Source organism: Baekduia sp. (assembly GCF_035685985.1).
GTDB lineage: Bacteria > Actinomycetota > Thermoleophilia > Solirubrobacterales > Solirubrobacteraceae > Baekduia.
Window position 1 is genome coordinate 1 of record NZ_DASRZV010000035.1, and the last position, 56,530, is coordinate 56,530.

A 56,530-nucleotide genomic window follows, 5' to 3' on the forward strand; every position below is an offset into this window, starting at 1 on the left:
CGTCGCCAAGCGCGACGAGATCGACGCTGAGCTGGACCGCCTCGCGCCCGGCCGGACGCCTGATCTGGAGAGCGCCCGCGCGGTGCTGGACGACTTCAGCCCGTTCTGGGAGAAGGAGACCGACCCGGAGCGGCGCCGCGAGCTGGTGGGACAGCTCGTCGAGCGCGTGTGGATCGACGGCGGCCGCGTCGTGGCGATCCGGCCGACCCCCGCGTTCAAGCCTTTTTTCGCGAGCGCACAGGCGAAAAAAGAAGACCTCCGCATCCTTGACGGATGCGGAGGTCGGAAAAGCGGGAGCGACGGGACTCGAACCCGCGACCTCCGGCGTGACAGGCCGGCGCTCTAACCAACTGAGCTACGCCCCCGAGCAGGTCGGGCCTCCATTATGGCAGGCGCGGCGTCGGGGCGGTCGGTCGGCGGACGAAGGGTTTGGTGAGGAGGAGATTGGCTGGTTGGCCAATCAACCGGTACGTTTCCGGGCATGGCACGCGTGGTAGGGCCGCCGTCGCTCGGGACGAGCAATCCGCTGAGGAGGATCGCCGCGGACATGCAGGCGGAGAGGGCGGCGAGCGTTCCCTTTCCCCCGGGCGACACGAAGTTCTCGATGGCGCGGACGTTCGGCTTCACGCGCGAACCGCTGACCCTGCTGCTCGCCGCCTACGAGAAGTACGGCCCGGTGTTCACGCAGCGCGTGTTCCACCAGAACATCATCTTCGTGCTGGGCCCGGAGGCCAACCACCACCTGTTGGTCTCCAATGCCAAGAACTACTCGTGGCGACACGGGCACTACGGCGACCTCACGCCGCTGCTCGGCGACGGGATGCTCGCGATCGACGGCGCGTTCCACCGCCTGCAGCGCAAGGCCATGCTCCCGATGTTCCACCGCGAGCGCATCGCCCGGTCCCAGCTCCTCATGGAGCAGGAGGTCGACGACGCGCTCGCCACGTGGCAGGACGGCACGCGCGTCGACCTGTACCACTGGACCCGCGAGCTGGCCCTGCGGATCGCGATGCGCGCGCTGTTCGGCATCGACCCCGAGACGGCCCGCGGCCGCGGCGACGCCGCGCAGGAGTTCGAGAACGCGCTCTCGTTCTGGTCCAAGGACTACGTCTTCCAGATCATGCGCGGGCCGGGGACGCCGTGGGCGAGGATGCGCGCGGCCGCCAAGCGGCTCGACGCCATCATCTACGGCGAGATCGCCGACCGCCGCGCGCGCGGCGAGCACGGCGACGACCTGCTCGGCCTGCTCCTCGACGCCCAGGACGGCGACGGCCTGGAGCTGAAGGACCGCCACATCCGCGACGAGGTGATGACGCTCCTCTTCGCCGGCCACGACACGACGACCTCGACGGTCGCGTTCCTCTTCTACGAGCTGTCGCGCCACCCGGCCTACGCCAACGGAGACGACTTCAACCTCACCGCCGCGCTGGACGAGACGCTGCGCATGTACCCGCCCGCGTGGATCGGGCCGCGCCGCTCGATCGAGCCCGCCACGATCGCCGGCGTCGAGATCCCCGGCGGCGTCCCGGTCGAGTACTCCTCGTGGGTCTCGCACCACCTCCCGGACGTCTGGGAGGACCCCTTCACGTTCAACCCCGACCGGTTCGTCGGCGCGGCACGCGACGCGATCCCCAAGGGCGCCTACGTCCCCTTCGGCGGCGGCTCCCGCACCTGCATCGGCATGCGCTTCGGCCAGGCCGAGATCGGCGTCATCGCCACCAAGATCCTCAGCCGCTTCCGCCTCGAGGTCGACCCCGGCTACGTCCTGAGCGTCCGCCAGATGCCGACGATCGGCCCCCGCGACGGCCTCCCCGTCACCGTCCGCGCCGCGCCGCCCGCGGCCAACCTGGGCGACGGCGACGTCTCCCGCGAGCCGCTGGCCGCCTGAACGAGCAGAGCCGGGGCGATCACCGGGCGCTTCCGCGCCCGGCGCACCCCGGCAAGCACGCTCACCGTCCCCTTTCCACGCCTACTTCCGCTTCCCCTTCCCCACGGTCACCGTCAGGACGGCCGAGCCGTCCCCGCGCGACCGGAAGTTGCCCTGCCACTGGGCGACGAACTGGTTGGCGCCGCGCACCACGTTCCACGACGAGGTGAACGACCCGTTCGCGCTCACCGTCACCGTCTGCGACGACCACCGCGTCGCGCCCGGCCGCCGGTAGCCGACCGTCACGCGCTCGTTGCCCGACGCCGGCGCCAGCTTGCCGGTCACGACGATGTGCGCGGGCTTGGGCAGCTTGGTCCTCGCCGCCCTGATCGTCAGCTCGCTCGCCGGCCCCGCGTCCCCGCCGGTCGTGGACGCCAAGAGCGCCTGCTGCCCGCCGAGCAGGTAGTCGGTCCCCGCGCCGGCCGCGACGCCGCCGTCCGGGATCACCTCCGACTCCACGAACTGCGGATGCCAGGTCGCGCCGCCGTCGTCGGTGCGCAGCAGGAAGCCGGTGGGCGTCGTCACGTCGCCGAACCGCGAGATCACCAGGTAGCCGTCGCGCGCGTTGGAGAACGACATCCCGCGGGCGCCGTCGGTGCCGACGCCCGGCCGCTCCGTCCACGCCCGGCCGCCGTCGGTCGTGCGCCAGACGCGGCCGGAGCCGTCCAGCAGGAACCCGGTCCTGGCGTTGACGAAGTCCACCTTGCGCACGCCGATCCGGTTGACCTTCCGGCGCTTGCCCTTGACCGTCACCGTCTTGTACCGGCCGGGCTTGAGCACCGTCCGCCACGTCTTGCCGCCGTCCGACGACAGGATCACGTCCTGCGGGCCCCAGGCGACGATCGCGTCGCCCGCGCGGTCGACGTCGGACAACGGCGTCCGGGCCACCGCGTCGCCGCGGACCGCGTCGAACGACCCGCCGCCGTCGACCGACCGTCGCACGCCCGTCGGCCCGATCACCAACACCACGGACTTCGACGGCGCGTACACCGCGTTGGGCCGCGCGGTCGAGCCGGTGTCGAGCGTCTTCCACGACTGCCCGCCGTCGTCGGTGGTGAACACGCCGCCCGCGACGTCCAGCGCGTAGCCGTCGTCGGCGGTCGGGAACGAGACGTCGAGGACGTCCTGCGACGTCGCGACGTTGCCGCGCGTCCACGTCTGGCCGCCGTCGACCGTGCGGCCGAGCACGCCGTCGGGGCCGGGCGCGAACGCCGTGCCCGCCACGCGCCCCGCGCGCACGCGCGAGAACCGGCCGATCAGCCGCCCGCCGATCGGCGTGAAGTTCGCGCCCGCGTCGTCGGACGCGGTCGTCGACCCCTGCCGGCCGGCCGCGACCAGCCGCGTCGCCGACGCGAACGCCGCCGCGAAGAGCGGGTCGGTCGACGGCGCGGGGAAGGTGAAGGTCTTGCCGCCGTCGGTCGTCACGATGATCTGCGTGCCGGCCCTCGTCGTCATGACGCACGCGTCCTCGGTCGCGCAGTGGATGCCGGTGAGGTCCTGCGGCGCCGGGCCGCCGACGCCCTGCGGCGTCCACGTCGCGCCGCCGTCGGCCGTCTTCATGAACAACGACTGGTCGCCGACCGCGTAGCCGACCTGCGCGCTGACGAACGCGATGCCGCGCACCGCCCGACCGGTCTCGCTGACCGGCTTCCACGAGTTCGCGCCGTCGGTCGTCTCGTACATCTTGCCGTCGTCGGTGGCGACGAAGCCCGTGGTGGTCGACGTGAACGCGGCGTCGGTCGGCACCGCCCCGCCGCCCGCCGCCCTCGTGCCCGGGACCGCGATCTTCGCCGCGAAGCGCGTGCCGCCGTCCGGGGTCTGGAAGACCTGGCCGCCGCTCTCGAAGACGTAGCCGAAGTTCTGGTCGAGGAACGCCAGCGCCGCCAGCGTCGAGTCCTGCGGGCACGCCGACTCGACGTTGGTGAACGCGATCCGCGAGAACGTCCGGCCGCCGTCGATCGACCGCCGCGCCACGCAGCCGCCGCCCGCGAACAGGGTCGACGCGTCCAGCACCTGCAGCTCGGTCAGGTTCGAGAACGTGCCGGCCGGCAGGCCGGTCCAGGTCGCGCCGGCGTCGGTCGTCTCCAGCAGCGTCCCGAAGTCGCCGACCGCGTAGCCGGTCGCACCGCTGAAGGCCATCGCGCGGAGCGTGTTGCCCTGTGGCAGCGGGTTGCCCCACGACCAGCCGGAGGATCCGACCTGCACGTTGGCCGACGCCGCCGCGGGCAGCGCGACGGCCGCCAGACCGGCCGCCACGGCCCTGATCGTTCTCGTCTTGACGTTCATGTGCGCCCAGAACGAGACCCGCTTCGGAAAGTTACGCGCTCATCAGACCTCAAGTCGGATGCCGGCCGGGCCGACCCAGGGACAAGGCCCCTCGATGCCTCTGCACCACGCCCCCACGACCGACGACGCGTGGTCGAGCCTGCTCGGCCCGGCCGCCGACGCCACCACCGAAGGCCTGGCCGTCATCGACGCGTCGGCCACGATCCGCGCGTCCAACCGCGCCGCGCGGCTGATCGCGGGCGTCCACACACCGGAGCGCGACCGCCTCGCCGGCCGCGGGCCGCACGACGCCTCGTTCCTGCCGCGCCACGCCGACGGCCGTCCGATGACCGCCGAGGAGCAGCCCGGCGGGCGCGCGATCGCCACCGGCCGACCGGTCCGCGACGAGCAGCTCCTGGTCCGCCGCCACGACGGCACCGACCAGTGGTTGCGCGTCAACGCCGTCCCGCTGCTGGCCGACGGCGAGGACGTGCCCTACGGCGCGGTCGTCTCGTTCACCGACATCACGAGCTTCGTCGAGGCGCGCGCCCAGCTGGAGGCGCGCGAGCGCGAGCTGGCGCTGCTGGCCACCCACGCCGGCGACCTGATCGCCCGCCACGACCCGACCGGCAAGATCGTCTACGCCGCCGGCGGCGCCGAGGCCCTGCTCGGCTTCCCGGCCGCCCACCTCATCGGCTTCTGGGCCGCCGACGTCTGCCACCCCGACGACGCGCCCGCCGTCCAGCGGGCCCACGAGCACGCGCGCCGCGGGATCTCGAGCACCGTCCAGTACCGCATCACCAACGTCCGCGACGGCCGCGAGATGTGGCTGGAGTCGACGGTCTCCCCGATCCTCGACGTCGACGGCGGCTTCGTCGAGGCCGTCACCACCACCCGCGACATCACCGCGCGCAAGGCCGACGAGCACCGCCTGCGCGAGGCCGAGGAGCGCGCCCGCGCCGCCGCCGAGGACGCCCGCCGCCAGCAGGCGCTGCTCGAAGAGGCGCAGAACATGGCCCAGCTGGGCAGCTGGTCGGGTGACCTGATCACCGGCGAGCAGTGGTGGAGCCCCGCGATGTACCGCCTGCTCGGCGTGCCCGAGGACCAGCCGATCCGTGTCAAGGACCACGGGCGGCTGATCCACCAGGAGGACCGCCAGGCCGTGCGCGACGCGCTCGCCCGAGCCGCGGTCGACGGCGAGCCGTTCGACGTCACCTACCGCCTGATCCGCACCGACGGCGAGGAGCGGATCATGCACGGCCGCGGCGCGCCCGCCGAGCGCCTCGAGGACGGCAGCGTCCGCCGCGTGTGGGGCACGACCCAGGACATCACCGACCGCCATCGCCTGGAGTCCGGACGCCGCGAGGCCGAGGCCCGCCTGCGCGCCGCGTTCGAGCACGCGCCGATCGGCGTCTGCGTCGTCTCGCTGCACGGCGCGGACACCGGCCGGTGGCTGACCGTCAACCCGGCGCTGGCCGCGATGCTCGGCTTCTCGCAGGAGGCGCTGCTGGCCCAGCGCATCGCCGCGGTCGTCCACCCCGACGAGCTGGAGGCCGGGCGCGCCCGGATCGCCGCGCTGCGCCGCGGCACCGAGGAGCGCCTGAGCACCGAGTGCCGGATGGTCGACGCCGACGGCAAGGTCGTGTGGACGCTGCTGACCGTCGCCGCCGTGCCCGACGCCGACGGCCGGCCCGCCTACGCGATCGCGCAGATCGTCGACATCACCGAGCGCAAGCGCTTCGAGGGCCAGCTCCAGCACCTGGCCGACCACGACGCGCTGACCGGCCTCTTCAACCGGCGCCGCTTCGAGGAGGAGCTGGATCGCGCGCTGGCCGCCGCCGAGCGCTACGGCCGCCGCGGCGCGGTGCTCGTCCTCGACCTCGACGGGTTCAAGTACGTCAACGACACGCTCGGCCATCCGGTCGGCGACGAGCTGATCGCCCGCCTGGCCGCGACGCTGCGCGCCGAGCTGCGCGAGACCGACGTGATCGCGCGCCTGGGCGGCGACGAGTTCGGCGTGATCCTGCCGGAGGCCACCGACGACGAGGCCGGCGCGGTGGCGGCCAAGCTGCTGCGCGCGGTCGCCCGGGACGGCGTCGTCGCGGACTCCACGCGCCAGGCGCGGGTGACCGCGTCGATCGGCATGGCGCCCTTCGACGGCGCCGACGGCCTGTCGCCCGAGGAGCTGCTGGTCGAGGCCGACATCGCGATGTACGACGCCAAGGAGGCCGGCCGCAACCAGGCGGCGCGCGCGACGCGCGAGCAGGCCGGGCCCGGCCGCCACGTGTCGCGGCTGTCGTGGCTGGAGCGGATCCGCTCCGCGCTGGCCGAGGACCGCTTCGAGCTGCACGCCCAGCCGATCGTCGCGCTGGGCGAGGGCGACGACGACCCGGCCTTCGAGCTGTTGCTGCGGATGCGGTCGGACTCCGGCGAGCTGGTGCCGCCCGCGACGTTCCTGCCGATCGCCGAGCGCTTCGACCTGATCGGAGCGATCGACCGCTGGGTCGTCGCCCGCGCGGTCGCGCTCGTGCGCGCGCATCCGGTGACGCTGTCGGTGAACCTCAGCGGCCGGACCATGGGCGACGCGGACTTCGCGCGCTGGCTGGAGGAGCTGCTGACCGCCACGCCGGTGCCGCCCGGCCGGCTGATCGTCGAGATCACCGAGACGGCGGCGATCGTCAACCTGGAGCGCGCCCGCGCGCTGGCCGACGCGCTGCGCCGCCTCGGCTGCCGCCTGGCGCTGGACGACTTCGGCGCGGGCTTCGCGTCGTTCGCCTACCTCAAGCACCTGCGCTTCGACGTGCTGAAGATCGACGGCGAGTTCGTCCGCGGACTGCGCGACAACCCCACCGATCGCCTCGTCGTCGAGGCCGTCGTGCAGATCGCGCGCGGGCTCGGGACGCCGTCGCTGGCCGAGTTCGTGGGCGACGACGACACGCTCGACGCGGTCCGCGCGCTGGGCGTCGACTACGCGCAGGGGTTCCACCTCGGACGTCCGGTGCCGGTGGACGAGGCGCTGGCCGCGGTCGTGGCGCGATAGCCCGATCGGGGGCTTGCCGGCGCTCGTAGTCTCTGGCTCATGGCCAGGATCGGAGTGCTGACGGGCGGGGGCGACTGCCCCGGGTTGAACGCGGTCATCCGCGCCGTGGTGCGCAAGGGGCTGCAGGACGGGCATACGCTGGTGGGCTACCGCTACGGCTGGGCCGGCGTGCTGGAGGGCGACGGCGACGAGCTGACCGTGCAGCGCACGGCGGGCATCCTGCCGCGCGGCGGGACCATCTTGGGGTCCTCGCGAACCAACCCCTTCAAGAAGGACGGCCTCGGCGTCGACGGCGTCCGCGCGGGGATGGAGCGGTTCGGCGTGGACGTGCTCGTGCCGATCGGCGGCGAGGACACGCTGGGCGTCGCGGCCCGGCTGGCCGAGGCGGGCGTCCCGGTCGTCGGCGTGCCCAAGACCATCGACAACGACCTCAAGGGCACCGACTACACGTTCGGCTTCCAGACGGCGGTGCAGATCGCGACCGAGGCGGTCGACCGGCTGCACACGACGGCCGAGTCGCACAACCGCGTGATGGTGCTGGAGGTCATGGGCCGCCACGCCGGCTTCATCGCCGCGCACGCGGGCATGGCCGGCGGCGGCGACGTCATCCTCGTGCCCGAGCGGCCGTTCGACATCGAGGAGGTCTGCGACCACATCCGCCGGCGCCACGACACCGGCCGGACGTTCTCGATCGTCGTCGTGAGCGAGGGCGCGACGCCGCGCGAGGGCACGCTGTCGACGACCGGCGCCGAAGGCAAGTTGGATGCCTTCGGCCACGCGCGCCTGGGCGGGATCGCGGTGACGCTGGAGCGCGAGATCGAGGAGCGGACCGGCTACGAGACGCGGATGACGATCCTCGGCCACGTCCAGCGCGGCGGGACCCCGACGGCGTTCGACCGCGTGCTGGCGACGCGCTTCGGCGTGGCGGCGGCCGAGGCGGTCACCGCCGGCGACCACGGCAAGATGGTGGCCTTGCGCGGGACCGACATCGTGACGGTCCCGATCAGCGAGGCCCTGGGCGAGCCGAAGACCTTGGACGACAAGTTCTTCCAGGACGCCGCGGTGTTCTTCGGCTAGCGCCGGGGGCGCCCCGCGCTAGGCGAGCTGCAGGTCGCCGGGCGCGATGTCCCAGCGGGCGCCGATCGCCTCCAGGTCGGCGTCCAGCGTCCAGCGGTCGGGCAGCGACTCGCCCTCGTGGTCGGGGACGCCGCCCTTGAGCGCCATGCAGCGCGTGTTGTCGCCGATGGCGCGGATCTCGGCGACCTCGTCGTCGCTCAGGAGGATCTCCGACGGCAGCGACGCCAGCTCCTCGCGCTGGGCCTCGACGGTCTTGGCGCCGTCCCACGCCTCCTGGATGAGCGTGGGGACGACCGACGCGACCGCGTCGTGGGCGAGGTTCCACTGCGCGGCGAGCTGCAGCGTCGTCAGCCCGTGGCGCTCGGCGATCGGGCGCAGCGCGTCGAGGCGCTCGACGCCACGGTCGATCCAGCCCGCGGGCCGGAACCCACGGTGGTCGCGCTCGCCCATCGGGAGGCCGGGACGCAGGTCGTCGTGGAAGATCCCGCCGTAGTCGACGACGCGCGTCAGGACCTTCACGTCGTGCGCGGCGGCGGCTGGCAGCGCCAGCTCGCCCGGCCACGGCTCGAACGGGTTGAGGATCAACATCGCCCAGTCGATCTGGTCTCCGAAGCGCTCGAAGCAGTCGATGACGTCGAGCGTGAAGCCGTTGGCGGGCCCGGGGGCAACGCCGAGCAGGCGCGTGAGGCCGGCGTCGCGCAGCGCGGCCATGCCCTCCCAGACCGCCTCGTGCGTGTAGCCCGTGCGGTCCGGGTTGTGCAACATCAACAGGTCGAAGCGGTCGGCGCCGATGCGCCGCAGCGACCGCTCGGCCGCCTCGCGCAGGTAGCTGCCGTACTCCGACGGGCCGCGCAGGGCCGGGTCGGTGAAGCGCGGGAAGCCCTTCGCGCCCTGCCGCTCGCCGTTGTAGAAGTCGTGGCCGACCGCGCCGACCAGGCTGTAGGCGTCGCGGTCCAGGCCCGTCAGCGCGCGGCCGAGGAGCGTGTCGGCCTCGCCGGTCCCGTAGACGTCGGCGGTGACCACGGTGCGGACGCGATCGTCCGGGCGGATGAGCGCGAGGTAGCGCTCGTCGTCGAGCGCCTCGCCGAAGTGCATGAAGCGGCCGCCCGACCAGGTGCCGAGCGCGGTGTGCGTGGGATCCAGGGCCATCGCCTCGAAGGGTACGCCGCGCGCCCGAACCTGGGAGGATCGCGCCATGCGCCGCGCGGTCCCGATGCTGTTCGCCTTGGTCGCGCTGGTGGCCGCCGGCGCCGCGGGGTGCGGCGGCAGCGGCAGCGGCAAGCCGTCGGGCACGACGTCGAGCAAGGCCGACTACGTCACGCGCGTCCAGGAGGCCAGCGGACGCGTGCAGCAGGCGCTGGCCGAGATCTCCGACCAGGGCGCCGGCACGGTGACCGCGGCGTCCTACGGCAAGGCGCTGGACCGGAGCGTCGCGGCGCTGGACCGAGCGGTCAAGGAGCTCGACGCGATCCCGCCGCCGCGGGGCGCGAAGTCCGCGCACGACCTGCTGGTCGCGGGCTGCCGCGAGCTGGCCGACGCGTTCCGGGCGACGGCGCGGGCCGCGCACGAGAACGACCCGTCCGCGCTGGCCAAGGCGCTGCGACGGGTCTCGACCGGCGACGGGGCCAAGAAGATCGGCGTGGCGTCGGCGCAGCTGAAGGCCCTGGGCCTGGCGATCGCCCAGCGGTAGCCCGACGCGCGCTCAGCAGACGTCGGCGCGGCCGTCCAGCCCGCGCAGGAGGCGGCGCGCGACGCCCTCCAGCGTGGCCTTGCCGTAGGCGTGCGTGCCCTGCGCGGTCGTGAGGATCGCGAGGCCGACGCGCTGGTCGCCGTTGGTCAGCAGCGCCACCTGATGGTCGACGGCGCCGCGGCCCGAGCCCCAGCCGCCCTTGAAGTGCAGCGTCCAGCCGCGCGGGACGACCCGCGCGACGCCCCAGCGCTGCGACGGCACGATCGTGCGCAGCAGCTCCAGGCCGTAGCGGCGGTGGCGCGGCGGCAGACGGCGGTCGAGGTGCAGCCAGAAGCGGGCCTGGTCGCGGGCGGTGACGCGGCTGTCGCCCCAGGGGTCGACGCGCACGCGAAACGCCCGCATCCCCCAGCCCCGCGCGTCGCGCTGGAGGCGGCCCGCGCCGACGACCCTGAAGACCCTGGACGCCGCCAGGTCGTCCGAGCGGCGGATCATCGGGCTCAGCAGCGCCTTCTGCGCGGGCCCCAGCGGGCGGTCGCGGACGCTCCCGCGCCGCAGGTAGGCGACCAACATCATCGCCTTGAGCACCGACGCCGACGGCACCGCCGCGTCCTGCCGCCTTCCCCACGCCCCGCACTCGGTCCGGACCGCGAACGACACCTGACCGCGGCGCGTGCGCGCGTAGGCCCGCGCGTCGGCGACCGCGGGGGTCCAGGCGAGCGCGGCGGAGGTGGCGAGCGTGGCGAGCATCGGTTGCGGGCGATGATGCCCGCTGGGCCCCGTTGCCATCCTGTTCGTTATCACGTACATTTGTATGTCATGAGCAACGCGCCCGCCACCTTCGACGCGCACGCCGCGGACTACGACGCCCCGCGCCGTCGCCTGATCCCGCCGTTCGACGCCTTCTACGGCACCGCCGTCGACGCGCTGTCGCTGCTCGGCCGGCCGCCGCGGCGGGTGCTCGACCTCGGCGCCGGGACCGGGATGCTGGCCGCGCGCGTGGCGGCGCGGTACCCCGAGGCCGAGCTGGTGCTGACCGACGGCGCGCCCGCGATGCTCGAGCAGGCACGCGCGGCGCTGGGCGGCCGCGCCGAGATCGTCGTCGCCGACCTGGCCGACCCGCTGCCGGAGGGCGAGTTCGACGCGGTCGTCAGCGCGCTGGCGATCCACCACCTCTTCGACGAGGACAAGCGCGCGCTGTTCGCGCGGGTGCGCGCGGCGCTGCCGCCGATGGGCGTCTTCGTCAACGCCGAGCAGGTCGCCGGCCCGCACCCGTGCTTCGACCGCCGCTACCGCGAGTGGCACGAGGCGGCCGCGCGCCGGGCGGGCTCCGACGACGCCGAGTGGGCGGGCGCGGAGGAGCGCATGGCGCACGACCGCTGCGCCGACGTCGAGTCCCAGCTGCGGTGGCTGCGCGAGGCGGGCTTCGACGCCGCCGACTGCCTGTTCAAGGACCACCGCTTCGCGGTCCTCCTCGGGCGGCGCGCGGGCGCGTAGCCACGCGTCGCCGCGCTACGCGTCGTCCGACGCGCGCGCCGCCGCGCGCAGCTTGTCGACCGCCTGGCGCAGGACGCGCGAGACGTGCATCTGGCTCAGCCCGACGATCGCCCCGATCTCGGACTGGGTCAGGTCCTCGTCGAAGCGCAGGCGGACGATCTCGCGCTCGCGCGCGGTCAGGCACCGGGTCAGGGCGCCCAGGGTCGCGCGGGCCTCGGCGGTGGCGTAGCCGCCGTCGTCGGCGCCCAGCCGCGAGCCGAGGTCCAGCTCGTCGTCGTCGGAGCCGCGCACCGGTGCCGACAGCGACGCCGACAGCCGCGCGCTCAGCGCCTCGCGGGCCTCCAGGACCGCCTCGGGCTCCAGGCCGGTGCGCTGGGCGACGTCGTCGATGGTCGGCACGTGGCCGAGCTCGCGCGCCAGCGTCTCGGTCGCCCGCTCGACGGCCAGCGCCTGCTCCTGGAGATCCCGCGGCGGGCGCACCGCCCACGACCGGTCGCGGAAGTGGCGACGCAGCTCGCCCGACATCGTCGGCAGCGCGTAGGAGGAGAACGCGGCGCCGCGCACGGGGTCGTAGCGGTCGAGCGCCTTGAGCAGGCCGACGCTCGCCACTTGGACGAGATCGTCGAACGGCTCGGAGCCGTGGCGGTACTGGGCCGCGGCGTATCGGGCCAACGGCAGATAGCGGTGGACCAGCTGCTCGCGCAGCTGAGGATCTCGAGTTCGGGCGTACCGGCGCAGCATCATCGCGTCCCGTTGGCCGCCCGTGGTGTTCGGCCGCGAGTCCTCTCTGGTCGCCGGCAGCGCCGGAGCGCTGGCGGTCATGATGATGGCAATCTCTCCGAACCCGCCGGACCGCAAACGGTCGATCTGCGGACACGCCGGAAGTGGGCGGTCTCGGACTTGAACCGAGGACCCCTCGCTTGTAAGGCGAGTGCTCTGGCCAGCTGAGCTAACCGCCCGGGCGCCCACAGGCTACGGGGTTCTTCGTGCGATGAGCGGAGAACCGCGGCCCTCCTCGCGCGTGTGAAGCCCCAGAGGCCGGGGTAGTCCGCTTGGCACGATGCTCGACCAGCGCCAAGCCAAGCGGGATGTGTTCGTGCTCGACGGGACCTTCGGGCTCGTCGGCCGGCTCGACGGGATCCACATCGATCCCGATGGCGAGGCCTGGGGCACGGTGCACTGCGGCACGTTCGGCGCGCGCACCAGGCTGGTTCCGCTACGTGGCGCCCAGTGGTGGTCGGGCTACCTGCGGATCGCCTGCTCACGCCATCAGGTCCGGACCGCGCCCGAGGCGGGCGACGACGTCCTGCTGGCCGGCGACGACGCCGACGCGCTGCGCGAGCACTACGCGACGACGGCCCTCGAGGACGAGGCCGAGCCGCGCTTCTTCCGACCGGATTTCTAGGCCGCGTCGTTTACTGAGCCGACGAGGGGATCGCCGCCGAGGCGGCGGTCGCGGTCTGCTGCGCGCCACTCGCGCCGCTGTCCGACGCGGGCGCGGCCGGCGCCGGGTCGGCCGGCGGTGCCGGATCGGCGGGGGCCGGGGCGCTCGGAGTCGTCTCGGCGGGCGGCGCCGGGTCGGCGGGCGCGGGCTCGCTGGGCGTCGGCTCCGACGGCGCCGGGCTGCCGGTCGAAGGCTCGCTCGGCGGTGACGGATCGGCGGGCGCCGGCGGCGACGGCGCGGGCTCGCTCGGCGGTGACGGGTTGGCGGGAGCGGACTCGGCCGACACCGGGGGCTGACCGCCGGAGGCGGACTCCGGCCCGCCGTCGCCCGGCTTGGGCGCGTTGTCGGTGGCGGAGTTGACCGGCGCGCGGTCGGCGGGGGGCGTGGCGTCGGCGGCCCGCGGCTCGGCGCCGCTGGTCGGCGTCGTCGGGGTCGACGGGGTCGACGCGAAGATCGAGGAGCCGCCCGTCGCCGGGGCGGTCGCGGGCGCGCCGGTGCCCGTGCCCGTGCTCGCACCCGTGCCGCCGGCGCCGGTGCCGCCGCCCGCGGGCGCGGTGCCGCCACCGCTGGGCGTGGACCCACCGGGGCCGTAGCCCGTCAGCGGCGCCGCGCCGGGTGTCGAGGTCGGCGCGCCGGAGATGCCGGGGCCGGTGATCGTCACCGTCGGGCCGCGGTCGCCGCCGCCGGAGGCGGGCGCGCGGCGCGCGCCGGGGCGACCGCCCTGCGGGACGGCCGTCAGCGTCGGCGCGACCGTCGTGCCGCCCGGGGCCAGCGCGAGCGTCCCGCCGCTCGGGCCGAGGCCGAGCGCGGTCAGCAGCGCGCGGTCGGGCAGCGCGCGTCCGCCGGCCCGCGCCGACGTCGCGGCGTCGGCCGGGCCGAGCGCGCCGCCGTTGGACGACAGCGGCAGGCCGTGCGGGATCGCGATCTCGGGGCCCTGGTCGGTGTCGTGCGCGCCGGGCCACGCGGTGAAGCTCAGGATCTGGTCGCGCAGCAGCACGGAGCCCGAGGCGACCGCCGCGCACGCGGCAAGCGCTCCGATGGCCAGCGGCGCCTGACGGTGCAGGAGCATCGCTAGACCGTCCTCCTCATCCCTGCGAAGGCGGCATCCACGTTGTCCCCATCGGCAGATCGTCGCCCTCCCTCAAGTGGGGGAGGGGTAGACGGTCCGGAGAATGACCGCATTTTGCGCCTTTTCGTCGCGGACCGGAAAGCAGTCCTAAGCATCACGGGGTGTCGAACGCGACGTACTGGAACGTGGTGCGTGGCGGGTCGATCGTGCTGGGGCCGTCGGACCCGATCCGACAGGCCACGATCCGGATCGTGTTGTTGGCCCCCGGGTTGGCGGTGACGATGATCGGATCCGGCCACCCGGACGTGCTCGGGGAGATCGAGACGACGTCGTCGGCGATCTGGTTGTTGGCGCTGCCGTTGGACGGCGTCGGCGCGAACGCCGAGACCTGGCAGGTGTTCGGCGCGAACTCCGTGAAGTCGACGGTGACCGTGCCGTAGAAGTCGCCGAGATCCTGCGTCTGCAGGCTGCCGTCGGCGATCGCGCCCCCGCCGATCGCGCCGGTGGCGACCTTCGACGCCGTGACCGCGCCCGCGGCCAGCTGCGACGGACCGACCGCGCCGTCGGTCAGCTTGGTCGCGTCGACCGACGCGGGCGCCAGCTTGGACGCGCCGACCGCGCCGTCGCCCAGCTTGGTGCCGTCGACCGCCTTGTCCGCGATCGCCTGCCCGCCCACCGCGCCGTCGCGGAGCTGGTTGGCCCCGACCGAGTCGGCCGGCGTCGTGCGCAGGTAGTCGCGCGCGCTCTTGGACAGGTCCTGGCGGCCGATCGTGCCGTTGCGGATCTGGCGGTGGGTGATCGAGTTGGGCTTGATCGACGCGCCGTTGACGAACCGGGCCGCCGTGGCGGGCCCGTCCAGCGCGACGAAGAGGGCGATGAGGGCGACGACCATCGGTGCCGACGGACGCAGCCCCTTGAGGCGATGCGGCATGACCGGCCGAACTCTGCCATGCGCGACGGCGCAAACACGCCGCTCGACGGACGTTCTAGTCCCCGGCACGCCGCACCGGACGGCTGAGCAATCAGTACCCCCAAGGGGAATCGAACCCCTGCTTCGAGCGTGAAAGGCTCGCGTGCTAACCGCTACACCATGGGGGCGTGCCGTTTCCAGTCTAGGCTGACAGGGCCCTCGTAGCTCAATTGGTAGAGCGCGCGCCTTTTAAGCGCTGAGGTTGTGGGTTCGAGCCCCACCGGGGGCATTGGGTCATTCCAGGTGCGACAGGCGCCACTCCAGCTCCGAGAGGAGACGGATCAGGTCCGGTGCCTCGAAGCCGCGATTGCGCTTGCCGATCGTCGTCTGCACGAGGACCCCGGCGGCGACCAGCCGCGCGATCGCCTCGTTGATCGCCTGGACGCTGCGGCCGGTCAGCTCCGCCGCGCTGCGCACGGTGAGGACCGGCGCGCCGGGCAGCGCGTCGACCAGCCGCGCGACCGCCGAGCCGGCGCGCACCGGGGCCAGCTCGGCCCGCCAGCGCGCCTGCAGCTCGGCCACGCGGCGCTCGTGCTCCATCGCGTCGGACACGGCCTGCGTCGTCGCGGCCGCGAACGTCGCGACCCAGGCGTCGAGCCCGCGGTCCACGGCCCGCGGGTCGGCGTCGCGCGTGCCCATCAGGCCGTTGACGTAGTCCCGCGAGCGCGCGGCCAGCACCAGCGAGACCGGCGGGACGACGGACGGCGCCAGGCCGCGGCGGCGGAGGATCACGTGGATGAGCGCGCGGCCCGTGCGGCCGTTGCCGTCGACGAACGGGTGGATCGTCTCGAACTGCGCATGGGCGATCGCCGCCTGCACCAGCGGCGGCAGGAGGTCGTCGTTGCAGAACGCGCAGAGGTCGGCGAGCAGCTCCGGGACCCGCTCGGGCGGCGGCGGGACGAACGCGGCCGCGCACGGGTTGTAGGAGTTGCCGCCGATCCAGTTCTGCTCCTCGCGCACCCGTCCGCCGTGCGCCTCCAACGCCGTCCCGGCGACCAGGCGTCGATGGATCTCCAGCAGATGCGCGACCTCGATCGCCTCCCCCGCGTCGAGCGCCGCGACCGCCCAGCGCATCGCCTCGACGTTGTTGAGGATCTCGACGGCGGTGACGTCGCCCGGCTCGTGGCCGACCCCCAGCGCAAGCTGCGCCTTGAAGAGACGCCGGCCACCGACCTGTAGGCCTTCGATGTGCGACGAGGCCACCGCCTCGGCACGCAGCAGCAGCCGCGCCGCGGCCTCGGAGTCGACCAGCGTGGTCGCCTCGAGGTTCAGGCGCGCGACCGCGCGCTCGGCGTCGGAGACGTCGGCGATCGTCTCGCCGGCGAAGACGAGGTCGCGCCCGACCAGCGGATCGGGGACGTAGGCCTCGTAGTCGCACCCGCGCAGCTCCCGGCGGGGCAGGCCGGAGGTGGCGGCCGGCAGCCATCGGAGCTTGATCAGCTCGGGCACCTATTCAAGGTTAGACCAAAAGCTTGAATATGACCAGAGCTTGTTCCAGGTCCTCGGCGGCGCGCCGCTCCGGCCGCCAACACGAGCCCAACCAGCTCCTTACCCAATCGTTAGACGGCCCTCAGGGCGTCTTTGGGTTCGGGGCGCATCATCCTCAGCGCGGACACCGAAGACGTCGGTTCCTTGGACCGGCCGGCGCCTTCTCACCATCTCCGCAGACAAGAGAGCAAGTGCAGTTCCTCCCCACCTCACCGGCGGGGCGTCGCGAGGACGCTCCGCCGGGTAGGCGGGACCTACTCCTCCTGATGGACCTCCTATGGGACGCGCGTCAGGCGGCCGGCGGGCGGTAGTTCAGCTCGTCGGCCGGGACGCCGCCCGCGAGCAGATCCGAGGCGGTCCGCGCCAGCGCGGCCAGCGCGACGCCCATCGGCCCCGGCCCGAACGACACGCGCGCCACGCCGAGGTCCTGCAGCTCCGACACCGACGGCGCGCCCGGGCGCGCCAGCACCGAGACCGGCGCGTCGATGCCGTCGACCAGCGCCTTGATCGTCGCGGCGTCCGTGACGCCCGGCACGAAGACGCAGTCCGCGCCGGCCCGGGCGTAGGCCTGGCCGCGCAGGATCGCGGCCTCGGGATCGTCGATCCCGCGCAGGTAGGTGTCGGTGCGCGCGTTGATGACGATCGGGACGCCCGCCGCGTCGGCCGCCGCGCGCGCCGCGGCCACCCGCGCCGCCGCGTCCTGCGCGTCGCGCAGCTGCTCGCCGCCCGGGACGCCGTCCTCCAGGTTGCAGCCGACCGCGCCGGCGGCGATCGCCCGCGCGATCGTCTCGCCGACCTCGTCCGGCGTCGCGCCGTAGCCGCCCTCGAGGTCCGCGGTCACCGGCAGCGCCACGGCGTCCGCGACGCGGCGCACCGCGTCCAGCATCGCCTCGCGCCCGATCGCCTCGCCGTCGTCCAGGCCGTGGGCCGCGGCGATCGCCCACGAGGCCGTCGCGATCGCCCGGCAGCCGGGCACCGAGGCGACCGTCCGCGCGCTCGCGGCGTCCCAGACGTTGACGAGGACCAGGATCGCGGGGTCGAGGTGCAGCCGGCGCAGCTCCTCGGCCCGGTCAGCAGCGGCGGCGGGCACGCCCGGAACCGTACTACCGCCCGGCGGTGACCTTGCCCGCCAGCGCGTCGAGCAGCAGCGAGCACGACCGCTCCAGCTGCTCGATCGTCGCGTCCTCGACGCGCGTGACGCCGATCTCCTGGTTCAGCCAGGCGTTGATCTGGTTGTGCGGGCGGCGCTCCCGGCGGCCGAGGTCGGCGACCAGGCGGTGGCGCTTGTCGCGCAGGATGTCGCGGCGCTCGAAGGCCGAGAGCCGCGACTCCGGCGCGGGCGGGGCGCCGCCATCGGCGTCCGGCACCGCCGGCGCGAAGTCCGCCACGATCGCGGGCACCGGCGCGACCGGCGTCACCGCCGGCGCCCCGCCGAACAGCGACATCTGCGACGTCGGCGACACGTCGGCGCTCAGCGCGACGAACTCCACCGCCTCGGACTTCTCGGTCTCGCGCCGCGGCTCGCGCTCCTCGAACAGCTCCTCGTCGGACTCGCGCCGGCGCAGCAGCGGGGCCAACTCGTTGTCGACGTCGGACGCGTGGCGCCGCAGGATCGGGTCGGCCGGCAGGTAGAGCCACGACATCTCCGCGGGGCGGCCGACGATCGTCCGGACGAAGCGGCCGACGACCTGGCGGAAGATCAGCGGCGTCTTGGCGGCGCTGGCGTACACGCCGACGCGCAGGCGCGGGATGTCGACGCCCTCGGACACCATGTTGACCGCGACGATCCACTCGTCCCTGCTGTCGGTGAAGGCCTGGAGCTTCTTGTGCGCGCCCGCCTCGGTGTGCAGGACGACCGTGGGCGACTTCCCCGTGATGTCCTTCAGCAGCTTGGCGATCTTGCGCGCGTGGTCGGAGTCGGCGGCGACGACCAGGCCGCCCGCGTCGCGGTGCCCGGCCCCGCGCGCCTCCTGGAGCTTGGCGTGCGCGGCGCCGAGGATGCGCGGTAACCCGTCGGCCAGCTCGGCGGAGATCGCGGTCCGGTAGCGGCGCGAGGCCTCGCGGGTCGACAGCACCGTGTCGAACCCGGCCTCGATGACGTCGTCGCCGGAGCGCCACTGCAGCGTCCCGTCGTAGGGGATGAACGTCACCGGACGGCAGATCCCGTCGCGGACGGCGTCGGCGTAGGTGTAGGCGATGTCGGAGATCGCGATGCCCTCGGCGTCGTAGCGCACGCCCGGGATCGGCGAGGCGTCGGAGCGGAACGGCGTCCCGGACAGCAGCAGCCAGCGCGCGGCGTTGCGGAAGGCCAGCGCGAAGCCCTCGCCCCACGCCAGCTCCTCGCCGAGGTGGTGGGCCTCGTCGGCGACGACCAGCGTCCGGCCCGTGCACTGCGCGCCCCACTTGGCGGCGACCATCGCGACCTTCGCGTAGGTGACCGCGACGCCGTGGAAGTCGCGCGGCGGCACGAGCTCGTTGGAGTCCGGCTGGAGGTGCAGGCCGAGCTTGCCGGCCGCCAGCGCCCACTGGCGCGTCAGCGGCGTCGTCGGGCAGACGACCACGACCCGGTCGACGAGCTTGGCTCGCAGCATCCGGTTGGCGATCTCGATGGACGGGCGGGTCTTCCCCGCGCCCGGCGCCGCAGAGATCAGGAAGGGCCCCGACTCCCATGTGCTCATCGCCTCGAGCGCGGAGGCCTGCCACGCCCGCAATCCGTGTCGGGCGATGGACTTCGTGGCGCTCACGCGGCGCCGAAGGTTGCGCGATGGTTCGGACGGAAAACGAAGTCCCTGCTCGGAGCGGAAATCGGCGCGCGCGTCCTATTCGACGTACGCGTCGGCCTCGACCTCGACCAACATCCTGGGGTCGATGAAGCCGCTGACCTCGCACATCGCGGTGACCGGCCGGACGTCCCCGAAGACCGCCCCGTGGGCGCGGCCGATCTCGTCGGCGCGCGAGATGTCGGTGGTGAACATCCGGGTGCGGACGACGTCCTTCGCGCTCGCCCCGACGCGCTCCAGCGCGCTCAGGACCGCCGCCAGCGCGATCTCCATCTGCTCGCCCGGCGTGTCGCCGTGGACCATGCCGTGCTCGTCGACCGACGTGCAGCCGGCGACCCACACGTGCGGGCCGGAGCGGACCACGCGCGAGTAGCCGACGACGCCCTCGTAGGGGCCGGGCGGGTCGGAGCCGAGCCGGTCCATGCCGATCCGCGCCTAGTGCCGGAAGTGCCGGCGCTTGGTGAAGACCATCGCCACGCCCGCCTCCTGGGCGGCGGCGACGACCTCGTCGTCGCGCACCGAGCCACCGGGCTGGACGATCGCGGTGACCCCGGCCTCGACGGCCAGCCGCGGGCCGTCGGCGAACGGGAAGAACGCGTCGGAGGCCAGCACGGCGCCCTTCAGCGTCTCGGCCCGCGACTTCTCGACGCTCAGCCGCACGGAGTCCACGCGCGACATCTGCCCGGCGCCGATGCCGAGCGTCGCGAGGTCGCGCGCGATGACGATGGCGTTGGACTTGACGTGGCGCGCGATGCGCCAGGCGAACAGCAGGTCGGCCCACTCCTGCTCGGACGGGCGGCGGTCGGTGACGACCTCCATGTCGTCGCGCTCGTCGCGGGACGTGTCGCGGTCCTGGACGAGCAGGCCGCCGGTGACCTGGCGGATCTCCGGCTCGCCGAGCGCCGGGAGGCGCCGCTCCTGGTCCTCCAGGACGCGGATGTTGACCTTCTGCGTGAGGACCGCGAGCGCGTCGTCGTCGTAGCCGGGGGCGATCAACACCTCGATGAACTGCTGGTGCAGCCGCTCGGCGGTGGCCTTGTCGACCTGGCGGTTGAGCGCGATGACGCCGCCGTAGGCGGCGACCGGGTCGCACGCGAACGCGTTGGCGTAGGCCTCCTCGACGGACGCGCCCAGCGCGACCCCGCACGGGTTGTTGTGCTTGACGATCGCGCACGCCGGGACCTCGAAGTCGCGCACCATCGCGCGGGCGCTGTCGAGGTCCAAGATGTTGTTGTAGGAGATCTGCTTGCCGTGGTGCTGCTTGACCTGGCTGAGCACGTTCATCCGCGTGCCGACCTGCGAGTAGTAGGCGGCGCGCTGGTGCGGGTTCTCGCCGTAGGGCAGGTCGACGACCTTCTCGTAGGCGCGGATGAACAGCGGCGGGAAGTCCTCCGACTTCTCGGCGAACCAGCGGGCGATCGCGGTGTCGTAGCGCGCGGTGTAGGCGAAGGCCTCGGCGGCGAGCGACTCGCGCGTGGGCATCGAGAGCGTGCCGCCGGAGTCGCGCAGCTCCTCGAGCACGGCGTCGTAGGCCTCCGGCTTGACGACGACCGCGGCGTAGGCGTGGTTCTTGGCCGCCGCGCGCAGCATCGTCGGGCCGCCGATGTCGATGTTCTCGATCACCTCGGCCTCGCCGACCCCGCGCTTGGCCGCCGTGCGCTCGAAGGGGTACAGGTTGACGCAGATCAGGTCCACGAACTCGATGTCGTTGGCCTCGGCCTGCTGGAGGTGGGCCTCGTTCTCGCGGACGGCGAGCAGGCCCGCGTAGAGCTTGGGATGGAGCGTCTTGACGCGCCCGTCCATGATCTCCGGGAAGCCGGTGAAGTCGTCGATCGGGCGGACGTCGAGCCCGGCCTCGGCGAGCGCCGCCGCGGTCCCGCCCGTCGAGACGATCTCGACGCCGAGCTCGGCGAGCCCGCGCGCGAAGTCGACGATCCCCCGCTTGTCGGAGACCGACAGGAGAGCGCGCTGGATGCGGACGGCGCCGGGCGCGGTGGGCGCCTCGGGCGAGGTCTCGGAGGCCATGCCACAGATGCTATTGGAAGCCGTTTCAGCCGCCGGGGTCGGCGTGGTGCTCCACGACCCGCGTGAGCAGGGCGACGAGCTGCTTTCGCTCAGCGGCCGAAAGCGGAGCGAGCAGGTCGTCCTGGGCGGCCTGGACGCGGGCGTCGAGGCGCGCGAGCGTCGCGCGCCCCTTGGGGGTGAGCGCGACGACGTTGCGCCGCCGGTCCTCGGGGTCGCGGGTGCGCGCGACGAGCCTGTCGCCTTCGAGGTCGCCGACGATCGCGTGCAGGTCGCTGCGGTCGAGCCCCAGCCGCCGGCCGATCGCCGCCTGGCTCAGCGGGCCGGCCTCGTCGAGCGTCGCGAGGACCGAGAAGTGCTTGCGGCGCACGCCGGCCTGGCCGAGGCGCTCGCCGGTCAGCCGAGAGGCCTGCAGCGCGGCGCGCGAGACCAGCCAGGACGGGAGCGCCCAGAGGCGCCGCGGGGCGTCGCGCTCGTTCTCCATGAGGGCCGGAGCGTACATCGTTGGCGGCGCCAACGTTCTCGTGCTACCGTTGGGATCACCAACGTTGTAGTAACCAACGAAAGGCGCAGGACCATGACCTCCATCTCCCCCACCCCGACCGACGAGCTCGCGGCGCTGCGCGCCGAGGTGCGCGCGTCGGCCGACCACGCCGAGCTGACCGACCTCGTCGGGCGCCTGGCCCGCTGGCTGGACGGCCTGACCGCCGAGGATCCCGCGACGCTGTTCGCGCCCGACATCCGCGCGACGACGCCCGGCGGCACGGCCGAGGGCCGCGACGCCGTCGTCGCCCAGGCGCGGCGCAACCACGACCTGCCGACGCACCACCTGATGGGCAGCGTCGTCGTCGAGGTCGACGGCGACCACGCGCGGATCGGCGCCCACATGACCGGCCACTTCGTCCGCTCCGAGGGCACCGCGCCCGGGCCGACCGAGCTGGGTGCCCACTACGACCTGCGCGCCGCCCGCGGCGACGACGGCCGCTGGCGGCTGACCGCGCTGGAGACCGCGACGGTCTGGCGCGTCGAGTAGGCGCCGCGCCGAGCGGACCTCTCGCCCGCCCGCGATGCCTCCCAGGCGCGACCTTTCGCGCGAGTGCGATGCGGCGCGGGCGGGAAGTCCGAAGGCATGAGCGAGACCGGACCGACCGCGGACCCCGCCGCCAGCCTCGAGCGCGAGGCCGACCGCCTGGAGCACCATCTCGACCAGCTCGACGACCACATCCACCACGCGCAGAAGGCCGCCGAGGCCCGCCGCATGGAGGCGACGCCGGACGCGGCCGGCGACTGGAAGGAGACCCGCGGCGCGCCCGGCCAGGGCGAGGACCCCGAAGGCGCCGTCGGCGACCACGGCGCCGGCGCGGGCGCGACCCGCGCGGACGCGCCCGACGACCGCTCCGACCCCATCGGCAGCCGCATCCCCGGCGAACCCGGCGGCGGCGACGACTGAAGGCTTCGCTGGGCCGCTCGTCGCGCTTGGGACGGGGTGGCGGCGGGCGGCCCGCGGAACGCGCCGGGCCACGGGCCCGGCGCGGTACCGCGGCCGCTGGTCCGGGCACACGACGAAGAATTCGTGCGCGATCAGCCGGATTCGAGAATAATCCTCCGCCGTGGAGCAGCAGGCGGCCGTTCCGACCCAGGCTTTCCTCTTGGCGATTGCCGCGTCGCTTGCCTCCTTGCTCTGCGGTCCTCGGTCCGGCCTGCCCAACACGATCATCTTGATCCTCGGACTCTCCGTGTGCGTCGGGCTGGCGATGGCCTACCACGTCCGATCGCGTGGCCGGGAGAAGAGCACCGATCGGCGCGCGGGCGACCGACGAGCGAGATGGTCTCTCGCCCTCGGGTTCGGCATCCCCCTGGTCGTCAGCGTCCTGCGGTGGGCGACGCCCAGCTTCGACGACGGGATCGACTCCGCCGCCGCGGCGTTCACCGCGGGCACGGTGACCGTGGGGGTCGGCATGATGTTGGTTTCGAGCATGGTCGACTGGTACTACGTGCTCCCGACCGCCCTGGGACGGTTCGGACGACCGATCTGGGCGCTGGACGACAGCAAGCTCGCCGGCCAACGCCGTGTCGCCCAGGTGTGGGTCTTCCACCGCGGGCTGTGCGAGCTTGTCGTCCTCGTCTCCCTCTCGCTCTTCCTGGCGATCGTCATCGTCGCCGTCGGCAACTCGTTCTCGGGGGACAAGACGCTGCCGACCGCGTTCGAGGCGCTGGGCGGCACGGGCATCGCGTTCGCGGCCGTCCAGTACCTGGCACCGCGGCTCAACGGCGCGCTCGATTTCGTGCTCGCCGCGCCGATCGGACTCGGCGCATGGGTGCGGTGGGAGGATGCGCGCGGCCGCGAGCGCTCGGGACTGGTCGTCGACGTCTCGATCCGACCCGGGCTCAAGGTCGTGGCGCAGGACGGCCTGACGCGATACTTCGTGCCGCTGCCCGAGGTGAGGACGCTGTCGGCCGTCCACCCGCCGAACACGCCGGACCAGCGCGCGGCGATCGTCGAGCGGCACTTCGGGCAGAAGCCGCCGCAGCCGGAGACGGCGACCGCCGTGGTCGGCCCACCTCAACCTCAGGAATGAGGCCCGGCGTCGCGCCGACCGCGGTCCGCGGTCTGCTGTGCGGATTCGTCGCCTGCGTCGCGGTGGCGCAGATCGCGGAACCCGAGCGTGGGCCGCTGCGGCATCAGCTGTCGGAGCTCGTCCACGGCAACGCCGGGTGGGTGATGGATGTCGGTCTGGCCTGCTGGGCGATCGCGCTGGGCCTTGCCGCGACGACCGTCCTAGCCCACCCGGCGAGATCCGACCGGGCGATCGCACCGGGTGTCGCCGTGCTCGTTGGCGTCGCCGCCATCGGCGTGGTGGTGCTGGCGCTCTTCCCGACGCAGACGGTCGCGGGCGAGCTACCGCGCGGTGTGGCACGGACGACGTCGGGCCGCCTGCATGACCTGGGCTCAGGGCTCGTGACCGCCGCGCTCGCCGCCGCCGCGATCGCGAGCGGCACGGCGGCCCGCCGCGCCGATCGGCGGTTCGCCATGTGGGTGGCGGTCCTTCTTGGCGTCGCCGCCCTGGCGACGGTCATCGGCCTGCTGATCGGGCCGTCGGTTGGCGGTGTGCGACAGCGCGCCGTCGTTGCCTGCGCGTTGGCGTGGCTGTGGCTGCTGGTCGGCGGGGTACGCCGTGCCGCTAGTCCGTGATCCGGATCCGGCGTGGGTTGGCCGGATCGCGCTGGAGGCGCCCGGCGGCGATGAGGCGCACGGCCTCGGGGAGCAGCGTGTGCTCGAGCGGCCGCATGGCGGCCAGGACGGCGGCGGCGTCCTCGTCCTGGGGCAGCTCGATCGCGCGCTGGAGGATGATCGCGCCGGTGTCGACGCCCTCGTCGACGAAGTGGACGGTCACGCCGACGACCTTGGCGCCGTGGTCGATGGCCTGCTGGACGGCGGCCAGGCCGGGGAAGGCCGGAAGCAGCGACGGGTGGACGTTGATGATGCGGTCGCGGAAGCGGGCGATGAACGGCTCGCCGAGGATCGCCATGTAGCCGGCCAACACCACCAACTCGACGCCCTGGGCCTCCAGCCAGTCGGCGATCGCGAGGTCGCGGGTCGCGCGATCCGGGTAGGCGCCGCGCGGGAAGACGCTCGCCGGGACGTCCGCGCGCCCCGCGCGCTCCAGCGCGCCCGCGTCCGGCTGGTCGGACGCCACCGCCACGATCTTGGCCTCGTAGCCGTGGACGTGGTCGAGCAGGGCCTGGAGGTTGGTCCCGCCCCCGGAGGCCAGGACGCCGACGCGCAGCTGTCGCTCCATCTCAGGCGGCCTCGAACGACAGCGACGACTGCCCGTCGGGATCGGCGGGCGGCGGCGCCTGGGCCGTGGCCTTCAGCGTCGGGCGGGCGCCGCCGGTCGACGCCAGCAGGCCCTCCTCGATCATCGCGTCGATGCGGTCCACGACGCGCTTGGCGCTCAGGTGCGCGTAGGTCCCGTACTCGGGCAGCTCGTCCCAGGCGTTGCGGACGATCGCCTTCGCCTGCCCGCCGCGCAGCACCTCGGCCACGCGCGTGCGCCCGATCGACGGCTTGGCCGTGCGGACGACCGCGAGGATCGCGGCGTCCATCGTCTCGTGGCGCGCGGTGCCCGACCGGCTCGACCCGCCGCGCGCCGCGCCGGCGGCGCCGGCCAGCGCGCGCGACGGCGCCGCCGGGATCAGCGACGGATCGCAGACGTCGCAGCACGCGACCTCGGGCGCCGGCGCCGCCGGGTCCCCGAAGTGGCGCAGGATCGTCTGCCGCCGGCACGCGTCGCCCTCGACGAACGCCCAGACCGCGCGGTACTGGCGCCACCGCGCGCGGCCGCCCTCGGCCGCCGACGCGCGCGCGAGCGCCTGCGTGCGCCCGTCCCACGTCCCGACCACCCGGCCGCGCACGCGGTCCATCGGCGACGGCGCCGGCTGCACGACGCCCGCCCGCGCGAGGTGCCCGACGATCGCGCGCACGCGCTCGGGCTCATCGTCCAGGTAGGAGACCGCGACATCGAAGCGGCCGTCGACGGCCGCGCCCAGAAGCCGCCCGGCGACCTGGTCGAGGACCCCGTCGCTGACCTCGGCGCGCTGGATGAAGAACACGTGCAGCGACTTGTCGCGCTTCTCGGCGAACAGCAGCGCGCGCCCCGGAGCGCCGTCGCGCCCCGCGCGCCCGGCCTCCTGGTAGTAGGCCTCGATCGACGGCGGCACGACCTCGTGGGCGACCGTCCGCACGTCGGCCTTGTCGACGCCCATGCCGAACGCGTTGGTCGCCACGACGACCTCGACGTCGCCGCCCATGAACCGGCGCTGCACGTCGGCGCGCTCGGCCCGGCCGAGGCCCGCGTGGTAGGACAGCACCTCGATCTCCAGCTCCACGCCCAGCCGCTGCGCCAGCGCGTCGCACGCCTTGCGCGTGCCCGCGTAGACGATCGCCGGGCGCGCGCCGTCCTCGCGCAGCGCGGCGGCGATCCGTGCGTGCTTGTCGGCGGTCGTCGCGCACGGGACGACCGAGAACGACAGGTTGGGCCGGTCGAAGCCCGTGGTGACCACCGTCGGCTGTCGCAGGCCCAACCGCGCGACGATGTCGCGCGCGACCTGCGGCGTGGCGGTCGCCGTCGAGGCGACCAGCGCCTGGGCGCCCAGCCACCGCGCCGCGTCGGCCAGCCGGAAGTAGTCGGGGCGGAAGTCGTGGCCCCACTGCGAGACGCAGTGCGCCTCGTCGACCACGAACAGCCCGATCGGCACGGTCCGGATCGCCTCCAGGAACCCCGGCGACGAGAACCGCTCGGGCGCGACGTACAGGAGCTTCAGCGAGCCCGCGCGCGCCCGCGCGAGGACGTCGGCGTTGGACGCCGCGTCCTGCTGGGAGTTGATGACGCCCGCCGCGCCCGGCGCACGGCGCTCCAGCGCCTCGACCTGGTCCTGCATCAGCGAGACCAGCGGCGAGACGACGATCGTGAGGTCGTCGCGCATCAGCGCGGGCAGCTGGTAGCAGAGCGACTTGCCCGCGCCCGTGGGCATGACCACCAGCACGTCGCGCCCCTCGACGGCGGCCGTGACCGCGGCCTCCTGGCCGGGGCGGAAGTCGGCGAAGCCGAAGTGCTGGTGGAGGGCGGCGCGCGGATCCATGCGGGCGTCGGACCATAGCGACGGCTCCGGAGGCAATCGTTCGGCCGTGGCCGGATCCCCTCCGGAACCGCGCGCCGCCGTGACGAACCGCGCGGCGCCTACGCGGCGCCCGTGCCCGCGGCGGCGGCGGGCGCCGAGCGCTCCCGCGACGCCGCCTCGCGCGCGCCGACCGCGGCGCGGATCAGCTCGACGAGCTTCGGGTCGGCCTTCTCGACCGAGCCGGCGTCGAACGGCGGCTGCGGGTCGTACTCGATGCCCAGCTGGATCGCCTTGGCGCCGTCCTCCCCGATCATCCGCGCCGCGAGCGTCAGCGCCATGTCGATGCCCGCCGAGACGCCGGCCGCGGTGATGACCTTGCCCTGCTCGACGACGCGCTCGCCGGTCGGCTCGGCCCCGTACTGGCGCAGCGTCTCGAGCTCCAGCCAGTGCGACGTCGCCCGCAACCCCTCCAACAGCCCGGCCGCGCCGAGCAGCAGCGAGCCGGTGCAGACCGAGGTCGTCCAGGTCGTCGTCGCGTCGATCGCCCGCAGCCAGTCGAGCCACATCGGGTCCTCGGTCAGCGGGCGCGTGCCCACGCCGCCCGGGACGACCAGGACGTCGGCGGAGGCCACGTCGCTCAGAGCGGCTTCGGCGTTCACGGACAACATGCCGTTGTCGGTCCGCACGGGTCCGGCCGACGGCGCCACGAAGCGCACCCGTCCGCCGACGCGCGAGAGCACCTCGTAGGGCCCGATCGCGTCCAGCGCGGTGAAGTCGTCGTAGATGGGGATGACGATGTCCAACATGGTGTCCTTCCTGGTCACGCGGCTCGGCTGAACCGCTCCCTGTAGGCCGACGGCGCGACGCCGAGCCGCCGGTGGAACACGCGCCGCAGCACCTCGGCGCTCGCGAAGCCGCTCTCGCGCGCGGCGGTGTCGACCGCGACGCCGTCCTCCAGCAGCGCCCGCGCCCGCTCGACGCGCAGCGTCTCCACGTAGGCCGCCGGCGTCTGGCCGGTCTCGGCGCGCCACGCGCGCGTGAACTGCCGCTCGCTCAGGCACGCCCGCGCGGCCAGCGCGCCGACCGAGAGGTCCGCGCTCAAGTGGTCGTTCATCCACGCGCCCAGCTCGCGCAGCGGCTCGCGCCCGGCGGCCGCCGCGGCGACGGCCGTCTGCGCGGCCAGCCCGGCGCTGAACTGCGCCTGGCCGCCCGGCCGCTTCAAGAACACCACCAACCAGCGGGCGACCTCCAGCGCGACCTCGGAGCCCAGGTCGTCCTCGACCAGCGCCAGCGCGAGGTCCATCCCGGCGGTCACGCCCGCCGAGGTCCAGACGCCGCCGTCGCGCACGTAGATCGGGTCGTCGGGATCGACGCGGACCGCGGGGAAGTCGCGCGCCAGCGCCGCGCGGTAGGCCCAGTGCGTCGTCGCGCTGCGCCCGTCCAGCAGCCCGGCGGCCGCCAGCGCGAACGCGCCCGTGCAGACCGACGTCACCCGCCGGGCGCGCGGGGCGGCGCGCCGCAGCCAGGCGATGCCGGGATCGTCGCCGCCGGCGTGGCGCACGCCCGCGCCGCCCGCGACGACGATCGTGTCGACCGCGCCGCGCGGCAGCGGGTCGGCGCCGAGCGCCAACCCGGAGGAGGAGCGCACGAAGCCGCCGCCGGGGGCGACGATCGCGACCTCGTACGGACGCTCGCCGCCGCGCGCCGCGACGACCCGCGCCGCGGTGTCGAAGACCTCCAGCGGGCCGACGACGTCGAGCGACTGGGCGTTGGGGAGGGCGAGGACGACGACGCGCATCGCGCACCATCGTGGCGCCCGCCGCCCGTGGCGGCAAGGACGCCTACCCCACGATGTCGGACACGTCGGCGCGCGCGGTTAGGCGCGCGTCGACACCAGCGGCAGCTCGAACGCGTCCTTGGACTGCCCGTGCTCGGTGCCCGGCAGCGGGTACTCGCCGGAGAAGCAGGCGTCGCAGTGGCGGCCGCGGTCGCCGTTGACCGCCTCGTAGACGCCGTCCAGCGAGAGGTAGGCCAGCGAGTCGACGCCCAGCTCGGCGGCGACCTGCTCGGGCGTCCGCTCGTGCGCGATCATCTCCTCGCGCTTGGACATGTCGATGCCGTAGTAGCAGGGGTGCTTGATCGGCGGCGCCGAGATCCGCATGTGGACCTCCAGCGCGCCGGCGTCCCGGAGCATCTGCACGATCTGGCGCGTGGTGTTGCCGCGGACGATCGAGTCGTCCACGACGACGAGGCGCTTGCCGCCGACGATCTCCGGCAGCGGGTTGAACTTCATCCGCAGGCCGTGCTTGCGCAGCTCCTGGCCCGGCTGGATGAACGTGCGCGCGACGTAACGGTTCTTGATCAGCCCGTCGTCCTGCGGCAGGCCCGCCACCCGGGCGAAGCCGCGGGCGGCCGGGTTGCCGGAGTCCGGCACCGCGATGACGAGGTCGGCGCTCGGCGCCGGCGCCTCGCGCGCCAGGATCTCCCCCATGCGCCCGCGCGCGGCCTGCAGCAGCTGGCCGTTCATGCGCGAGTCGGGCCGCGCGAAGTAGATGTACTCGAAGACGCAGAACGCCTCGCGCTCGCCCTCGACGACCATCTTGGTGGACAACCCGCGCTCGCTGAGCGTGACCATCTCGCCCGGCGCCACGTCGCGCAGGTACTTCGCGCCGATGATGTCGAACGCGCAGGACTCCGACGCCACGACGAAGCGGTCGTCGAGCTGGCCCAGCGCCAGCGGTCGCAGCCCGGCCGGGTCGCGGAAGGCCACGACCTTGTCCTTGGTCATGACGACCGTGGAGAACGCGCCCTTCAGCCGCGGCAGGACGGCGGCGACCGCGTCCTCGAGCTTCTCGGCCGGGTTCGTCGAGATCATCGCGGCGATGATCTCCGAGTCCGAGGTGGAGCTGAACTGGACGCCCTGGGCGCGCAGCTCGGCGTGCAGCTCGACGGCGTTGATGAGGTTGCCGTTGTGGGCCAGCGCCAGCTCGCGGTTGCCGCCGCTGCCCGCGCTGCGGTGCACGGGCTGCGAGTTCTCCCACTCGTTGGAGCCGGTCGTCGAGTAGCGGACGTGGCCGATGGCCAGGTCGCCCGCCAGGGCACGGAGGTCGTGCTCCTTGAAGACCTGGTTGACCAGGCCCAGCGCGCGCTGCGTGATGATGTAGCCGCCGCGGTCGGCCGCGGCGATCCCCGCGGACTCCTGCCCACGGTGCTGGAGCGCGTACAGCGCGAAGTAGGCGAGGCGGGAGACGTCGTGCTCGGGGGCGTAGATCCCGAAGACGCCGCACTCGTCGCGCGGGCCGTCGCGCTCGTCGAGAGGGGTGTTCAGCTCGGTCATGAGGACCGCCCCGTCCCAGGAAAGGGCGCGGGCGAGGACGACGGCGGCACGCCGGAGGGTAGCAACGGGCGCGGCGATCGCGGCGCTAGTCCAGCCGCGCCTCCTGCAGGTCCAGGTCGCGCTCGACCGTTCTCAGCGCATCCTCCGAGATCTCGCCGCGCGCGTGGAGCTCGTGCAGCGCCGCCCGCTCGGAGCGCAGGAGCTCCTCGCGCAGGCGCTGGAAGGCCTCGACGTGCTCGCGATCCTGGTCGCCGCTGGCGTCCTGCGGCGCGCTGGCGTGGCCCAGCCGCGCCTCGTAGAGCTCGCGCAGGTGCTCGGTCGCGCGGTCGTCGCCGTCGGCCTCCTCGCGCATCTCGTCCAGCCGCTCCAGCGCGGCGGTCGCCGCGGCCGCGCGGGCGCGGGCCTCGTCGGCGGCGTCGTCGGCCTCGTCGCGCCCGATGCCGGTCCGGGTGATCAGCAGCGGCAGCGTCAGCCCCTGCAGCAGCAGGCCGACGACGATCACGCAGAAGACCGTGAAGATGATCAGCGAGCGCTGCGGGAACGGCCCGCCGCCGTCGACGGCCGCGGGGATCGCCAGCGCGGCGGCCAGCGAGACCGCGCCGCGCATGCCCGACCAGCCGGCGACCAGGCGCTCGCCCTGGCTGAGCTCCGGCGGCTCCTCGCGCGGCTCGCCCGGGATCGCCCGGCGCAGCAGCGGGCCGACCGAGAACATCCAGACGACCCGCAGCCCGAGCACGACGGCCAGCGTGACGAGCACCGTGAGCGTCACGCGCCCCGGGTCGAGCTTCTCGATGCCGTCGGCGACGTCGCGGAACTGCAACCCCATCAGCAGGAACAGCGTCGATTCCAAGATGAACATCAACGCGTTCCAGAAGCCCTGGGCCTCGATGCGCGCGGTCGCGCTGAACAGCCCGTCGCGGCGCGAGCCGAGGTAGAGGCCCGCGGCGACCGCGGCGAGGATCCCGGACACGTCGGCCGCCTCCGCGGCGATGTAGGCCGCGTACGGCGTGAACAGCGACAGCGTGATCTCGATCGGCGCGTCGTCCACGCGGCCGCGCAGCAGGTTGATCAGCCAGCCGACCGCCAGGCCGAGCGCGACGCCGCCGACGCCGGTGGCCACGAGCTGCCACGCGCCGTCCAGCAGGCTGAACGTGCCCGAGACCGTCGTCGCGACCGCCAGGCGGTAGAGCACGAGGCCGGTGCCGTCGTTGACCAGCGACTCGCCCTCGAGGATCGCGTTCAGGCGCGGGTCGACCCGCAGGCGGTTCATGATCGCGGTGGCCGCGACCGGGTCGGTCGGCGCGAGGATCGCGCCGAGCACGAACGCCTCCGGCCAGCCGAAGCCCGGCACGACGATCTTCATGGCCACCGCGACCGCGACCGTCGTCGCGGCGACCAGCCCGATCGCCAGCACGCCGATCCTCCGCGCCTGCGCGCGCAGGTCGCGCGCGCTGGAGTTGAAGCCCGCGCCGTAGACCAGCGGCGGCAGGAAGATGAAGAAGATCAGGTTCGGGTCCAGGCGCACCGACGGCAGCCCGGGGACCAGCGCCACGAGCACGCCGCAGACGACGAGCACGATCGGCGACGGGAGGCCGATCCGTCGCGCCGTGCCGGCCAGGACGGTGACGGCCCCGAGCAGGCCGACGAGGATCTCCGCGGATCGCACGTCTGACGGCGTACCCACTCGGGCGCGATGGCCCGTCAGGCGCTCAGCGCACGGTGATCCGCAGGCGCTGCGTCGTCGCCTCGCCGGCGGCCGTCACGGCGGTGACGCTCAGCGTGTAGCGCCCGGCCGGGAGGTGGCTCGCGGTCCGCAGGACGACGGCGGCGCGCCGGTCGCGCACGGCGTGCGTGGCGCGGGCGACGGTCCTGCCGCCGCGCGCCAGGGCGACGCGGACGGTCTTGGCGTGCACGGCGGGCAGCAGCGCGAGGTCGACGCGGGCGCCGCGGCCGCGGCGGCGGACGGTGGCCTTGCGCAGGACCTGGGGCGAGCGCAGCGGGGCGACCGCGCGCTTGGGCGACGACGGCGTGCCGGCGGCGGGCACGCCCGCGGGCACCCCGTCGCTCGTGCCGGCGGTCGCGGCGGCCGCGGGCGCCAGGGCCCGTGCGGCGGCGGCCGTCGGCTCGTCGCGCGCGGGCTCGGAGGTCGTCGGCTCCGGCCCGCGCGGCGGCGAGGGCGGCGCGCCGACCGAGCGGTCGATGACCGCCTCGTAGCCGCGCTGGGCCTGGGCGCCGACCGGCGAGACGAACAGCTCGAAGCGCCCGAGCCGCGCGTGCTCGAGCGTGTGGATGCCGGAGTCCAGGCCCGCGTCGCCCGAGAAGGCCAACACGAACGCATCCTCGCTGCCGCGCAGCGCGACGCTGTGCGCGGCGCCCGCGACGTCGGAGACCGACGCCAGCGTCAGGCGCGCGCCCGCCGGGCCGTCGACGACGGCGAAGTCGGTCGCGGTCAGCCCGGCGTAGTCCGAGCGGCGCAGCGGGCCGACCGGCACGGCGGCGGCCGACGCCGTCGCGGCGTCCCACGGGCGCACGCCGACCATCGCGACGGCCGTGGCGGTCGCGCCGGTGCGCAGCAGGGAGCGGCGGGTGATCTCGGTCATAATCGGCCCCCGATGCTCGATCGGCTGACCGTCGCCTCCTTCGCCCCCACGCTCGGCGACACGTACATCTTGGTGGACGCCGAGCTGCGCCTCGACCTGGAGCTGATCGAGGCCACCGCCCACCCCGCCGACGCGCCGCCGACCGACGCCGAGGGCCGGCGCACGCCGTTCTCGCTGCTGTTCCGCGGCCCGGTGGAGCCGGTCCTGGCCCAGCGCATCCAGCGCCTGGAGCACGACGCGCTCGGGCCGCTGGAGCTCTTCCTGGTGCCGGTGGGGCGGGACGCGGCGGGCACGCGCTACGAGGCCGTCTTCGGCTGATCGCGGGCGGCGCCGGACGGCGACCACACCATCTTGTCGTACACGCCGTCGCCGTCGACGACCGCGAACCCGAGCCGCTCGTAGAGCCGCCGCGCCGGGTTGAAGCGCTCGACGTGGATGCCGACCGGGCGCCCGAGCGCCTCCGCGCGCTCCAGGATCGGCGCCAGCAGCCGCGTCCCGACGCCGTGCCCGCGGTGGGCGGGCAGCAGCGAGATGTCGACGATCCCGATCTCGCCGTCGCCCTGCTCGTCGACGATCAGCCGCCCGGCGCGCTCGCCGTCGACCAGCACCACGTCGAACGCCGCGCCCGCGCGCGACCGCGCGTAGTGCGCGGTCTGCGCCGCGAACTGCTGGGCCAGGAACGCGTCCTTCTGCTCGCGCGTCATCGGCGTCGGCGCGAGCTCCTCCTCGCGCGTGCTCGCGTAGAGCGCCGCGAAGAACGCGGTGTCGTCGTCGCCCGCCGGGCGCAGGGTGATCGTCGCGGCGGTCACGGGCGCTGCGGGAAGCTCCCCTGCAGGGCGATGACGTACTTCAACACCAGCATCGGCGGCAGGTTGTCGTGGGGCGCGTTGCTGCCGGTCGGGTACACGCTCTCGGGATCGCCGGCGACGAGGTTCGCGTTGACGTCGGTCTGGTAGCGCTTGCCCGGCCGCGACCGCGCCAGCGCGCGCGTCGAGGTCGCCGCGGTCTGGTTGGCGACGTCGGTGCCGTCGGCCTGCAGCGCGTGGCCGTGCTGGGGCATCTCGCTCTCCAGCAGCGTCACGGTCTCGCTGCCGCCGCTGCTGCCCTGCCAGTAGTCGTCGAGCCCCGGCCCCTGGCCCCGGTGGATCGCGGTGCGCCCCTCGAGGTCGGGCAGCGCGAAGTTCGACCTGCCGTCGCCGCCGTAGGTCGTGCCCAGCAGCGAGAACAGGGCGGTGTTCTGGGACAGCGGGAGGATCTGGCCGTCGCACGTCGCCCACCCCTTGGGGGCGAAGGTGAAGGCGACGACGCGGATCTCGGCGACGAATGGATCGGCCATGGCTCAGGTCTGGGAGGGGAAGATGCCGTAGAGGCTGATGATGTAGTTGACGGCCAGGTACGGCATCAGGTTGTCGTGGGGCAGGTTGCCGCCGCGCGCGCCGACCGACGCCGCGGCAAGCGCGTCGCCCGGCGTGACGCCGTCGACGTAGGTCGACGTCGACGGGCTCGAGGCGAGGATGTTGCCCGCTGGGTCCGCGGTCGTGCCCGAGCCGGTGGTGGCCAGGAGCAGATGCCGGTGGTTGGGGATCTGCCCGACGTTCAGCGTGACCCACTCGGCCCCGCCGGACTGACCCATGGTGTAGGTGTTGCTGCCCCCGGAGCCGGTGCCCTGGTGCTTGGGCGCCCGGCCGCGCAGGTCGGGCAGCGCGAAGGTCTGGTCGCCGTCGCCGCCGTAGGTGGTGCCGATCAGCTGGTAGAGCGTCTCGTTCTCGCTGATCGGCAGGAGCTGACCGTCGCAGAACGCCCAGTTGAGCGGGGCGAAGGTGCCGGCGAAGATGCGGATCTCGCCGACGTAGGGCGTGGCCATGTCAGTTCACCGAGGGGTAGATGCCGAGGGTGGCGATGCACCAGCTCAGCGTCAGGAACGGGGGCCGGTTCTCGTGGGCCTGGCCGCTGCCGCTGGCCGCGACGGTCCCGGCCACCAGCGTCGTCCGGTTCTGGCTGCCGGGCGCGTAGCCGTTGTTGGTCGCGGCGAGCACGTGACCGGTCGGGACGGTGCTGTCGGCGTCGGACGCGGACAGCTGCAGCGCGTGCCCGTGAGCGGGCAGCTCGCTGACGTTCAGCGTGTGGGCGTCCGTGCCGGCGAACGTCCCCTGGCTCCAGCCGTTGCCGGCGTGGACCGGGACGCGGCCGCGCAGGTCGGGCAGCATGAACGTCGTCTGCCCGTTGCCGCCGTACATGGTGCCCAGCAGCGAGAACAGCGCCTGGTTCTGGTTGATGGCCAGGGCCGCGCCGTTGCACAGCGCCCAGCCCTTGGGCGGGAAGTTGAAGGACATGAGCCGGAGCTCGCCCAGGAAGGGTTGGGCCATCGTCGTTCTCCTAGGGCTGCGGGCAGGACGCGGGGCCCGCGGTGAAGGTCCCGACGGCCTTCGCCGTCGGCGTGCTGTTGCCGTTGTTGCGGGCGACGAGGTACGCCGGCACCGCGCCGCCGGCATAGCCGGGCAGCTGCGCCGTGGTGCTCTCCCGCTGCGCGAGGTAGAGGTCGGAGATGCCGTCCGCCGCGAGGCTGCCGCCGAGCCTGTTGGCCAGCGCGGCGGTCGTGTCGCCGACGTCCAGGCACGACGTGCCGCTGTCGCCCGTCGTCGTGCCGACCTCGGCGTAGATCCCGGCGACCGCGTCGACGGCCGGCGCCGTGATCGTGTTGGCCTTGACGGTGGCGTTGACGGCGCCGTTGCCGTCGCCCTGCTGGATCTCGACGCCCGCGAAGTCGTAGGTGCGCAGGACGTTGCCGCTGACCAGCGCGGTCAGCGTCCCGGCGGCGCGCGCGTAGAGCTGGACGCCGTCGGCGCCGGGCGACGTCGTCGTGTTGTTGGTGATCGTCGACCGCAGCGTGGACGAGCCGCCGGCGATCGTGTTGACGATCGCGCCGGCCATCGCGCCGGTGATCGTGTTGTTGGTGATGGTCGAGGTGATGGCGCCGCTGCCGGCCGGGGAGATCGTGATGCCGCCCCCGAGGATGCCACCGGCGGGCGAGGTCATGGACGTACCGCTGATCGAGATCGTCTGCGTGGCGGTCGAGCCCGTGTCGGTCAAGACCTGCACGTGGTCGCCGCGGTTGTTGGAGAACGTCGTGCCGCCGCCGATCGTCACCGACTGCGAGCCCGAGCCGGTGCCGACGACCTGCACGCCGTCGTTGCCCGTGCCGACCGCCGACTGGTCGCTGATCGTGCCGCCGGCGATCGAGAGCGCCGCGGTGCCGGAGCCGTTGACGAGGCGCAGCCCGTCCTCGGCGTTGCCGCTGATCGTCGGGTTCGTCAGCGCGATCGTGCCGGTGACGCCCGTGAGGTCCAGGCCGCGCTCGCCGGTGGCGTTGCCGTTGTTGGTGAAGGCGTCGGTGGCGAGGGTCAGGCCGCCGGTGACGTTCGTCGCGCGCAGGCCGTCGTCGCCGCCGCCGTCGATCTTCATGTCGGTGAGGCTGACCGGGGCGCCGACCGCGTTGAGCAGGACGCCCGCGCCGGACGCGCCCTGGATCGTGCCGCCCGAGTTGGGGACGCCGGTGCCGGTGACCGTCAGGCCGCCGGTCGAGCCGGTCGTGTCGAGCACGACCGCGTTGGCCGCGCCGGACGCGGCGAGCTTCTGGAAGGTCAGCCCGGCGCTGCCGATCGTCGTGTTGCGGACCGCGAGCGCGCCGCCGGCGGCGCCGGTCAGCCGGTTGGACGCGCCCGTGACCGTCAGCACCCCGCCGCCCGTGGCCGACAGCGCCGGGGTGGCGCCGGTGGCGGTGACGTCCACGCCGCCGGTGAACGCGAGCGTCGCGCCGGCGTTGGCCGACAGCGAGACGGCGGCGCCCGTGGTCGTGCCGGAGATCGGGCCGGCGAACGTGACCGTGCCGGCGTTCTGGTCGGCGACGTCGACGAGCGTGCCGGCCGTGTCGCTGATCGTCGTGCCGAGCGTGGCGGTGAGGCCGTCGTCGTCGGTGAGCTGGACGTCGGCGGCGGTCGCGCCGGCGATCGTGCCGGCGGCGGCGGTCAGGGTCCCCTTCGCGCCGGTGATCCACACGCCGCGGCCGGTGGAGCCGGAGGAGGACAGCGTGGCGAGCGCGACGCCGAGGACGTTGCCCGTGCCGCCGATGCTGATCGCGCCGCCGGCCGGGTTGTCGATCGTCGCCGAGGTCGTCGGGTTCATCGTGAGCGTCCCGACCGAGGTGCCGGTCAGCGCGTAGGCCGCGCCGGTGCCGGCGGTGGAGCCGAGGTCGACGCCGTCGAGCCGGTTGGACGTGGCGAGCGTCAGGCCGCCCGCCACCGTGGAGCCCACGCCGGCGGGCGCGGAGGGCACGAGGGTGACGCTCCCCGAGCCGCCGTCGCCGACGGCCAGCCCGGCGCGTTGGCTGACCAGCTGCTGGCCGTTCTCCAGCCGCAGGCCGCCGTCGTAGGTGCCCGGGTACAGGAAGATGGTGTCGTTGGCCGCGTCGGAGTCGCCGCTGCCGCCCGCGCCGTTCAGCGCGGTCAGCGCGTTGAGCGGGTGGTCGGAGCGGCCGTCGCCGCCCGCGGCCGCGTTGGCGTCGACGTACCAGACCGGGTCCTGGACGTTGACGGTCGCGGTACCGCTGCCGGTCTTGCCGTCGCCGTCGTCGACGGTGTAGGCGAACGTCTCGTCGCCGGTGTAGCCGGCGGCCGGGTGGAGCGCGAAGTCGCCGTTGGCGTACAGGTCGACCGTGCCGCCGTGCGTCGTCGCCTTCGCGGTCGCGGGCACGACCGTCAGGTCGGTGGAGTCGGGGTCGGTCGCGGTCGCCAGCAGGTTCCCGCTGACCTGCTTGCGCGGGCCGGTGACCGCCGGCGCGGCGCCGTTGGCGGGGTCGTGCACGAGCAGCGTCGTGTTGCCGACGGCGCGCGAGCTGCCGGCGAAGCTCGGGCTGCCCGCGACCGGCGGGTCGTCGACGGCCACGATCTGGATCGTCCGGTCCAGCGGGGCGCTCAGGTTCCGCACGCCCTCGCCGTCGTCGACCACGAACGTCGCGATGCGGTCGGTCGTGTCGGGGTCGTCGCTGGTGTCGCGGTAGGTGACCGCGCGCAGCGCCGCCTGGTAGTTGGCCACCGTGTCGGTCCCGGTGAGCGTCAGCACGCCGGCGGCCGCGTCGTAGGTGCCGGTGATGTTGGGGGTGTCGACGAACGCCAGCACGTCCTCGGCGCGGGGCGTGGCGAGCGTGACGGTCGCGCCGACCAGGTTGGCGCTGTCGGCGTCGGTGACGTCCAGGTCGGCGGCGATCGCGACGGCGTCGCTCGGGGCGGGGGCGAGCGGGGTCTCCTGGAAGGTCGTCGACCCGGCCGGCCCGACGACCGGCGCCTGGTTGACGCTGACGGCGACGGTCCGCGTCGCCTCGGCGGAGGCGGTGCCCGACGTGTCGCTGACCGTGAACGTGACCACGCGGTCGGCGGTGTCCGGGATCGTCGCCGTGTTGTCGTAGGTGATCGAGCGCAGCGCCGCCTGGTACCGCGCGGTCGTCGCGCTGCCGGCCAGCGTGAGCGTGCCGGTGGCCGCGTCCCAGGTGCCCGCGATCCCGTTGGCGTCGGTGAAGCGCAGGACGTCCTCGGAGGCGGCGTAGCCCGAGGTGATCCTGATCGTGGCGCCGGCCTGGTCGGCGCTGTCGGCGTCGGTGACCGTCAGGCCGCCGTCGACCGTCGTCGTGCCCGACTGGCCGGCGCGGAACGCGGCGGAGCCGCCGCTGGTCGTCACCACCGGCGCGTCGGCCACCGGCGTGATGTCGACGGTCTGGGTGGCGGTGGCGCTGGTGGCGCCCTCGGCGTCGGTGGCCCGGAAGCCGATCGTGCGGCTCGTGCCCGGGTCGTGGCTGGTCGAGCTGTAGGTGATCGAGCGCAGCGCGGCCTGGTACCGCGCGAGGGTGGCGGTGCCGGTCAGCGTCAGGAGGCCGGTGCCGGTGTTGTAGGAGCCGGTGATGCCGGAGCCGTTGGTGAACGACAGCGTGTCGCCGGACGCGAAGCCGGCGGCGATCGACACGGTCGCGCCGAGCAGGCTCGTGGAGTCCGGGTCGGTGACCGTGACGGCGGCGTCGACCGTGGCCGCCGTGCCGCGCTCGGTGTAGGCCGCGTGGGTCGCGCCGGTCGTGATCGTCGGCGCGTCGTTGATCGGCGTGACCGTGACGGCGCGCGTGACCGCCGTGCTGAGGTGGTTGATGGCCTCGCCGTCGTCGGCCACGAACGAGACCGTGCGCGTGGCGCCGTCGGGGTTGTCGCCGGTGGCGCGGAAGCGCACCGACCGCAGGGCGGCCTGGTAGTGGGCGAGCGTGTCGACGCCGGTCAGCTCCAGCGTGCCGGTGGCCGCGTCGAAGGTGCCGGCGATGGTCGCGGTGTCGGCGAAGTCCAGGACGTCGGTCGCGGCGTCGCGGTTGGTCGTGATCGTGACCGTCGCGCCGGCCAGCGTCGGCGAGTCGGCGTCGGAGACCGTCAGCGCGGGCGCGACGGCCGGGCCGGGGTCGTCGCCCTCGGTGAAGGCCGTGCTGCCGGAGCCGACGTCGAGGACCGGCGCGTCGTTGACCTGGTCGATGGCGATCGCGCGGGTGGCGTCCGGGCCGGTCGCGCCGCCGTCGTCGGTGGCGTTGAAGGCGATCGTGCGCGCGGTGCCGGGCGAGCTGCTCACGCTGACGAACGTCACCGAGCGCAGCGCGGCCTGGTACTGCGCCGCGGTGGCGGTGCCGGTCAGCGTCAGCACGCCGCTCGACGGGACGTAGGTGCCGATGATCCCGCTCTGGGGCGTGAACGACAGCTGGTCGTCGCCGGCCCGCAGGTCGTCGGCGCCGATCGTCACCGTGGCCTTGGTGAGGTCGTCGCCCTCGGGGTCCATGACGGTGAGGGCGGGGTCGACGGCGACGGCCGCGCCGCCCTCGGAGAACGTGGCCGAGCCGGGCGACGTCGCGATCCGCGGCCCGTCGTCGTGGGCGGCGACCGTGACGTCGCGGGTGACGACGTTGGAGAGATGGTCGGCGATCGCGCCGTCGTCGACGCGGAAGCCGATCGTGCGCGTGGCGGTGCTCGGCACGTCGGAGACCGTCTCGTAGGCGACGGAGCGCAGCGCGTCGCGGTACTCGGCGAGCGTGGCGAAGCCGTCGAGCCGCAGGATGCCGGCGGCCGCGTCGTAGGTGCCGGAGATGTGGGCGGTGTCGGTGAAGCGCAGGCGGTCGTCGGCCTCGTGGCCGGCGGTGATCGAGATCGCCGCGCCCACGAGCTGCGCCGAGTCGGGGTCGGCGATCGAGATGGTGGGGTCGATCGTGGCCGGCGGGCCGTCCTCGGTGTAGGCGACGGCGCCGGTCGCGCTGGAGGACAGGACCGGCGGGTCGTTGACGGCGACGACCGTCAGCGCGCGTGTGGCCGGGGCGCTGAGGTGGTGCTCGGCGGCGCCGTCGTCGGCGCGCAGCGTGAGCGTGCGCGGCGCGGTCGACGGGTCGTCGCCGGTCGTCGTGAAGGTGACGGCGCGCAGCGCGGTCTCGTAGTCGGCGGCGGGCGCGACGCCGGTGAGCGTCAGCACGCCGGTGGCCGCGTCGTAGTCGCCGGCGATCGACGCCGTGTCGGAGAACGCGAGCGCGTCGTGGGCGGCGTCGAGGCCGTCGGAGATCGCGACGGTCGCGCTCGCCAGCGTCGCGGAGTCGACGTCGCCGACGGTGACACCGGGGTCGACCGCGACGGCCGGGCCGTCCTCGGTGAACGTCGCCGAGCCCGCGCTCGCGACGAGGACCGGCGCGTCGTTGACCGGCGCGACCGTCAGGACGACGGTCCCGGTCGCGGTGCCGCCGCGGCCGTCGGAGATCGTGTAGGTGAACCGGTCGGTGCCGTTGAAGTCGGGCGCGGGCGTGTAGGTGACGCGGGGGCCGGCGGCGGTGACCGTCCCGTGGGCGGGCGGCGCGGTGACCGCGAACGTCAGCGGGTCGCCGTCGGGGTCGGAGCCCTCCAGCGTGAACGAGACCGGCGTGTCCTCGTCGGTGGCGTGCGCGGCGTCCACGGCGATCGGCGCGTGGTTGACCGGGGGCGCCGGCGGTTCCGGGGTCGGCGTCGGCGTCGTGGCCGGCGGCGCGGGGGCGGCGGGCGCGGGCGCGGGCGGCGCGGTCGTGGCCGGCAGGACCTCGATCGGCGTGGTCAGCAGCGGGTCGAACGGCGGCGCGGCGAGGCCGACCGCCCGGCCGAGCATCCACCCCAGGAACGAGGCCGACGGCTGGGCGACGGCGTGGTCGACCTCGGCGGCGTCGGACACGAAGCGGCCGAGGCCGCCGATCAAGGTGTTGGTGAACTCGAGCAGGTGCTGGGGGTTGCCCGGGTTCTGCACGACGCCCGCCGCGCCGGTGACCGCGGGCAGGTAGCGGAAGCTCGGCTCGTCCGGGCCGCCCGAGGTCAGCAGCGCCGAGACGTTGGGCTCGCCGCGCAGGACCGCGGCCATCCGCCCGGTGTAGGGCGCGTCGAAGATCAGCGAGAAGCGCACCGACGGGTTGGCCTTGACGAGCCGCGCGAGGTCGGCGGCGGTCAGCGTCTGCCAGGCGATCCGCCCGCCGGCCGCGGCGCGCACGCCGACGACGACGCCCGGCGCGCCGGTGCGCGCGGCGCCGCCCGCGGCGTAGAGCAGGAGGTCGCGGCAGCCGCCGCGGTCGATCAGGCGCTGCGCGGCGGCCGACGGCGTGGTGCCGTCGTGCGCGACGTAGCGCTCGGTGAGGAAGCCGGGCGCCAGCGTCGAGAGGCGCTTGAGGAACAGGCCGAGCTGCGCGCGCGTGCGATCGACGCGGCCGAAGTCATAGAAGTCGCCCAGCGTGTCCGAGACGCGCAGCGCGCAGGCGTGCTGCGCGGCCAGCGCGGCGGCGGCGCGGCGGTCGGCCTCGGCGGCGTCGGCGGCGTCGGCGCGGCGCACGGCGGCGGCGCTGGGCGTCGCGGGCCACGGCCGGTCGTAGACCAGGAAGCGCTTGCCCTCGTAGGCGTCGGGGCCGCGGAAGAACTCCGGCAGCCGGCCGCCGACGAGCGGGACCCAGCGCAGCGTCGCGGTGAGCGTCACGCGCCCGGTGCGCGCGCCGACCAGCGCGATCCGCCCGGGATGCTCGAAGGCCTGGAACGGCCCGCGGTCGGCGTAGAACAGCCAGACCGGCTCGGCGGGCGTGCGCGCGACGCGCGCCGCGGGCGCGGTGCGCACGCCGGTGTCGCGGTCGGTCGTCGTCGCGGCGCCCGCGCGCGCGGCCGACTGCGTGATCGTCGTGCGGGCCGGCACCGTCGCGCGCGTCGCGAAGACGCGCACCGCCGCGCGATCGCCGCTGACGTCCAGGGCCTTCAGCGCCTTGGCGGTCGCGGCCGTGCGCGACACCGCCGCCGGGGCCGTCGTGGGAACCGCGAGGATCGGCAGGACAGCCGCGAGCGCCAGACCCAGCCCCCGCGCCCCTGCCGAGGGTCGAGCGCGCATGGCGCGCACCTTACGAACCGGCGCAGACACATACCGTCTCCGCGCCCGCCATTCGGCGGATGTACGAGCGCGGAGGCGGTCCCTTGCGTTCTTGGTGTCCTTACGGGAACAGCGGCGCGAGCGCGGCGTTCGCCTCGCGCAGCTCGGCCAGCGACCAGCGCTCGCCGAGGTCGGAGATCGCGATCTCCAGATGGCGGCCCCCGACGGTGCCCAGGATCTCGACGGGCGTCCGGCCCGCCAGGCGCTCCAGGACGTCGCGCGGCCCGGAGACGACGAAGCCGCCGGGGTGCTCGCCGAACAGCGAGGTCCAGACGTCGGTGACGTCGCCGAGGTCCAGCGACGCGCCGACGCCGCCGGCCAGGCAGGCCTCGGCGACGGCGACCAGCAGGCCACCCTCGGCGATGTCGTGCGCGCTGCTCAGCTCGCCGGCGCGGACCGCGTCGCGAACCGCGTCCAGCGTGGCGCGGACGTGGTCGACGTCCACCGGCGGCAGCCCGTCGGGCAGCGCCTCGCCGCGCAGCTTGGCCAGCTCGGAGGCGTCCAGCGACGGATCGGCGTTCCAGCCCACGAGCGCGATCGCGTCGCCCTCGTCGGCGAAGCCCAGCCGCCCGGCGCGCGCCGGGTCGGGCAGCAGGCCGACCATGCCGACGACCGGCGTCGGGTAGATCGGCCCGTCGGCGTTCTCGTTGTACAACGAGACGTTGCCGCCGACGATCGGCGCCTCCAGCGCGCGGCACGCGTCGCCCAGGCCGCGGACGGCCTCGGTCAGCTGCCAGGCGACGTGCGGCTTCTCGGGGTTGCCGAAGTTGAGGTTGTTGGTCGTGCCCAGCGGCCGGGCGCCGACGGCGGCGAGGTTCGCCGCGCACTCCAGCGCGTTGCCGATCGTGCCCCAGTAGGGGTCGGCGGCGACGCGGCGGCCGTTGCCGTCGATCGACGTGGCGATCGCCGGGGCGTCGTCGCCCATGTCCCGCAGCCACAGGACGGCCGCGTCGGCCTCCTCCGGACGGCGGACCGTGCGCGACTGCACGACCGGGTCGTACTGCTGGAACAACGGCCGGCGCGACGCGAGGTTCGGCGACGACAGCAGCGCGATCAGCGCCTCGCGGACGTCGGCCTCGAAGCCGAGCTTGGCCGCGGGCGCGGGGTACAGCGCCGCGGCGGGCTTCTCCGGCGCGAGGTCGTACAGCGGCGCGTCGTCGACCAGGCCGGACACCGGCATGTCGCCGACGACCTCGTCGCCGCGCAGCACGCGGAAGCGGTTGCCCTCGGTCACGGTCCCGATCGCGGTGCCGTTGACCTCCCACTTCTCGCAGAGGGCCAGGACCGCGTCGACGTTGCCGGGCGTGCAGACGCAGAGCATGCGCTCCTGCGACTCCGACACCATGATCTCGAAGGGCTCCATGTCGGCCTCGCGCAGCGGGACCTTCGACACGTCGAGGTCGAGGCCGACCTCGCCCTTGGCGGCCATCTCGCTCGCCGCGCTGGTGAGGCCGGCGGCGCCGAGGTCCTGCAAGGACACCAACAAGCCGGAGGCCAGCAGCTCCAGCGAGCACTCCAGGAGCTTGGACTCCTCGAACGGGTCGCCGACCTGCACCGACGGGCGCTTGCTGTCGTCCTCGACGTCCAGCTCGGTCGAGGCCAGCACCGACGCGCCGCCGATGCCGTCGCGGCCGGTGGACGCGCCGAACAGCACCAGCACGTTGCCGACGCCCGCCGCGGCGGAGCGCACCATGTCGGCCTGCTTGGCGAGCCCGATGGCCATCGCGTTGACCAGGCAGTTGGTCTCGTATGGGGCCTCGAAGACGACCTCGCCGCCGACCGTCGGCACGCCGATCGAGTTGCCGTAGTGGCCGATGCCCGCCACGGCGCGATCGAGCAGGTAGCGCGAGCGCTCGGACTCCGGCTCGCCGAAGCGCAGCGAGTCGAGCACCGCGATCGGCCGCGCGCCGAGCGCGAAGATGTCGCGCAGGATGCCGCCGACGCCGGTCGCCGCGCCCTGGAAGGGCTCGACCGCCGACGGGTGGTTGTGCGACTCGACCTTGAACGCGACCGCCCAGCCGTCGCCGACGTCCACGGCGCCGGCGTTCTCGCCCGGCCCCATGACGACCGCCGGACCCTCGGTGGGCAGCGTGCGCAGCAGCTTCTTGGAGTGCTTGTAGGCGCAGTGCTCGCTCCACAGCAGCGAGAACATCGCCAGCTCGACCTCGTTGGGCTCGCGCCCGCCCAGCTCGTCGCACACCATCCGGTACTCGTCGCGCGTGAGCCCCAGCGCGACGGCCTGCTCGACGCCGGGCACGGTCGCGGAATCAGGCGTTGACGGCGACACGGGCCATCCCCTCGAAGAGCTTCAGCCCGTCGGCCGACCCGCCGACCAGCTCGTCGATCGCGTGCTCGGGATGCGGCATCAACCCCATCACGTTGCCCTGGGCGTTGCAGACGCCCGCGATGTCGTCCTGCGCGCCGTTGAAGTTGTGGCCCTCGGCGTAGCGCAGCACGACCTGCTCCTCGGGCACCTCGCCGAAGAAGCAGCCGGTCATGTGCTTGGCCGGGATCGACAGCCGGTCGCCGACCGTGCAGGTCGACGTGAACGGCGTCGCGGTCGTGCGGACCTCGAGGTCGACCTGGCGGAAGACGAAGCGGAGGTCCTTGTTGGGCAGCAGCGCGCCGGGCAGCAGGCCGGCCTCGCAGAGGATCTGGAAGCCGTTGCAGATGCCGAGCACCGGGCCGCCCTCGTGGGCGAAGCGGATGACCGACTCCATCACCGGCGAGAAGCGCGCGATCGCGCCCGCGCGCAGGTAGTCGCCGTAGGAGAAGCCGCCGGGGACGACGATGCCGTCGACGCCCTTGAGGTCGCTGTCGCCGTGCCACAGCGGCACCGCCTCGGCGACCTTCGACACCGCCAGGCGGGCGTCGGCGTCGTCGCAGGTGCCGGGGAACGTGATGACGCCGAGCTTCACGCGGTGGCGGCCTCGACCGCCTGGATCTCGTAGTCCTCGATCAGCGGGTTGGCCAGCAGCTTGCGGCAGATGTCGTCGAGCTGGCTCTGGTCCTCGACGTCCAGCTCCACGAGCCGGCCGACGTGGACGTTGGCGACGCCCGCGAACCCGAGCGCCGGCAGGGCGCGCTCGACGGCGACGCCCTGCGGGTCCAGGATGCCCGCCTTGGGGCGGATCAGGACGCGGGCCCTCATGCGGCGGTCCGCGCGAGCCAGTCGGCGAACTTCTCGCCGGTGATCAACTCGTAGGCCTCGATGTACTTCTCGCGCGTGCCCGCGGCGACGTCGGCGGGGACCTCCGGCGCCGGCGGGGTCTTGTCCCAGCCGGTCGAGGACGCCCAGTCCCGCACGAACTGCTTGTCGAAGGACGGCTGGCCGTGGCCGGGCTCGTAGCCCTCGACCGGCCAGTAGCGCGAGGAGTCCGGCGTCAGCGCCTCGTCGCCGAGGATCAGCTCGTCGGCCTCGTTGAGGCCGAACTCGAACTTCGTGTCGGCGAGGATCACGCCGCGCTCGGCGGCGAGGTCGGCCGCGTAGGAGTACAGCGCGATCGACACGTCGCGCAGGCGCGCGGCCAGCTCGGGATCGCCGAGGATCTCGCCGGCCTGCGTGAGGTCGATGGCCTCGTCGTGGCCGACCTCGGCCTTGGTCGACGGCGTGAAGATCGGCGTCGGCAGCTTCTCCGACTCGCGCAGGCCCGGGGGCAGCTCGATGCCCGAGACCTTGCCGGTGGCCTGGTAGTCCTTCCAGCCCGAGCCGGTGATGTACCCGCGCACGACGCACTCGACCGGCAGCATCTTCAGCTTCTGCACGGCCATCGCGCGGCCGCGGACGGCGTCCGGGACGCCCTCGGTGGCCGAGATGTAGTGGTTGGGGACGATGTGCCCCGTCTTGTTGAACCAGAACGCGGAGATGCCGGTCAGGACGTTGCCCTTGTCCGGGATCCCGTTCGGGTGCACCACGTCGTACGTGGAGATGCGGTCGGAGGCGACCAGCAGGAGGCGGTCGCCCAGGTCGTAGATCTCGCGGACCTTGCCGCTGGCGACGAGCGGCAGGTCGAGGTCGGCAGCGGCGGTCACGGCCTCAAGGTACCGAAGGCCGCGGCGCGGGCGGGGCGTGGGCCGCCCCGCGAACACCGGGCTAGGCGGTCCTTGCGGAGAACTCGCGGACCATCGTGCAGGGATCGGCGGCGACGCCGGGCATCGGGGTCTCGCCGGTGAGGCCGGAGAGCACGAGGTCGAGGTAGCGCGGCCAGGCCTGCTCGCAGAGCAGCAGGCCCTCCATCGGCCGGATCGCCGCGCCGAGCATCTTCGTCGCGGTCGACACGTCGCCGGGCTCGATGCCCGGGCGCAGGAGCCCGGCCGCGCGGGCCGGCTCCATCACGCGCTGGACCCCGGCCATGACGCGGTCGGTCATCTCGACCGGCGGGACGTAGCGCGCGGCGACCGCCTCGAAGAACGCCTTGTTGTGGGCCTGCGTGCGCATCGAGTGCTCCAGGAACGCGCGCAGCGGCCCGAGCGGGTCGTCGGGGTTCTCGGCCAGCGCCTGCTCGATCGCGGTCTCGACCTCGACGACGAAGTCCTCGTAGAGCGCGGCGATCAGCGCCTCCTTGGTCGGGAAGCGGCGGAAGAACGTCGCCTTGCCGACGCCGGCGCGGCGGGCGATCTCCTCGACCCCGACGTCGAGGCCGCCCTCGGCGAACGCCTCGCGCGCGGCCTGGAGGATCCGCTCCAGGTTGCGCCGCGCGTCGGCGCGCATCGGCAGGGCGTTCGAGGACGTCATCGCCCCGTGGACGGTACCAAGGTTCGCGGCCGAAATGGACCGCCGGGTCCGGAAATCCGGACCGCCCGGTCCGCCGATCCGGACCGCTCGGTCCGAAAAAACGAACCGACCGGTCCGGTTGTGCTACGTTCATGCGGACCGAGCGGTCCGGTTGCTTCCGAGACCGCCCCACACCCCTCTCCCCTCCTCACCTCCTCACCTCATGAGCGACTCCACCTCCACGCAACGCCACTGGGCCGTGACGGTCGTCGTGGTCTGCCTCGCGCAGTTCATGGTGATCCTCGACGCGACGATCACGAACGTCGCGCTGCCCTCCATCCAGAAGGACCTCAACTTCTCGCCCTCCGACCTCCAGTGGGTCGTCAACGTCTACATGTTGGTCTTCGGCGGCTTCCTGCTGCTGGGCGGCCGCGCCGGCGACCTCTTCGGGCGTCGTCGGCTGTTCCTGGCGGGCGTCAGCCTGTTCACCTTCGCCTCGCTGCTCGACGGCCTGGCGACCTCCCCGGGCTTCCTCGTGGCCGCCCGCGCCCTGCAGGGCCTCGGCGCCGCGCTCGTCTCCCCCGCCGCGTTGAGCATCATCACCACGACGGTCCCCGAGGGCCCGGACCGCGCCAAGGCGCTGGGCGCCTTCGCGGCGATCTCCGGCGGCGGCGGAGCGGTCGGCCTGCTGCTCGGCGGCCTGCTGACCGACGCGCTGTCGTGGGAGTGGGTGTTCTTCATCAACGTCCCGGTCGGCCTCGTCGCGCTGGCGCTCGCGCTGCGCTTCGTCCCCGAGTCCAAGGCCGAGCGGCGCGACGGCGGCTTCGACCTGCTCGGCGCCGCGCTGGTCACCGGCGGCCTGGTCCTGTTGACCTACACCATCGTCAAGGCCCAGGACTTCGGCTGGGGCAGCGCCCGGACGCTCGGCCTCGGCGCCGCCTCGGTCGGGATCCTCGCCGCGTTCGGCGCGGTCCAGCAGCGCGTCAAGGCGCCGCTGGTCCGGCTGTCGATCTTCCGGACGCGGACGCTGGCCACGGCCAACGCGGCCACGCTGCTGCTGATGGGCGGGATGAACGCGTTCTTCTACTTCAGCTCGCTGTACTTCCAGCAGATCCACGGCTACAACGCGCTGGAGTCCGGCGCGGCGTTCGTCCCGATGACCGTCGGGATCATCGCCGGGTCGGTCATCTCGCAGCGGTTGATCGCGCGCTTCGGCGTCAAGGCCGTGTTGCTGGGCGGCTTCGCGCTCGGCACGCTCGGCCTGGCGTGGATGACGATGCTGACGCCCGACAGCAGCTACCTCGCGGGCTTCGTGCCCGGGATCGCGCTGCTGGCGCTGGGCATCGGCAACGCGTTCGTGCCGCTGACGCTGATCGCCACCGGCGGTGTCGACGCCGCCGACCAGGGCCTCGCGTCCGGGCTGTTCAACACCTCGCAGCAGATCGGCGGGGCGCTCGGCCTGGCCGTGCTGTCGACGGTCTCCACCGGCGCGACGCACGGGACCGCGGCGAGCGACCTCGTCCACGGCTACACGACGGCCTTCGCGGTCGGCGCGGGCCTGCTGGCGACGGCGGTGCTGGTGATCGCGGCCGCGCTGCGCAGCCGCGAGGCCAACGCGAGCGCCGCGGCGGCCGAGGGCGTGGAGGCGCTGGTGGCGGCCTAGACCAGCGCGTCGAGCCGCGCCACGATCTCGTGGGCGTGCTTGGTGTAGTGCCCCAGGTCGAAGATCGCGTCGAGGTCGAGGGGCGGGTGGGTTCCGGCCGGCTCCGCCTCGAGGATCTCGCGCAGCGGCGTGCGCGTGTCCCACGCCTGCTGGGCCGTCCGCTGGGCGATCCGGTAGGCGTCGTCGCGCTGCAGGCCGGCCTGGACGAGCGCGAGCAGGACGCGCTGGGAGAACAGCGCGCCGTAGGTCAGGTCGAGGTTCTCGCGCATGCGGTCGGCGTGGACGACCATGCCGCGGGCCAGGCGGGTGGCCAGGGCCTGCATGTAGTCCAAGGCGATCGTCGCGTCGGGCAGGACGACGCGCTCGGCGCCCGAGTGCGAGATGTCGCGCTCGTGCCACAGCGCGACGTCCTCCACCCCGACCTGCATGTAGCCGCGCAGCACGCGGGCCAGGCCGGTCACGCGCTCGGAGACGATCGGGTTGCGCTTGTGCGGCATCGCCGACGAGCCCTTCTGGGCGCCGGAGCGGAACGGCTCCTCGACCTCGCGGACCTCGGTGCGCTGGAGGTGGCGGATCTCGGTCGCGAAGCGCTCCAGGCCCGCGCCGGCCAGCGCGATCGCCTGCAGCAGCTCGGCGTGGCGGTCGCGCGCGACGACCTGCGTGGAGACCGGCTCGGCCCGCAGGCCCAGGCGGTCCAGCACGCGGCGCTCGAAGTCCGGCGACGTCGCGGAGTACGTCCCGACCGCGCCCGACACCGCACCGACCGCGGCCTGGTCGAACGCGCGCTCCAACCGCTTCAGGTTGCGGTCGGCCTCGAAGGCGAAGCCCGCGAGCTTGACGCCGAAGGTGGTGGGCTCGGCGTGGACGCCGTGCGTGCGCCCGACGCAGACCGTGTCGACCTGCGCGCGCGCCTGGTCGACCAAGGCATCGCGGAACTCCCGCGCGCCCTTGACGATGATGTCGCCCGCCTTGCGCAGCTGGACGCCGAGCGCGGTGTCGAGGACGTCGGAGGACGTCAGCCCGTAGTGGATCCAGCGCCCGGCCTCGCCCGCCGACGCGCTGAGCACGTCGACGAACGCGGCGACGTCGTGGTCGGTGACCTTCTCGCGCTCCAGCACCGCCTCGACGGTGAAGGTCGCCAGCGAGATGGCCTCCAACTCGCTCGGCGTCGGCCCCTCCGTCTCCAGGGCGCAGGCGACCTCCACCTGCCGCCAGCTCTCGAGCTTGGCCTCGTCGGTCCAGACGGCCCCGATCTCGGGGCGGGTGTAGCGCGGGATCACGCCCGAGAGCTTAAGGCGCGCGGCTCGCCTACGCCCTCAGGATGCGCAGCGCCAGGTGTCCGGCGTTCTTGGCGTTGTCGAGGCCGACGCAGGCGACCGGGACGCCGGGCGGCATCTGGGCGACCGACAGCAGCGCGTCGAGGCCGCCCGCGGCGCTCAGGCGCGAGGACAGCGGCACGCCGATGACCGGCAGGTCGGTGTGTGCGGCGGCGACGCCGGGCAGCGCAGCGGAGAGGCCGGCGCCGGCGATGATGACCTTGAGCCCGCGCAGGCGCGCGTTCTTGCAGTAGTCGGCGACGGTCTCGGGATCGCGGTGGGCCGACATCACGCGGGTCTCGGAGCGGATGCCCTGCTCCTCGAGGACCTTGGCCGCGCCCGACATGGTGTCCATGTCGGACTGCGACCCCATGATGATGCCGACGAGCGGGGCGTCGGTCTCCGTGGCCGCCTCCTCGAGCTGGGTCATGGTCTCGGGGGCCGCGGTGGTGGGCTGGGGCTGATCGGTCATGAGGTCACGCGCTCCACGGCCCGCTGGGCGATGTCGCGCCGCAGCTGCCGTCCGTCGAACTGAATGAGGTCGGCGGCAGCATAAGCGCGTTCGCGCGCGGCCGCAGGGTCGGCGCCCAGCGCGGTCACGTTGAGGACGCGCCCGCCGGCGGTGACGATCGCTCCGTGGTCGTCCCGCGCGGTGCCCGCGTGGGTGACCTCGACGTCGGCGGGGACGGCGTCCAGGCCGCTGATCACGTCGCCACTGGACGAAGACTCCGGGTAGCCGCGCGACGCGAGCACGAGCGTCACCGCCCAGTCGCCGGAGAAGGTCATGGGGTCGCTCGCGGCAAGGCCACCGGGTCGGGTGGCCGCCAGCAGCGTCTCCAGCAGGTCGCTGGTCAGCCGCTTGAGCACGCCTTGGGTCTCGGGGTCGCCGAAGCGCACGTTGAACTCGATGACCTGCGGGCCGTCGGCGGTCAGCATCAGCCCGGCGTAGAGGACGCCGTGGAACGGCGTGCCGCGCTCGCGCAGGAGGTCGACCACCGGCTGGTGGATCGCCGCGACGACCGCGTCGGGGTCGGGCGCGCCGACGACCGGCGAGTAGGCGCCCATGCCGCCGGTGTTCGGGCCCTCGTCGCCGTCGAAGATCCGCTTGTAGTCCTGCGCGGGGACCATCGGGACCGCGCGCTCGCCGTCGCAGATCGCGAACAGCGACAGCTCCTCGCCCTCCAGGAACTCTTCGACGACGACCGGGCCGTCGCCGAAGCGGCGCGCCTCGAGCATCTCGGTCAGCGCCGCGCGCGCGGTCGCCTCGTCGGGCGCGACGACGACGCCCTTGCCCGCGGCCAGCCCGTCGAACTTGATGACCGTCGGGTAGCGGCCGTCGATCGCCTCCATGCCGCCCGCGACCGTCTCGACCTCCGACCAGTTGGCGGTCGGCACGCCCGCGGAGGCCATGACCTCCTTGGCGAACGCCTTGGAGCCCTCCAGCCGCGCCGCCGCGGCGGACGGGCCGAAGTGCGGGACGCCGGCCCGCTCCAAGCGGTCGGCGAGGCCCGCGACCAGCGGCGCCTCGGGGCCGATCACGACCAGCCCGACGCCCTCGTCGACGGCCAGGCGCGTCAGGCCGTCGACGTCGTCGGCCTTGACCTCCGGGAAGCACCGGGCGACGGCCGCGATCCCGGGGTTGCCGGGCGCGGCCAGCAGCTCCGGCCGTTGGGGCGAGCGCGCGAGCGCGTTGGCGAGCGCGTGCTCGCGCCCGCCGCCGCCGACGATGAGGACTTTCACGTTGCGGGCGGCCTCGGCGCTAGAGGCTGGCGATGAAGTCGTCGATCGGGATCGCGCTCAGCGTCTCGAAGCGGCCCGTCCCGCGCGACCCCAGCTCCAGCGACACGCGCGCCATCGTGGACTCGTCCGGCGCCTCGACGATCGAGACGAAGTCGAAGCGTCCGAGGACCGACCACTGCGCCTTGACGGTCGCGCCGAGCTGCTCGACCTCGGAGTTGACCTCGCGGATCCGCTGCGGGTTGTTCTTGACCGTCTGGACGCCCTCGGGCGTGAGCGTGGAGAGCATGATGAACGTCGGCATAGCGCAGCTTCTACCCGATCTGGGTGTTCGGCGGGTCACAGCCCCGATCACCCCTAAGCTGATTGGCACCTTCATGCGACGTCTCGCCACCGGCCTTCCCGTCTCCCTCGCGCTGCTCGTCCCGGCCGCCGCCCACGGCGCCGCGGTGCAGACCGACCGCACCTGCTACCTGCAGACCGCGAAGACCAACGTGACGGTCAGCGGCAACGGCTTCACGCCCGGGGCGGCCTACGACATCGCGCTCGACGGCCAGACGCTGCTCGGCGGCACGCACGCGATCGACGCCGGCGGCGCGTTCCGCGGCGCCTTCGAGCCGCCGGCGCTGGCCACCGACGAGCTGGAGCGCCAGTTCACGGTCACCGCGACGTCCGAGGCCACGAGCGTGAGCACGAAGTTCACGATCACGCAGCTGAAGGCCGACTTCTCCCCGGCCACCGGCGACCCGCAGAAGCTGAAGGTCCGCTTCTCGGTCGCGGGCTTCGGGCTCAACGCGACCAACCCGGACGTCTACGTCCACTACGTCGACCCGAAGGGCAAGCTCAAGGAGACCGTCCGGCTCGGCCGGGCCACGGGCCAGTGCGGGCGAATCGTCAAGACCGCCAAGCGGCGGCTGTTCCCCTTCGACGCGCCGCGGCTGGGCAAGTGGAAGCTGCAGTTCGACACCACCAAGGCCTTCCACAAGGGCGTCAAGGGCAGCCAGTTCCTCTTCTACTCGGTCGGCGTCTGCCTCCAGCCGCCGGGCGCGCCGAAGCCCAGCAAGACCTCGCCCTGCCCGCAGCAGGTGAAGCGCTGAGCGGCACCACGGCGGCGCCGGTCGCGCTCGCGCTGCGTGGCGCGACCGTGCGGCGCTGGTCGACCGCGCTGGGGCGCGAGCTGCGCCTGCTGGACGACGTGGCGCTGGAGGTCCGCGCGGGCGAGCACTGGGTCGTGCTCGGCCCCAACGGCGCCGGCAAGACCACGTTGATGCACCTGGCCGCCGCGATGTCGCAGCCGTCGTCGGGGACCGTCGAGGTGCTCGGCGCGCGCCTGGGCGCGGTCGACGTGCGCGCGCTGCGCGAGCGGATCGGCTTCGTCGACGCGCGGCTGGCGCGGTCGCTGCGCGGCCACCTCACCGGCCTGCAGACCGTGATGACCGGCGCGTTCAACACGATCATCCCGCAGGTCCGGCGCCTGAAGCCCGAGCACGAGGAGCGCGCGCGGGCGCTGATGGCGCTGGTCAGCGCCGAGGAGCTGGCCGACCGCCGCTTCGAGGACTGCTCGCAGGGCGAGCGCCAGCGCCTGCTGCTGGCCCGGGCGCTGATGGCCGACCCCGAGCTGCTGCTGCTCGACGAGCCCGCCGCGGGCCTCGACCTGCCCGGCCGCGAGGGCCTGCTCGGCGCGCTGGCGACGCTGGCGCGCGACCGCCCGGCGCTGCCGACCGTGACGGTCACCCACCACCTGGAGGAGATCGCGCCCTCCACGACGCACGCGCTGCTGCTGCGCTCCGGCCGGATCCTGGCCGCGGGGCCGGTCGCCGACGTGCTCACCAGCGAGCGCGTGTCCGACGCGTTCGCGCTGGCGGTCGACGTGCGCGGCCGCTGCGGCCGATGGGCCGCGGCGGTGCGTCACGGAGCCGACGAGGGCTAGGCCGCGGCGGGCGCGGCGTCGGCGGCCGGGGCCGCCGCGTCGGCCTTGGCGAACGTCAGCTCGCCGTCGGCGGCGTCGACCTTGACGGCGTCGCCGTCGCGGAAGCGGCCCTCGAGGATCCCGAGCGCCAGCTGGTCGACCAGGCGCTTCTGGATCACGCGCTTGAGCGGGCGCGCGCCGTAGGTCGGGTCGTAGCCGAGGTCGCCGAGCAGCGTGCGGGCGGCGTCGGTCAGCTCGACCTCGATGTCGCGCGCGCGGACGCGGGCCAGGACGCGCTCGACCTGCAGGTCGACCACCGCGCCGAGGTGCTCGCGGTCCAGGGCGTGGAACTCGACGATGTCGTCCAGCCGGTTGATGAACTCGGGCTTGAAGTGGGACTCGGCGCCGACCCTCCCGCCCGGGATGTTGGAGGTCATGATCAACACGGTGTTCTTGAAGTCGACCGTGCGGCCCTGGCCGTCGGTCAGGCGCCCGTCGTCCATGACCTGCAACAGCACGTTGAACACGTCGGGGTGCGCCTTCTCGATCTCGTCGAGCAACACCACCGTGTAGGGCCGGCGCCGGACGGCCTCGGTCAGCTGGCCGCCCTCCTCGTAGCCGACGTAGCCGGGAGGCGCGCCGACCAGGCGCGAGACCGCGTGCTTCTCCATGTACTCCGACATGTCGATGCGGACCATCGCGTCCGAGCTGTCGAACATGAACTCGGCCAGCGCGCGGGCCAGCTCGGTCTTGCCGACGCCGGTCGGGCCGAGGAACAGGAACGAGCCGATCGGGCGGTCCGGGTCCTGGAGGCCGGCGCGCGAGCGGCGCAGCGCGTTGGACACGGCGGCGACCGCGTCGTCCTGGCCGATCACCCGCTGGTGCAGGCGCTCCTCCATGTGGATGAGCTTCTCGACCTCGCCCTCCAGCAGCCGGCTGACCGGGATCTTCGTCCAGCGCGCGACGACCTCGGCGACGTCCTCGGCGTCGACGATCTCGCGCAGGAAGCCCGCGTCGCCGTCGGTGCGGTCCTCGCGCTCGGCCAGCTGGCGCTGCAGCTCGGGGATCTCGCCGTGGCGCAGGCGCGCGGCCTCCTCGAGGTTGGCCTCGCGCTCGGCGCGCTCCAGCGCGCGCTGGGCGGCCTCGAGGCGCTCGCGCACGTCCTGGACGCCGACGATCGCGTCCTTCTCGGCCTGCCACTCTGCGGTCATCGCGGCCGACTTCTCCTTCAGGTCGGCCAGCTCGCGGTCCAGCGCCTCCAGGCGCTGCATCGACGCGTCGTCGCTCTCCTTGGCCAGCGACGTGCGCTCGATCTCCAGCTGCAGGACGCGGCGGTCCAGCTCGTCGATCTCGACCGGCTTGGAGTCGATCTCGATGCGCAGGCCGGACGCGGCCTCGTCGATCAGGTCGATGGCCTTGTCGGGCAGGAAGCGGTCGGCGATGTAGCGGTCGCTCAGCGTCGCGGCGGCGATCAGCGCGGCGTCCTGGATGCGGACGTTGTGGTGCAGCTCGTAGCGCTCCTTGAGGCCGCGCAGGATCGCGATCGTGTCGTCGACCGACGGCTCGCCGACCAGCACCGGCTGGAAGCGCCGCTCCAGCGCGGCGTCCTTCTCGATGTGCTTGCGGTACTCGTCGAGCGTCGTGGCGCCGACCGCGCGCAGCTCGCCGCGGGCGAGCATCGGCTTCAGCAGGTTCGCGGCGTCGACCGCGCCCTCGGCGGCGCCCGCGCCGACGATCGTGTGCAGCTCGTCCATGAACAGCACGACGTTGCCGCCGGCGTCCTTGATCTCCTGGAGCACCGCCTTGAGGCGCTCCTCGAACTCGCCGCGGTACTTCGAGCCGGCCAGCAGCGCGCCGATGTCCAGGGAGATGACCTGGCGATCGCGCAGCGACTCGGGCACGTCGCCGTCGACGATGCGCTGGGCGAGGCCCTCGACGATCGCGGTCTTGCCGACGCCGGGCTCGCCGATCAACACGGGGTTGTTCTTCGTGCGGCGGCTGAGGACCTGGATGACGCGGCGGATCTCCTCGTCGCGGCCGATGACCGGGTCCAGCTCGCCGTTGGCGGCGCGCTCGGTGAGGTCGACGCCGAACTTCTCCAGCGCGCGGAACTGGTCCTCGGCGTTCTGGCTGGCGACGCGGTGGCCGCCGGTGACGTCGGGCAGCGCCTCCAGCAGGCGCTCCTTGGTGACGCCGTTGGAGCGCAGGATCTCGCCCGCCTTGCCGCCGTAGCCCGCGAGCGAGAGCAGCAGGTGGTGGACGGAGATGTACTCGTCCTTGGCCTCGCGCATCTCGACCTCGGCGGCGCGCAGGACGCCGAGCAGCTCGGGCGCCGTGGCGGGCTCGTCGGCGTTGGCGAGCGTGGGCAGCGCGTCGAGGTGGGCGTCGACGTCGGCGCGCAGCGTCGCGAGCGGGACGTCGAGCTTGCGCAGGACGCCGGGCAGCACGTTGTCGTCCTGGGCCAGCAGCGCGCTGAGCAGGTGCTCGGGCGTCGCCTGCGCGTGCCTGCGCGCGGCGGCGAGGCTGATGGCGGCCTGGAGGGCCTCCTGGGACTTGATGGTGAAGCGGTCGGCGTTCAAGGTGCTCGGGACTCCTGGGGAGAGGTGCAGATGTGAGTCGAGTGGACTGAGATTTTAGCAGCGTCCGAGCGCGCGTCAACGGGCGTGGGCCGGGGTACGGACAGCGGTATGGACGAGGACGACGAGGAACGGGTTCCCGGAGCGCCGGGCGAGCACACGGGCGCGGGCGGCGAGAACACCGCCAAGCCCGAGGGCGCCGGCGACCAGCCGCTGGGCCCGGCGACCCCGGACGAGCGGCGCCCGCTGGGCGACACGCCCGAGGCGCACGACGAGATCATCCCCGAGGACCTGCCCAAGGACCACCCGG

The 56,530-nt window shown here is 73.9% G+C and carries 49 protein-coding genes and 4 tRNA genes (1 of these 53 cut by a window edge); 16 read left to right on the plus strand and 37 right to left on the minus strand.

Features of this window, described 5'->3' with window-relative positions; all coding sequences use genetic code 11:
- Positions 1–291: 291 nt before the first annotated feature.
- A tRNA-Asp gene (locus VFG42_RS23260) sits at positions 292–365 on the minus strand.
- A gap of 182 nt (positions 366–547) precedes the next feature.
- On the opposite strand from VFG42_RS23260, the gene VFG42_RS23265 reads away from it, so the two are divergent.
- The gene (locus VFG42_RS23265; protein WP_324911219.1) at positions 548–1,888 is read left to right on the plus strand and encodes a cytochrome P450; all 1,341 of its coding nucleotides are present in this window, start codon (positions 548–550) and stop codon (positions 1,886–1,888) included.
- An 81-nt stretch (positions 1,889–1,969) separates the two neighbouring features.
- Here VFG42_RS23265 and VFG42_RS23270 read toward each other — a convergent pair whose 3' ends face one another.
- On the minus strand, positions 1,970–4,183 hold the full coding sequence (locus VFG42_RS23270; protein ID WP_324911220.1) for a WD40/YVTN/BNR-like repeat-containing protein: 2,214 nt from the start codon (positions 4,181–4,183) through the stop codon (positions 1,970–1,972).
- Between the two features lie 124 nt (positions 4,184–4,307).
- Between VFG42_RS23270 and VFG42_RS23275 the strand changes: the two genes are divergently transcribed.
- Both VFG42_RS23275 and VFG42_RS23280 read left to right on the plus strand, forming a co-directional pair.
- Positions 4,308–7,232: an EAL domain-containing protein gene (locus tag VFG42_RS23275; RefSeq protein WP_324911221.1), complete on the plus strand. Its 2,925-nt coding sequence runs from the start codon at positions 4,308–4,310 to the stop codon at positions 7,230–7,232.
- 39 nt (positions 7,233–7,271) lie between these two features.
- Positions 7,272–8,309: an ATP-dependent 6-phosphofructokinase gene (locus VFG42_RS23280; protein ID WP_324911222.1), complete on the plus strand. Its 1,038-nt coding sequence runs from the start codon at positions 7,272–7,274 to the stop codon at positions 8,307–8,309.
- A gap of 18 nt (positions 8,310–8,327) precedes the next feature.
- Here the strand turns inward: VFG42_RS23280 and VFG42_RS23285 are convergent, their stop codons facing one another.
- Positions 8,328–9,458, minus strand: coding sequence for an aldo/keto reductase (locus VFG42_RS23285; protein ID WP_324911223.1), 1,131 nt, complete (start codon positions 9,456–9,458; stop codon positions 8,328–8,330).
- Between the two features lie 46 nt (positions 9,459–9,504).
- Between VFG42_RS23285 and VFG42_RS23290 the strand changes: the two genes are divergently transcribed.
- On the plus strand, positions 9,505–9,999 hold the full coding sequence (locus tag VFG42_RS23290; RefSeq protein ID WP_324911224.1) for a hypothetical protein: 495 nt from the start codon (positions 9,505–9,507) through the stop codon (positions 9,997–9,999).
- Between the two features lie 12 nt (positions 10,000–10,011).
- On the opposite strand, the gene VFG42_RS23295 is transcribed toward VFG42_RS23290, so the two are convergent.
- A complete protein-coding gene (locus VFG42_RS23295; protein ID WP_324911225.1) occupies positions 10,012–10,746 on the minus strand; it encodes a serine hydrolase in 735 nt (244 codons plus the stop codon).
- Between the two features lie 69 nt (positions 10,747–10,815).
- On the opposite strand from VFG42_RS23295, the gene VFG42_RS23300 reads away from it, so the two are divergent.
- The gene (locus VFG42_RS23300; protein ID WP_324911226.1) at positions 10,816–11,493 is read left to right on the plus strand and encodes a class I SAM-dependent methyltransferase; all 678 of its coding nucleotides are present in this window, start codon (positions 10,816–10,818) and stop codon (positions 11,491–11,493) included.
- A gap of 15 nt (positions 11,494–11,508) precedes the next feature.
- On the opposite strand, the gene VFG42_RS23305 is transcribed toward VFG42_RS23300, so the two are convergent.
- Together VFG42_RS23305 and VFG42_RS23310 are read right to left on the minus strand one after the other, a co-directional pair.
- A complete protein-coding gene (locus VFG42_RS23305; RefSeq protein WP_324911227.1) occupies positions 11,509–12,315 on the minus strand; it encodes a SigB/SigF/SigG family RNA polymerase sigma factor in 807 nt (268 codons plus the stop codon).
- 63 nt (positions 12,316–12,378) lie between these two features.
- Positions 12,379–12,452, minus strand: a tRNA-Val gene (locus VFG42_RS23310).
- Positions 12,453–12,553: 101 nt separating this feature from the next.
- Between VFG42_RS23310 and VFG42_RS23315 the strand changes: the two genes are divergently transcribed.
- Entirely contained in the window at positions 12,554–12,898 is a 345-nt protein-coding gene (locus tag VFG42_RS23315; protein ID WP_324911228.1) for a hypothetical protein, read from the plus strand.
- Between the two features lie 10 nt (positions 12,899–12,908).
- On the opposite strand, the gene VFG42_RS23320 is transcribed toward VFG42_RS23315, so the two are convergent.
- From VFG42_RS23320 to VFG42_RS23330, 3 genes are all read right to left on the minus strand, one after another.
- Positions 12,909–14,006 carry a hypothetical protein gene (locus VFG42_RS23320; RefSeq protein ID WP_324911229.1) on the minus strand — a complete coding sequence of 366 codons (1,098 nt, stop codon included), beginning with the start codon at positions 14,004–14,006 and terminating at the stop codon, positions 12,909–12,911.
- 154 nt (positions 14,007–14,160) lie between these two features.
- Positions 14,161–14,937 carry a hypothetical protein gene (locus VFG42_RS23325; protein WP_324911230.1) on the minus strand — a complete coding sequence of 259 codons (777 nt, stop codon included), beginning with the start codon at positions 14,935–14,937 and terminating at the stop codon, positions 14,161–14,163.
- Positions 14,938–15,032: 95 nt separating this feature from the next.
- Positions 15,033–15,104, minus strand: a tRNA-Glu gene (locus VFG42_RS23330).
- A gap of 27 nt (positions 15,105–15,131) precedes the next feature.
- Here VFG42_RS23330 and VFG42_RS23335 point away from each other — a divergent pair.
- A tRNA-Lys gene (locus VFG42_RS23335) sits at positions 15,132–15,205 on the plus strand.
- Between the two features lie 5 nt (positions 15,206–15,210).
- Here the strand turns inward: VFG42_RS23335 and VFG42_RS23340 are convergent.
- The 6 genes from VFG42_RS23340 to VFG42_RS23365 form a co-directional block, all read right to left on the minus strand.
- Positions 15,211–16,425 carry a Fic family protein gene (locus tag VFG42_RS23340; protein ID WP_324911231.1) on the minus strand — a complete coding sequence of 405 codons (1,215 nt, stop codon included), beginning with the start codon at positions 16,423–16,425 and terminating at the stop codon, positions 15,211–15,213.
- A 328-nt stretch (positions 16,426–16,753) separates the two neighbouring features.
- Positions 16,754–17,554, minus strand: coding sequence for an isocitrate lyase/phosphoenolpyruvate mutase family protein (locus VFG42_RS23345; protein ID WP_324911232.1), 801 nt, complete (start codon positions 17,552–17,554; stop codon positions 16,754–16,756).
- A 13-nt stretch (positions 17,555–17,567) separates the two neighbouring features.
- On the minus strand, positions 17,568–19,208 hold the full coding sequence (locus VFG42_RS23350) for a DEAD/DEAH box helicase (protein ID WP_324911233.1): 1,641 nt from the start codon (positions 19,206–19,208) through the stop codon (positions 17,568–17,570).
- A 75-nt stretch (positions 19,209–19,283) separates the two neighbouring features.
- Positions 19,284–19,667, minus strand: a complete 384-nt coding sequence (locus VFG42_RS23355; protein ID WP_324911234.1) for a RidA family protein — start codon at positions 19,665–19,667, stop codon at positions 19,284–19,286.
- Positions 19,668–19,679: 12 nt separating this feature from the next.
- Positions 19,680–21,269 (minus strand): bifunctional phosphoribosylaminoimidazolecarboxamide formyltransferase/IMP cyclohydrolase, encoded by a 1,590-nt coding sequence (gene purH, locus VFG42_RS23360; RefSeq protein WP_324911235.1) that lies wholly within the window; start codon positions 21,267–21,269, stop codon positions 19,680–19,682.
- A gap of 25 nt (positions 21,270–21,294) precedes the next feature.
- The gene (locus VFG42_RS23365; RefSeq protein WP_324911236.1) at positions 21,295–21,750 is read right to left on the minus strand and encodes a MarR family transcriptional regulator; all 456 of its coding nucleotides are present in this window, start codon (positions 21,748–21,750) and stop codon (positions 21,295–21,297) included.
- Between the two features lie 93 nt (positions 21,751–21,843).
- Here VFG42_RS23365 and VFG42_RS23370 point away from each other — a divergent pair, with 93 nt between their 5' ends.
- From VFG42_RS23370 to VFG42_RS23385, 4 genes are all read left to right on the plus strand, one after another.
- Positions 21,844–22,299, plus strand: coding sequence for a nuclear transport factor 2 family protein (locus VFG42_RS23370; protein ID WP_324911237.1), 456 nt, complete (start codon positions 21,844–21,846; stop codon positions 22,297–22,299).
- 96 nt (positions 22,300–22,395) lie between these two features.
- Positions 22,396–22,716: a hypothetical protein gene (locus VFG42_RS23375; RefSeq protein ID WP_324911239.1), complete on the plus strand. Its 321-nt coding sequence runs from the start codon at positions 22,396–22,398 to the stop codon at positions 22,714–22,716.
- A gap of 268 nt (positions 22,717–22,984) precedes the next feature.
- Positions 22,985–23,845: a hypothetical protein gene (locus VFG42_RS23380; protein ID WP_324911240.1), complete on the plus strand. Its 861-nt coding sequence runs from the start codon at positions 22,985–22,987 to the stop codon at positions 23,843–23,845.
- Entirely contained in the window at positions 23,842–24,459 is a 618-nt protein-coding gene (locus tag VFG42_RS23385; RefSeq protein WP_324911241.1) for a DUF998 domain-containing protein, read from the plus strand. Before VFG42_RS23380 ends, VFG42_RS23385 begins: the two co-directional genes overlap by 4 nt.
- Here VFG42_RS23385 and purN read toward each other — a convergent pair.
- The 7 genes from purN to VFG42_RS23420 all read right to left on the minus strand — a co-directional run bounded on the left by purN (position 24,449) and on the right by VFG42_RS23420 (position 32,825).
- Positions 24,449–25,066, minus strand: a complete 618-nt coding sequence (gene purN / locus VFG42_RS23390; RefSeq protein WP_324911242.1) for a phosphoribosylglycinamide formyltransferase — start codon at positions 25,064–25,066, stop codon at positions 24,449–24,451. The two genes, VFG42_RS23385 and purN, sit on opposite strands and share 11 nt — an antisense overlap.
- Before the next feature lies 1 nt (position 25,067).
- A complete protein-coding gene (locus VFG42_RS23395) occupies positions 25,068–26,909 on the minus strand; it encodes an ATP-dependent DNA helicase RecQ (RefSeq protein ID WP_324911243.1) in 1,842 nt (613 codons plus the stop codon).
- Positions 26,910–27,007: 98 nt separating this feature from the next.
- On the minus strand, positions 27,008–27,691 hold the full coding sequence (locus VFG42_RS23400; protein WP_349260453.1) for a DJ-1/PfpI family protein: 684 nt from the start codon (positions 27,689–27,691) through the stop codon (positions 27,008–27,010).
- Positions 27,692–27,708: 17 nt separating this feature from the next.
- Positions 27,709–28,686, minus strand: a complete 978-nt coding sequence (locus VFG42_RS23405; RefSeq protein ID WP_324911245.1) for a GlxA family transcriptional regulator — start codon at positions 28,684–28,686, stop codon at positions 27,709–27,711.
- A gap of 78 nt (positions 28,687–28,764) precedes the next feature.
- Complete coding sequence (gene purF / locus VFG42_RS23410; protein WP_324911246.1) at positions 28,765–30,225, minus strand: amidophosphoribosyltransferase; 1,461 nt, start codon at positions 30,223–30,225, stop codon at positions 28,765–28,767.
- Between the two features lie 85 nt (positions 30,226–30,310).
- On the minus strand, positions 30,311–31,891 hold the full coding sequence (locus tag VFG42_RS23415) for a Na+/H+ antiporter (protein WP_324911248.1): 1,581 nt from the start codon (positions 31,889–31,891) through the stop codon (positions 30,311–30,313).
- A gap of 43 nt (positions 31,892–31,934) precedes the next feature.
- Positions 31,935–32,825: a DUF6916 family protein gene (locus VFG42_RS23420; protein WP_324911249.1), complete on the minus strand. Its 891-nt coding sequence runs from the start codon at positions 32,823–32,825 to the stop codon at positions 31,935–31,937.
- A gap of 12 nt (positions 32,826–32,837) precedes the next feature.
- On the opposite strand from VFG42_RS23420, the gene VFG42_RS23425 reads away from it, so the two are divergent.
- Positions 32,838–33,143, plus strand: coding sequence for a DUF6916 family protein (locus VFG42_RS23425; protein WP_324911250.1), 306 nt, complete (start codon positions 32,838–32,840; stop codon positions 33,141–33,143).
- Here VFG42_RS23425 and VFG42_RS23430 read toward each other — a convergent pair.
- The 10 genes from VFG42_RS23430 to VFG42_RS23475 all read right to left on the minus strand — a co-directional run bounded on the left by VFG42_RS23430 (position 33,122) and on the right by VFG42_RS23475 (position 47,040).
- A complete protein-coding gene (locus VFG42_RS23430) occupies positions 33,122–33,634 on the minus strand; it encodes a GNAT family N-acetyltransferase (protein WP_324911251.1) in 513 nt (170 codons plus the stop codon). The two genes, VFG42_RS23425 and VFG42_RS23430, sit on opposite strands and share 22 nt — an antisense overlap.
- A complete protein-coding gene (locus tag VFG42_RS23435; protein ID WP_324911252.1) occupies positions 33,631–34,161 on the minus strand; it encodes a phage tail protein in 531 nt (176 codons plus the stop codon). Before VFG42_RS23435 ends, VFG42_RS23430 begins: the two co-directional genes overlap by 4 nt.
- Positions 34,162–34,164: 3 nt before the next feature.
- Entirely contained in the window at positions 34,165–34,689 is a 525-nt protein-coding gene (locus VFG42_RS23440; RefSeq protein ID WP_324911253.1) for a phage tail protein, read from the minus strand.
- Position 34,690: 1 nt separating this feature from the next.
- Positions 34,691–35,191, minus strand: a complete 501-nt coding sequence (locus VFG42_RS23445; RefSeq protein ID WP_324911254.1) for a phage tail protein — start codon at positions 35,189–35,191, stop codon at positions 34,691–34,693.
- 10 nt (positions 35,192–35,201) lie between these two features.
- Positions 35,202–42,266, minus strand: coding sequence for a tandem-95 repeat protein (locus VFG42_RS23450; protein ID WP_324911255.1), 7,065 nt, complete (start codon positions 42,264–42,266; stop codon positions 35,202–35,204).
- 100 nt (positions 42,267–42,366) lie between these two features.
- Positions 42,367–44,562, minus strand: coding sequence for a phosphoribosylformylglycinamidine synthase subunit PurL (gene purL / locus VFG42_RS23455; RefSeq protein ID WP_324911256.1), 2,196 nt, complete (start codon positions 44,560–44,562; stop codon positions 42,367–42,369).
- A 10-nt stretch (positions 44,563–44,572) separates the two neighbouring features.
- On the minus strand, positions 44,573–45,223 hold the full coding sequence (purQ, locus tag VFG42_RS23460; protein WP_324911257.1) for a phosphoribosylformylglycinamidine synthase subunit PurQ: 651 nt from the start codon (positions 45,221–45,223) through the stop codon (positions 44,573–44,575).
- The gene (gene purS, locus VFG42_RS23465) at positions 45,220–45,456 is read right to left on the minus strand and encodes a phosphoribosylformylglycinamidine synthase subunit PurS (protein ID WP_324911258.1); all 237 of its coding nucleotides are present in this window, start codon (positions 45,454–45,456) and stop codon (positions 45,220–45,222) included. Before purS ends, purQ begins: the two co-directional genes overlap by 4 nt.
- Positions 45,453–46,337 carry a phosphoribosylaminoimidazolesuccinocarboxamide synthase gene (locus tag VFG42_RS23470; protein ID WP_324911259.1) on the minus strand — a complete coding sequence of 295 codons (885 nt, stop codon included), beginning with the start codon at positions 46,335–46,337 and terminating at the stop codon, positions 45,453–45,455. Before VFG42_RS23470 ends, purS begins: the two co-directional genes overlap by 4 nt.
- Before the next feature lie 61 nt (positions 46,338–46,398).
- A complete protein-coding gene (locus tag VFG42_RS23475) occupies positions 46,399–47,040 on the minus strand; it encodes a TetR/AcrR family transcriptional regulator (RefSeq protein ID WP_324911260.1) in 642 nt (213 codons plus the stop codon).
- Positions 47,041–47,242: 202 nt separating this feature from the next.
- Here VFG42_RS23475 and VFG42_RS23480 point away from each other — a divergent pair, with 202 nt between their 5' ends.
- Positions 47,243–48,682: an MFS transporter gene (locus VFG42_RS23480; protein ID WP_324911261.1), complete on the plus strand. Its 1,440-nt coding sequence runs from the start codon at positions 47,243–47,245 to the stop codon at positions 48,680–48,682.
- On the opposite strand, the gene purB is transcribed toward VFG42_RS23480, so the two are convergent.
- Genes purB through VFG42_RS23500 form a run of 4 tightly spaced genes read right to left on the minus strand, consistent with a single transcriptional unit; the run spans position 48,679 to position 52,039 of the window.
- Positions 48,679–49,962 (minus strand): adenylosuccinate lyase, encoded by a 1,284-nt coding sequence (gene purB, locus VFG42_RS23485; protein ID WP_324911262.1) that lies wholly within the window; start codon positions 49,960–49,962, stop codon positions 48,679–48,681. The genes VFG42_RS23480 and purB overlap by 4 nt on opposite strands.
- Before the next feature lie 28 nt (positions 49,963–49,990).
- Positions 49,991–50,470, minus strand: coding sequence for a 5-(carboxyamino)imidazole ribonucleotide mutase (gene purE / locus VFG42_RS23490; protein ID WP_324911263.1), 480 nt, complete (start codon positions 50,468–50,470; stop codon positions 49,991–49,993).
- Positions 50,467–51,738, minus strand: coding sequence for a phosphoribosylamine--glycine ligase (gene purD / locus VFG42_RS23495; RefSeq protein ID WP_324911264.1), 1,272 nt, complete (start codon positions 51,736–51,738; stop codon positions 50,467–50,469). Before purD ends, purE begins: the two co-directional genes overlap by 4 nt.
- Before the next feature lie 19 nt (positions 51,739–51,757).
- Positions 51,758–52,039 carry a GYD domain-containing protein gene (locus tag VFG42_RS23500; RefSeq protein WP_324911265.1) on the minus strand — a complete coding sequence of 94 codons (282 nt, stop codon included), beginning with the start codon at positions 52,037–52,039 and terminating at the stop codon, positions 51,758–51,760.
- A 73-nt stretch (positions 52,040–52,112) separates the two neighbouring features.
- Between VFG42_RS23500 and VFG42_RS23505 the strand changes: the two genes are divergently transcribed.
- A complete protein-coding gene (locus VFG42_RS23505; RefSeq protein WP_324911266.1) occupies positions 52,113–52,832 on the plus strand; it encodes a hypothetical protein in 720 nt (239 codons plus the stop codon).
- Entirely contained in the window at positions 52,829–53,665 is an 837-nt protein-coding gene (locus VFG42_RS23510; protein WP_414642464.1) for an ABC transporter ATP-binding protein, read from the plus strand. Before VFG42_RS23505 ends, VFG42_RS23510 begins: the two co-directional genes overlap by 4 nt.
- On the opposite strand, the gene clpB is transcribed toward VFG42_RS23510, so the two are convergent.
- A complete protein-coding gene (gene clpB / locus VFG42_RS23515) occupies positions 53,662–56,223 on the minus strand; it encodes an ATP-dependent chaperone ClpB (RefSeq protein ID WP_324911268.1) in 2,562 nt (853 codons plus the stop codon). The genes VFG42_RS23510 and clpB overlap by 4 nt on opposite strands.
- Positions 56,224–56,331: 108 nt before the next feature.
- Between clpB and VFG42_RS23520 the strand changes: the two genes are divergently transcribed.
- Positions 56,332–56,530, plus strand: the 5' portion of a protein-coding gene (locus VFG42_RS23520; protein WP_324911269.1) for a hypothetical protein. Its footprint extends 62 nt past the window's final position; the window shows 199 of its 261 coding nt (coding positions 1–199); its start codon is at positions 56,332–56,334; its stop codon lies beyond the right edge, outside the window.

Excerpts from the sequence above, each read along its gene's own strand:
- VFG42_RS23385 (WP_324911241.1), top strand. The coding sequence starts at position 23,842 with ATGAGGCCCGGCGTCGCGCCGACCGCGGTCCGCGGTCTGCTGTGCGGA.
- VFG42_RS23315 (WP_324911228.1), top strand. The coding sequence starts at position 12,554 with ATGCTCGACCAGCGCCAAGCCAAGCGGGATGTGTTCGTGCTCGACGGG.
- purF (WP_324911246.1), bottom strand. The coding sequence starts at position 30,225 with ATGACCGAGCTGAACACCCCTCTCGACGAGCGCGACGGCCCGCGCGAC.
- VFG42_RS23405 (WP_324911245.1), bottom strand. The coding sequence starts at position 28,686 with ATGCGCGTCGTCGTCCTCGCCCTCCCCAACGCCCAGTCGCTCGACGTC.
- VFG42_RS23265 (WP_324911219.1), top strand. The coding sequence starts at position 548 with ATGCAGGCGGAGAGGGCGGCGAGCGTTCCCTTTCCCCCGGGCGACACG.
- VFG42_RS23275 (WP_324911221.1), top strand. The coding sequence starts at position 4,308 with ATGCCTCTGCACCACGCCCCCACGACCGACGACGCGTGGTCGAGCCTG.
- VFG42_RS23300 (WP_324911226.1), top strand. The coding sequence starts at position 10,816 with ATGAGCAACGCGCCCGCCACCTTCGACGCGCACGCCGCGGACTACGAC.
- VFG42_RS23375 (WP_324911239.1), top strand. The coding sequence starts at position 22,396 with ATGAGCGAGACCGGACCGACCGCGGACCCCGCCGCCAGCCTCGAGCGC.
- VFG42_RS23480 (WP_324911261.1), top strand. The coding sequence starts at position 47,243 with ATGAGCGACTCCACCTCCACGCAACGCCACTGGGCCGTGACGGTCGTC.
- VFG42_RS23500 (WP_324911265.1), bottom strand. The coding sequence starts at position 52,039 with ATGCCGACGTTCATCATGCTCTCCACGCTCACGCCCGAGGGCGTCCAG.
- VFG42_RS23475 (WP_324911260.1), bottom strand. The coding sequence starts at position 47,040 with ATGACGTCCTCGAACGCCCTGCCGATGCGCGCCGACGCGCGGCGCAAC.
- VFG42_RS23280 (WP_324911222.1), top strand. The coding sequence starts at position 7,272 with ATGGCCAGGATCGGAGTGCTGACGGGCGGGGGCGACTGCCCCGGGTTG.
- VFG42_RS23295 (WP_324911225.1), bottom strand. The coding sequence starts at position 10,746 with ATGCTCGCCACGCTCGCCACCTCCGCCGCGCTCGCCTGGACCCCCGCG.
- VFG42_RS23285 (WP_324911223.1), bottom strand. The coding sequence starts at position 9,458 with ATGGCCCTGGATCCCACGCACACCGCGCTCGGCACCTGGTCGGGCGGC.
- VFG42_RS23445 (WP_324911254.1), bottom strand. The coding sequence starts at position 35,191 with ATGGCCCAACCCTTCCTGGGCGAGCTCCGGCTCATGTCCTTCAACTTC.
- purN (WP_324911242.1), bottom strand. The coding sequence starts at position 25,066 with ATGGAGCGACAGCTGCGCGTCGGCGTCCTGGCCTCCGGGGGCGGGACC.
- VFG42_RS23320 (WP_324911229.1), bottom strand. The coding sequence starts at position 14,006 with ATGCTCCTGCACCGTCAGGCGCCGCTGGCCATCGGAGCGCTTGCCGCG.
- VFG42_RS23355 (WP_324911234.1), bottom strand. The coding sequence starts at position 19,667 with ATGGACCGGCTCGGCTCCGACCCGCCCGGCCCCTACGAGGGCGTCGTC.
- VFG42_RS23305 (WP_324911227.1), bottom strand. The coding sequence starts at position 12,315 with ATGACCGCCAGCGCTCCGGCGCTGCCGGCGACCAGAGAGGACTCGCGG.
- VFG42_RS23365 (WP_324911236.1), bottom strand. The coding sequence starts at position 21,750 with ATGGAGAACGAGCGCGACGCCCCGCGGCGCCTCTGGGCGCTCCCGTCC.
- VFG42_RS23290 (WP_324911224.1), top strand. The coding sequence starts at position 9,505 with ATGCGCCGCGCGGTCCCGATGCTGTTCGCCTTGGTCGCGCTGGTGGCC.
- VFG42_RS23505 (WP_324911266.1), top strand. The coding sequence starts at position 52,113 with ATGCGACGTCTCGCCACCGGCCTTCCCGTCTCCCTCGCGCTGCTCGTC.
- VFG42_RS23440 (WP_324911253.1), bottom strand. The coding sequence starts at position 34,689 with ATGGCCACGCCCTACGTCGGCGAGATCCGCATCTTCGCCGGCACCTTC.
- purS (WP_324911258.1), bottom strand. The coding sequence starts at position 45,456 with ATGAGGGCCCGCGTCCTGATCCGCCCCAAGGCGGGCATCCTGGACCCG.
- VFG42_RS23325 (WP_324911230.1), bottom strand. The coding sequence starts at position 14,937 with ATGCCGCATCGCCTCAAGGGGCTGCGTCCGTCGGCACCGATGGTCGTC.
- purE (WP_324911263.1), bottom strand. The coding sequence starts at position 50,470 with ATGACCGATCAGCCCCAGCCCACCACCGCGGCCCCCGAGACCATGACC.
- purH (WP_324911235.1), bottom strand. The coding sequence starts at position 21,269 with ATGGCCTCCGAGACCTCGCCCGAGGCGCCCACCGCGCCCGGCGCCGTC.
- VFG42_RS23435 (WP_324911252.1), bottom strand. The coding sequence starts at position 34,161 with ATGGCCGATCCATTCGTCGCCGAGATCCGCGTCGTCGCCTTCACCTTC.
- VFG42_RS23370 (WP_324911237.1), top strand. The coding sequence starts at position 21,844 with ATGACCTCCATCTCCCCCACCCCGACCGACGAGCTCGCGGCGCTGCGC.
- VFG42_RS23420 (WP_324911249.1), bottom strand. The coding sequence starts at position 32,825 with ATGACCGAGATCACCCGCCGCTCCCTGCTGCGCACCGGCGCGACCGCC.
- VFG42_RS23425 (WP_324911250.1), top strand. The coding sequence starts at position 32,838 with ATGCTCGATCGGCTGACCGTCGCCTCCTTCGCCCCCACGCTCGGCGAC.
- VFG42_RS23450 (WP_324911255.1), bottom strand. The coding sequence starts at position 42,266 with ATGCGCGCTCGACCCTCGGCAGGGGCGCGGGGGCTGGGTCTGGCGCTC.
- VFG42_RS23395 (WP_324911243.1), bottom strand. The coding sequence starts at position 26,909 with ATGGATCCGCGCGCCGCCCTCCACCAGCACTTCGGCTTCGCCGACTTC.